Raw genomic sequence first — 57,671 nt, forward strand, 5'->3', positions numbered from 1 at the left:
CAATGGTTATCCCCCACATCAAGGCATATTCCCAGGCATTACTCACCCGTCCGCCGCTCGACGCCGTTAACGTCACCCGAAGGGTCAGTTAACTCGTTTCCGCTCGACTTGCATGTGTTAGGCCTGCCGCCAGCGTTCAATCTGAGCCATGATCAAACTCTTCAATTTAAGATTTTGTCGGCTCAATGAATACTGAACATTACATAAAGTAATGTTTGAATTGACTGTGCTGAGTCTTTCGACTCAATGGTCACTTCGTTTCATTGAAACCTAATTTGATACCGAAGTATCTAATTTGATTATCATCAACGAGTGCCCACACAGATTGATAGGTCTATATTTTTAAAGAACATTTTCTAACCCCAGAGCCGCTCTGCGTCTCGTCGTTAGGGGTGCGTATCTTACGCTTCCCGTTTTGAGAGTCAAGAGTTTTTTTCAACTTTCTTTTCTCTCTCAACCGACGCCGCTTTGTGACTTTCGTCTCACTCCGTGTCGGTGAGGCGGCATTATAGAGATCACTGAAACGATGACAAGTGTTTTTTTAAATTAATTTTCCGTTCGTTCAAAAAGCCATCAATAACGTATTTTCCCGATAAAAATTCAACATTTGAAATACATCACACCAATTAATTGGAAAAATCCCCCTCAACTACGTAATATTCTTGTATCTATTTGTTAACGATAGATGCCATTATTCGTAAATAAAGAAGTAGTACTTTAATATGGACTCCAATAAATCTCTTTTTCTGGTTGTGGCGATCGCTATATTAGGCGGTATAGTCTTTTCTCAGTTCGCTGTCCCACCAGCTGTCGCTTTTGTTATCGGTGTAGTCACCACATTTTTAGTTGTTAAGTATTCTACAGCTACACCTACGTCAATTGCTGATGCAAACCAATCTACAAAAACACTGTATGTAGGCAACCTGCCATACAAAGCCAACGAATCGCACGTAAAAGATCTGTTTTCCGAACATGGGGAAGTCTTTGCCGTAAGACTGATGAAGGATAAGCGCACAGGAAAGCGTCGAGGGTTTGGCTTCGTCGTGATGGCCAGCTCTGATGCCAAAGCTGCCATTAACGCGCTTAATGAAAAAGATTATATGCAGCGTACACTAAAGGTGCGTATTGCTAATGATCCAAAGCATCCTGAATCGGCATCAACTGAACAGGAGTAAAACCCAGTTGGTGTAATGCGTGATTTAGTGCTTCTTCTTCTTTGGGGGAAGCACTACTGTAAGCCTCTCTTGTTCCTTTGCCGTTATTCACGTCTGAAATAGCTAGTAAGCTTTCCACTCGACGGGCAATGGCTTCTCCAGAATCGACCAATTCAACACTAGAGCCCAGCACCTGAGAAATCTCTTCTTTTATTAACGGGAAGTGGGTACAACCTAATACCGCAACATCTACCTGCCCTTTTAAGGGGGCCAGTATGTGCTCTAACTCAATAAGATCGACCCTTTCATTACGCAGTTTCTTTTCGGCCATATCGACAAGTTGACTATTTCCAATCAGTTTGACGTTTTTATCCAAAGCAAAGTCACGAATGAGGTCATGGGTGTATTGACGGGTTATCGTCGCAGGGGTCGCAATCAAACCAACGGCTGTCTTGGAAAGTAAGGAGGCTGGCTTAATAGCAGGAACCACACCGACAACGGGTATATCAATGCGCTGTCTAAGATGGGGTAAAACAATGGTACTAGCCGTATTACAAGCTATCACTACAATATCTATGCGCTGACGCCTCATCATCTGCTCCACTAAAGTACACGTTCTTTGCACTAAAGTGTCAGGTGCCAGTTCGCCGTAAGGGTAGGCTTCATTGTCGAACAAATAAACGTAGTCCTCATTCGGTAAGCGGCGATGTATTTCTTTAAATACAGAAAGACCACCGACACCGGAGTCAAAAATAAGAATATGCTTACTGTTCATTGGTTATCGTCTAACGCTTATTTATCTGTCCGCCGATATCATACTCATTACGCTATAGTCGGTAAACCTATCAACCCAATTCTGACTTAACCTTGTATCTGAGATGGCTAAACCGTTCTGCAGTCTCGATAGAGGTCGGCTCTAAGGTGATGCCATGACTGAAGTATTGTGAGTTACACACCAGTGTATGAAACTCACCCTCTTCACCACATGGGTCCACGTTTTTCGGCAGGCACGCCACAAGCTCATGACTGTACCATTGACCACACAACGACTCCGGCAGCACATTACGATCAACCGTCACCAATACCGTTTCAATGCCTCGGGCCAAAATCTCTCTCGCGAGATCCTGACTGCTCTCTCCGAGCAGGGGAAATACGGCTTCCAACCCGGCAGGCTCTACATAGCTTCTTCGATACTCTTCAATGCCATTGCAGAACATATCGCCAAATGCAATTCCTTCTACATTTAAGCCCGAAGACTTCACGCCTTCTATTACTCGTGACTGGTATACATTGTTTGGTGGAAATATTTCCGGCAGTTCTATTGTGACAAGAGGGAGGCCTAATCTATCTGCTTGCATTTGTACCACTTCCAACGGAGTGACCTGGAAAGGCACCTCCCCTTTCACATGTGTCGTGTATAGACCAACAACATGATAATCGGGCGATTCCATTAGGCGTTCCAAGGTAAGGGTAGAGTCTTTGCCAGAGGACCAGCTGATGATGATGTTATTCATAGTAAACCTGAAAAAAAGCCGCCTCATAATGCGAGGCGGCCTGCTAGTTAGAACTCGTAAGAGGCATTTACGTAATAATTACGTTCCGGTGTTTTATATCCACTCACCGTCTCATACTCTTCATTGAAAAGGTTACCTACTTTAGCACCGAGAGTAACGCCATTGTCAAAGTAGTAAGTACCTGCAATATCAACTAGTGAATAAGGGTCGAGGACCTTAGTATTTGCAGCATCATCATAACGTTTTCCTTGATACAGGTAGCTCAAATCAAAGCGCCATGAGTTGATAGCATATGCAGCATTCCACTTACCACTGTGGCGAGCTCGTCTTACAAGGTCTTTCCCTGTGGCTTCATCCTTAGCGTCCAGATAATCGTAAGACACTTGGTGTTCGATTACGCCAGTATCAAATTGTGTCGCCACTTCGATGCCTTCGATTTTGGCTTTATTAATGTTCACATTGGTCGAGCCATTACTGGCAATCATTTTATCCACATTACTGCGGTATGCCGCCAGCCTGATTGCCGCAAAGTCAAACGCCCCTTCCACTGCAATCTCTGAAGTGTCGGATTCTTCAGGCACCAGATCAGGGTTGCCTTCATAACATCCCCATGGGCCACACTGTTTTGGCCAGTAGAGCTCATTGAACGTCGGTGCTTTGAACGCTGTCCCATGCAGTGCCACAAACTTGAGTTGCTCTGTGATATCTACGCCACCGCCAAGCTGATACGTGGTGTAGTTGCCATAAGCACTATTATCATCATAGCGCACGTTGCCTTCCAAGGAGACGATGCCCCGGTTATAGATAGCGCCAACAAATACGGCACCATTGTCACGACTATCCTGAGTCATAGCGTTGGTCGTGTTATCGACGTTATCTTTGTACCAGTCAACACCACCAAGTACACTGAGTGCATCGCTCACTCTGAAATTATTATTCCAGTTCACCGCCACTCTATTGGTTGAAATGGTGCCCTCTGCAGCACCCTGACCATAGGATTTTGCTTTATCTTGATTTGTCGTCAGTGCTAACGAAGAATCAAAGTTCTCTCGGCTATACTCTGTGGCCACACTCAGACTGTACAAATCACTGTCAGTTTTATCTACGCCAGTCCATGGGTTGTCGTATTCCACATAATGTTTCTGATAGTAACCATTTGCTTTTAGCAACCAGTTGGGGTTAAGTTTTTTCCCGGTGTCTAACACAAGGTACTGACTGGAATATCCGTCATCATCGGCATCGATCGGGTTGGTGCTGGTTGGCTGAACATTGTAACCATTACTGGATTGATGGGTCGCGGTAAGGTTTAACCAGCCTTTTTTTGCATCCCCTAGCGATAATGTGCCACCAACGTTGTAACTACCAAAACTGCCAAAGCCTGCTTTTACTTTACTGGCTGAACCATTGGGGTTAGTCGTAATAATGTTCACAACACCACTTACTGCATCAGAACCGTACACCGCTGCCCGAGCACCTCTGATGACCTCAATTCTCTGCACGCCGTCCAATGGGATAGCAGACAGGTTTGCCGACCCCGTAGTTGCGCTGCCAATGCGTACGCCATTGACCAGGACTAGGGTATTTTTGCTTGAACGACCTCTAATGTAGAGCTCTGTATTTTGGCCAACGCCACCTTGGTTCGCCATTTGAATGCCAGGCAGACGTCGTAAAACTTCCGCAATTGATTTTGCCTGTATCGCCTCAATCTCTTCTCGGTCAACAACTTCAATCGGAGCCAAAACTTCCTTAAGCTGTTGTTCTACCCGATTGGCTGTCACCACCATAGTTTCGTGGGTTTGATGTGCCTGTTCCTCAGAACCAGGAGCTTCTGCCAGTGAAAAAGAAGCATAAGAAGAGAGCGATGCAACCACTGCTATCGCCAAAAATGATTTGTTCATTTGTTATGTTTTCCTAAATCGCGTAAGTCCTACCAAGTTGTCGATCAACTTAGCTGCTGGCAGGTATTCGGACTTAAGAGCAGAAGGAACATCATGTTCCTAAACCTACTAACTCGACTTCCCGTAAGCAATACAGTGTCTTAATGAGGGTTCGTTCTCTTTTACCGCTGCGCGTCAGTTCTGGATTTACACCAGATTCCCTTTTCAGTGAGACTCCATTGTGATTCTCACACCAGCTAAGCGGCATGGTATTAACAAGTTGATAATTTGTCCATAACGGATTGAGCTAAGCTATAGATATACGGATATAATGCGAGACGATTTCTGGGAAAAACTGGACAACGACGGGAGATTGAATAAAATCTGCCCTCCTTTAAAAAACTCATTACCGGCGATAGGCAACGACCATGGCAAATCTCGACTTCACACCAGAAGGCTATCAAATTCAGCTAGACGACAAATCTCAACGATTGATCGATATGATGGCACCTTATTCTGCACCTGAACTCGAAGTATTTACTTCTCCAGAGAAACACTATCGCATGCGTGCCGAGTTCCGCGTTTGGCATGAAGGTGAAGACATGTATTACATCATGTTTAACCAGGAAACGCGTGAAAAATACCGTGTCGATCAGTTTCCGGCTGCGAGCCGTCTGATCAACGATTTGATGCCGCTACTTATGGACGCAATGAAAGGCAATGAGATTCTGAGAAAGAAACTGTTCCAGGTCGATTTTCTCTCTACCTTGAGCGGCGAAATTCTGGTGTCACTGCTTTACCACCGCCAACTTGATGATGCGTGGAAAGCGGAAGCACAAGCTTTAAAGCAGCAACTGAATGATGAAGGCTTCAAACTCAGCCTTATTGGCCGCGCCCGAAAAATGAAGATCGTGCTGGACCAGGATTACGTGGTCGAGACGTTGCACGTCAATGGCCAGCCATACCACTATCAGCAAGTAGAAAACAGCTTCACTCAGCCAAATGGCCCTGTGGCACAGAAAATGTTGGAATGGGCCGTCGACTGCACTCAGGACAGCAAAGGCGATCTGTTAGAACTGTATTGTGGCAACGGTAACTTTTCTCTGGCGCTGGCACAAAACTTCGAAAGGGTGCTGGCCACCGAGCTGGCTAAGCCGTCAGTTGAGTCCGCACAATACAATATTGTGGCCAACAAAATAGACAATGTGCAGATTATTCGCATGTCGGCAGAAGAGTTCACCGAAGCGATGGAAGGCAAACGCGAGTTCCGCAGACTGAAGCAGCAAAATGTCGATCTTCAGAGCTACAACTGCAACACGATTTTTGTTGATCCACCGCGCGCAGGTATGGATATCGACACTTGTAAGATGGTGCAGGGTTATGAGCGTATTTTGTATATCTCTTGCAATCCAGAGACACTAAAAGACAACCTTGACGTGTTAAGCGAAACCCACAACATCACTCGCTTTGCGTTGTTTGATCAATTCCCGTTCACTCATCATATTGAAGCGGGCGTGTTACTAGAACGCAAAGCGTGATCAACACTCATACATAAAAAAAACGAGCCAACATCGGCTCGTTTTTTTGTCTCTGACGTTAAACCAGGTTTATGCGTCTTTCATGATATAGCCAAGTTTTTTGCCAATCCAGAACAGCAGCACCAACACGACTATAATCGCAAAGAAGTTAGAGCCCGCATCAGGGTACTGAGCTTTAGTGAAAGCTGAGTGACCAAAAGCCCCCACAAAGAAAGCGGCCAGACCTACCATAGGAAAATCTTCCGGGATCGGGTTTTTCAGATATTCCTGATACAGAGCCTGCACCGACAGCACCAATGCGATCAGCGGGAAAATAGAAAAAGCCACTTCACTGACAGTAAGCCAGGACAGCATTGCGTTTCCACACATACCAGCGATCAACGCTAGCAATAGGGTCTTCTTACCGCTATTGCGGTTTTCGGAGGAGATTTCTTTAGACATTATTTCAACCCTTCTTTTTGACGGTTTCGTTCACGTTCTTTTCGATACCAGTGTGCGCCTTTGGCCACTATCCTCAATTGGACAATTAACCTTTCTGCCAGTTCATACCTTTCTTTCTTGCTAAGATCCAATGCCTCTGCACCAGAGCTAAACACCAGAACCACGGAAGCTTCTGCCTGAGCAAATGCCTCATCCCGATCCATACCCGTACTGACCAGGTATTCGGTGAGTTCTGCCGAGAAATGCTGGATCTCGCGAGCCACTGCAGCTCGAAACTCAAAAGATGTGCCTGAACGTTCCCGCAGCAATAAACGAAAGACGTTAGGACTGCTTTCGATGAACTCCATAAAAGTCTCGACCGAAGTGCGAATCACACTGCCTTCTTTGACAATACGTTGGCGCGCTTGTCGCATTAATTGCCTTAACAGCAATCCCCCTTCATCCACCATGGTAAGCCCGAGCTCATCCATGTCTTTGAAGTGACGATAAAACGAGGTCGGTGCGATACCCGCCTCACGCGCCACTTCGCGCAAACTCAAATTGGAAAAGCTGCGATCGGCACTCAATTGGCTAAAGGCAGCATCGATCAATGAACGACGCGTTTTTTCTTTTTGTTGTGCACGGATACCCATTGATTTCATGTTTAACCCAGGTTTACTTGTTGGTTACCATCCATGACGGTAATTAAGGGAGTGGCTGTAATATAACGCGAATAGTCACTTTGTATAAGCCTGTGTCGGGGGATTTTTAGCAAAACTCTTGGTACCTCTCACTTCAATTTGTAAAAAACCACTTCTTTATAATAGGCAGGTAATCTCCACATGGTTAGCTAATCTTCCGATAAGTATCGACAAAACTCCGTGATCTTTCACACCCTATCGTGGCTAGTGTATTTACCCAAGTTAAGAATCCGTTAGAATCTCGCTAATAACAGTTTCAGCAATGTTAACGCCGCAATACTCTATTCCAATGATGGCTTCACTATTTGGTTTATGTATTGCGTGATGCAGTCAGGTACAACGAGGATAAACGCTATGAGTCGCTCCAAACATTTTGATGCCATTGTGATAGGTAGTGGTCCAGGTGGCGAAGGTGCCGCGATGGGGCTTACCAAAGCGGGGCTCAATGTGGCTATCATTGAAAAAGAAAGCAGTGTTGGAGGTGGTTGCACGCACTGGGGTACTATTCCTTCAAAAGCCTTAAGACATGCGGTAAGTCGCATCATAGAGTTCAATAGTAACCCTCTGTTTTGCGGCAATAACACCAGCCTTCACTCCACCTTCTCCAACATTCTTGGTCATGCCAAGACTGTGATTGATAAACAAACCCGTTTACGCCAGGGTTTCTATGACCGTAACGAATGCACGTTGTTATTTGGTACCGCAAGATTCATAGATTCGCACACCCTTGAAGTCACCAAGTCGGATGGCACCAAAGATATCTACACCGCAGATAAATTCGTGATTGCGACAGGTTCAAGGCCTTACCGACCGGCTGATGTCGATTTTAGCCATCCTCGCATTTACGACAGCGACTCTATCTTGTCGCTCGAACATGATCCTCGTCATATCATCATTTATGGTGCGGGGGTCATTGGCTGTGAGTACGCCTCTATCTTCCGAGGCCTGGATGTAAAAACCGACTTGATAAACACTCGTGAACGCCTGCTTGCATTCCTTGACAACGAAATGTCTGACTCGCTTTCCTATCACTTCTGGAACAGCGGAATGATGATTCGTAACGATGAAACCTACGCGAAAATTGAAGGAACGGAAGACGGCGTCATTATCCACCTAAACTCGGGTAAAAAAATGCGTGCCGACTGTCTGCTCTATGCGAACGGACGAACGGGTAATACCGACGCCCTGAATCTGGATGCCGTTGGGCTGGTTGCGGATTCGCGAGGACAACTGAAAGTCGATCTCAACTACCAAACGGACGTTGACCACATTTATGCGGTTGGCGATGTGATTGGTTACCCGAGCCTGGCCAGCGCGGCGTATGATCAAGGCCGTTTTGTCGCACAAGCGATCACCAAAGGGGAAGCGGAAGGTTATCTGATTGACGATATTCCAACAGGTATCTACACCATCCCGGAAATCAGCTCTGTCGGTAAAACCGAGCAAGAGTTGACCGAGGCCAAAGTGCCATATGAAGTGGGACGTTCATCGTTCAAACATCTGGCGCGCGCACAAATAGCGGGTAAGGATGTAGGCAGCTTGAAGATCCTTTTCCATCGAGAGACAAAAGAGATCCTTGGAATTCACTGCTTTGGTGAACGTGCTGCAGAGATCATTCATATCGGCCAAGCCATCATGGAACAGAAAGGGGAAGCCAACACGATTGAGTACTTCGTCAATACGACCTTCAACTACCCAACGATGGCAGAAGCCTACCGCGTTGCCGCTCTAAATGGCCTGAACCGTTTGTTTTAACTGCTAAGCAACACCCAATAAGGCGGCTACATAGCCGCCTTTTTTATGCTTCAAGAAAGCGCCCTTTGCGCCATTGAAGCAAAAAGATCATGGCTAGCCCAAAGCCTCGCAGAGCCATAAAACTCAACATCGCCAGCCACAGAGCATGGTTTCCCAATCCACTGGTCAGGAAAAAGATGGCAAAGAAACTGCAGGTCGCGACGAACATACTGTTTCTCATCTCACGCCCTTTGGTCGCTCCAATAAAGATGCCGTCAAACAGAAAACACCACATCGACACTAAAGGCATCGCTATCAGCCAGGGCAGATAATGGGCAGCATGCTCCTGCACATTGTTAATAGAAGTAATCATCGCGATCATGTGATGGCCCCAGAACGCGAACACCACGGTGAGCATAAGGCAAATCACTAAACTCCAGAAAAATGTCGCCAATAGCGACTCTGTCAATTCGCTGCGACTTTTAGCACCCACGGCTTTCCCGACCATGGCTTCCATAGCATACGCAAAACCATCCATACCATAAGAAATGATCATCAGAAAACTCATCAGTACCGCGTTAGCGGCCACTGTGTCATCTCCGAATGCAGCGCCCTGAAAGGTCATAAAGCTGAACGTCGCTTGCAGACACAGAGAGCGTAAAAAGATATCGCGATTGAGTTTAACGAAACGACCGATATCTCGACTGACCTCCGACGCGACCTTCCAGAGGTTAGGCAACTGCCGTTGATGCCAGGTTCGCCAGACACACCACAGACCAAAAGTGCAGCCGGAATAGTCAGCTAGCACCGAGGCCAGAGCGGCCCCCTCCACTTTCCAACCCAAGCCAATGACAAACAACAAGTCGAGGAGAATGTTCACCACATTAGTGATCATCACCATCCACATCGGTGCCTTGGCATTTTGCGTCCCTAGCAGCCAACCCAGCAGGACAAAGTTCATCAAGGCAGCAGGGGCACTCCACGCTCTGATCGCAAAATATTGATAGCCATAGTGTTTTACATCGTCACTGGCACTAGTAACAGAAAAAACTGTATCGGCAATTAGAGTGTGAAATATCAGGAATAGCAGCGCAAAACTTAGGGCCATCAGACTGCCTTGCAAAAAGACAAGCGCCAGCTTTCGACGATCATCAGCACCATAGGACTGAGCGGTAAGCCCTGTTGTCGACATTCTTAGAAATCCCAACAACCAGAAAGCAACGCTTATCATCGTGTTGCCCAGTGCTACTCCGCCCAGATACCAAGAATGATCTAAATGGCCAATGACAGCCGCATCAACCAAGCCAAGTAAAGGGACGGTAATGTTAGACAGAACCATAGGTATGGCAAGCAACAGTACACGACGATGAAGATCCACATTAGAGAGCAGAGAAAAAGATTGCTGTAACACAAAGACCCCAGGTTAACACCACCGCTATTCGATGAGGAGATAGACAATTATGGGGGCTATAGTAGCGCTAATTCGCCTGTTGTTACCATTCCAGATTGACAACATTCGGCGTCAGTCGATAGCGATATACAGGCAGCTTTGCGAGTACGCGCTGCCACTTAGCCCAACGTCGGCAGTGCTGGTCAATCGGTGACAATAGGGAGACTTTGTGCATCCAGGGCAACCAGTTCAATAGTTTTTGAGCAGGACGCTTGAGCCCGTGTTGGTAGCGTTCACAACCCATCCTCGTACCTAGTGGCGATGTGGTGAGATCACCAGCCAAAACCAGACAAGCCCGGGCGTGCTGGAAGTAACAACCTATCGATTGTATGAAATGTGCAATCCGGTTTTCCCGGCGGTCCAGAAGCGCTTGCTCACAAACCACCAATACAGGCCTGCTACAGGGGATCGACAATGACTGTAACCAACTCATGTCATCAAGAGAGCCACAGCATAACTGATAGCGCTCACTTTTATGAAACAGGCGCTGGCGCCAGACAAGATTCTCGTCTGTATCCACTTCAACCCAATGACAACGCCCATTGTCCAAACGATAAAATCGGGTATCTAATCCAGCTCCCACATTGATCACCCATCCATCTGGGTGGGTGTCCAGAAAATGCTTCACCTGAAGATCGCAAATCTGTGTGAGTGTGGCATGGAGCAACTGACGTTGATCGCTATCGTCGGTTATACAGTCAGAGGCAAGATGACAACGACGACAGGCGTACGCCGCAATAGGATCATAAATGATTCCATCATCGAGCAGACTCTCTCTGCTGCGGAACCAAAGTGGCCGAAGTAACTTCGCTGGAACATTGAAATGCCTTGTCTCACTCACGTTTTGACCTTTCATCTTTCACCCCCCTAATCAGGTGAAAATGATAATTGATATCAAAGAGCACATCAAGACAAATAAAACTAATTATCATTTACCGACAAGTGCGAGACGTAAAAAAAGCGACAGGAAAACCTGTCGCTTTTCATCGCCATTTGGCGAAACTGTTGGCATCGTTAAGGACGCCTCACAAATATCCGTTTGTTATTTGTGCTTCCACTGCTAATTCTTGTTTGTCATCATCCTGATGTGTTTTCACGTTCCCTGGCAAGACCGTTTGCGAGAGTTCTTCCTAAACCCTGTCCATTCGAGTTCTCTTCCTGAGAAAAGTCGACCATCCTTATCTGCCTGCACTCCGAGCACAAGCCAGTCCATTGCGTTTCCCCTGCCATCCTGGCAGAGCATCCCTGAAGACCATCTTGGTCTGAAAGTCCTGTGTCTACATCCTGTCGACACGAAACAATTTACCCTACCGCACATTGAAAACAAGCCACCGACGCCATTTTTGTCCCCCTTTAGAAACAGAGAAAGACAACATCAATATATATCAATTAGTTAACATCAGACCGCAGCTAAATCATGCAAACAAGTATGGCAAATATCGCACAAAGACATCAGCTAACCGTCCCAATGTGACATAGCTCCTAATGCCTCGCTGTGAGAGGTTCATCACGAAAAATAATGCCCCTTCATTTGAAGAGGCATTGTTCACTCGGTTTGGCGTAAAGAAACTATTGTTGGGCTGCTTAGTTGTTGCAACGCAGAAATTGGATTAGTGTAGACCGCCTACGTACTTAGACAGTGTATCGATATCGTCGTCGTTCAGTTTCTTAGCGATATCACGCATCATTGCGTTCATATCATTTGCACGATCGCCACTACGGAATTTCTCAAGTTGTGATTTTACGTATTCTGCGTGTTGTCCAGAGATTTTTGGAAAACCAGAAAGCTCAGTACCATTACCACGAGGGCCGTGACATGCAATACACGCTGTAATTCCTCGCTCTGCATCACCTGCTGTGTAGAGTGCTTTACCTTGTTCAACAACATTTTCTGGGGTGCTTTTTGGTGCAATTGGCATAGAAGAATAGTAAGCCGCAAGATCAGCCATATCCTGATCTGATAGTGGCATAGCCATACCACTCATCACAGGATCGTAACGACCTTGCTTACCACTACTCGTCATACCGAGTTTCAGGTCTTTTAATTGCTTTTCAATGTATTTGGCGTGCTGACCCGCGATGCTAGGGTACATCGTTAGCTGACTGTTACCATCAGCTCCATGACACGCAACACAAGTTTGGGATTTTGCTTTACCAGCTTCAATATCGCCTTGGGCCCATACTGAGCAGCTGACTACAAGACTCAAGATTAGCGCTAATTTTTTCATGACATTCCATTATAATTATCAAGCTTCCAGTACCACCGTGCGCCTCGCAAACCCCAACAAATTGGTACCAAAAGGGTAAAGTGAGGTAACGCGGGCAATTAATACCGTTCATGGTACAATGTGTGGCCATATGCCGAGCACGGTTATTTTACACAATTTCACAAAAAAGTAATCAATCGACTACACAAAGTCGAGATGGAGTTAACAGTGAGCGTAAAAATTCATTATCAAAACACGCATTTCATAACTAGTGCACCTGACATTCGTCACTTGCCTGAAGATGAAGGGATCGAAATCGCGTTTGCAGGACGCTCCAATGCGGGTAAGTCAAGTTCACTGAACCGTTTGACCAACCAAAAGGCCCTGGCAAAAACCAGTAAGACTCCAGGCCGCACTCAGCTTATTAACTTGTTTAAGGTGGATGAAGGCTGCCATATCGTTGACTTGCCAGGATATGGATTCGCTCAAGTACCATTAGAGATGAAGAAAAAGTGGCAGAAATCACTGGGTGAGTATCTGCAAAAGCGCCAGTGCCTGAAAGGTCTGGTGGTATTGATGGATATCCGTCATCCAATGAAAGATTTGGATCAGCAGCTTGTTCAATGGGCTGTTGAGTCGGGCATTCCTGTGCAAGTACTGCTGACGAAAGCCGATAAGCTGAAAAGTGGTGCTCGTAAAGCACAAGTTCTTAAAATTCGTGAAGCCTCGTTGGCATTTGGTGGCGATGTACAGGTTGATGCCTTCTCTTCACTCAAAGGAATTGGTGTCGATCAGCTGCGCAACAAACTCGATACCTGGTTTGCTCCAGCCTTTGAAGTGATTGACGCGCCAGATGAGGAAGATGCTGGAGAAGCGGAGTAACCATTTACTCCTGCTACAAAGCTCTGAAACAAAACGCCCCGCCATCCTGGCAGGGCAATGGGAGAGAGAAGATTTAGTTATTATTTGCTGAAAGAATCTATCAAGTCAGCCGATAATTCAATTCCCTGCCACGCAAAGTGTGAACTAGTCTTCTCTCCTCGACCTAACAATTCATCATTAAAAATAAAGTTATCTCTTATATTTCAACACGTTAAACGCGAATGGCCGGTTCTTTCCTGCGGCTTTCTTCTGCATGTAAATTATCAATACTGTGAAGGTCGTTAAATTACAAAATCGCGGTAACCACTGAACAAAAAAACGAGTTGAGAAAAGAAGGATATGACGGGAAGGCGTTGGCTGGAAATTTTCTTTGCCACAAGAAAAAACGCCCCAGTCAAATACTGACTGGGGCGGCTGAATCAGCCTAATCCAATAACGTGAAACAAAAGGTCTGAAAGATAGAACATCTTACCTCTGTACCCTACGCGATCTAATGTACAACAACTGATCAGAAAATGAAACCGTTTTTGTAGTTTTTTTTCATGATATTTTTGTTAACAGACATAAGCGCTTTAGATACAAAAACTTATTTACCAACAAAAAAAAGCCAACGACTGTGCGCTGGCTCATACTAATTTGCTCAATTTGCTCAAATTTTGTCTAGTGCGCCTGTTCCCAGTTATCACCATGACCGGCATCAGCAACCAATGGAACTTCAAGCTCTGCTGCAGATTCCATCAGATTTTGTATTTTACTTTCAATTTCGCTTAAAGATGACGACTCCACTTCAAATACCAGTTCATCGTGTACTTGCATTAAGAGTTTGACTCTACCCTCGCCTTCCGATTGAATCCATTCATCAACAAGCAACATGGCTTTTTTGATGATGTCGGCAGCGGTTCCCTGCATTGGCGCATTGATCGCCGCTCGTTCTGCCGCCTTGCGACGCATTCCGTTACGCGATTTGATCTCCGGCAAATGTAAACGGCGACCAAAAATAGTCTCGACGAAGCCTTTTTCTGAGGCCAAAGCACGAGTATCTTCCATATACTGCATCACGCCAGGGTAACGCTCAAAATAGGTGTCCATATATTGCTGAGCTTCACCTCGAGGAATACCCAGCTGCTTAGAAAGTCCAAATGCACTCATACCATAGATGAGACCAAAGTTTATCGCTTTGGCGCGACGACGCTGCTCACTGGTTACCTGCTCGATGTCCACTCCCAGAATTTCCGCCGCGGTAGCAGCATGAATGTCTTTACCGTGCTTAAACGCGTCAAGTAATGCCCTGTCGCCCGATAAGTGAGCCATAATTCTCAGTTCGATTTGAGAGTAATCGACTGCCAGGATCTTCCAACCATGTGGAGCAATAAATGCCTGACGAATGCGACGACCTTCTTCGTTTCGAATCGGGATATTTTGCAGGTTTGGATCTGTTGATGACAAACGTCCTGTGGCGGTCACTGCCTGATGATAAGAAGTATGGACACGACCTGTCTCTGGGTTGATCATCTTCGGCAGCTTATCGGTGTAAGTGGATTTCAGTTTCGCCAGACCACGGTACTCCAGAATCAACTTAGGCAGTGGATAATCTAAAGCAAGCTCTTGCAGCACTTCTTCATTAGTCGAAGGCGCACCTGACGGCGTTTTCTTGATCACCGGCAAGCCCATTTTCTCAAAGAAGATGGCTTGCAGCTGTTTAGGTGAGCTTAAGTTAAATTCTTGTCCGGCGATCTCGAAAGCCTTCTGTTCGAGTTCATCGAGTCGCACCGCAATTTCCTGAGACTGAGCACCCAGCAACATGTCGTCAATCAATACCCCGGTCCGCTCAATGCGAGACAAAACAGGTACTAATGGCACTTCAATCTCTTGATAAACACGATTAAGCACAGGATTTTTTTCAAGCTCCGCGTTCAGACGTTGATGCAGTCGCAATGTCACGTCCGCATCTTCTGCGGCATAGGGTGAGGCCTGATCCAGTTCAATCTGGTTGAAGGTGAGTTGAGACTTCCCCTTACCCGCGATCTGTTCAAAGGAAATGCAGCTGTGTTGTAAGAATCGCAGTGCCAGACTATCCATGTCATGCTTACCGCCCACACTGTTGTAGACATAGGAAGCCAGCATGGTGTCAAACTTAATCCCTTTCAGATCAATACCATAACGGGCAATGACACTCGCATCGTATTTTAAATTCTGACCAACTTTTACTACTGACTCATCTTCCAGAAGAGGCTTAAGCTGTGTGAGCACCCAGTCTCGATCCAACTGTTCAGGCGCGCCAATGTAGTCGTGAGCGACAGGAACGTAGGCAGCAACTCCTTCCTCGGTGGCGAATGACAGGCCCACCAGATTCGCAACCATATAATCCAGACTGTCTGTCTCGGTATCAAAGGCGATAACATCCGCCGCTTTCAACTTCTCTAACCAGGTTTGAAAGCTCTCTTCTGTTAGTATGGTCTCGTAGCCACTGCGATCGATGGTAACTTTGGACACATCCATTTCAGAGGCATCGCTGCCCGCACTCTGCGCCTTTTTAGCTGAGCTTTCCAGAGCAACCACCTCACCATTGCCTCCTTCCAAAAGCTCATTTAGCCAGGATTTAAAGGTCAGTTGGCCGTACAGTTTTTTCAGCTCATCGACATTCGGTTGTTGCTTATGCAGTGATTCTGGTGTGCAGTCCAGTTCGACATCCAGTTTTATCGTCGCCAGATCATAAGAAAGCAATGCATTTTCTTTATGCTCAGTAAGCTTTTTCGCCATTGTCTTTGAACCACGAAAGCCCAGAGGCGCAATGTCCTCAAGACGTAGATAGAGCTCTTTAATGCCACCAATACCTTGAAGCAGAGCCGTAGCGGTCTTGTCACCCACGCCTGGCACACCAGGAATGTTATCAACTTTATCACCCATTAAGGCCAGGTAGTCGATGATAAGCTCTGGGGGAATACCAAATTTCTCCAATACCCCTTCTCTGTCCATCACGACGTTAGTCATGGTATTAATGAGGGTGACATTCTCATCCACAAGTTGAGCCATGTCTTTGTCACCCGTACTGATGAGTACCGGCATTCCTGATTGGGATGCCTGATGAGCTAAGGTACCAATCACGTCATCCGCTTCGACGCCAGGCACACAAATCAACGGCAGGCCCATCGCTTTAATCACATTGTGCAAAGGCTCAATCTGACAGCGCAGATCGTCTGGCATCGGCGGTCGGTGCGCCTTGTATTCCGGGTACATCTCATCGCGAAACGTTTTGCCTTTGGCGTCAAATACCACCGCAATTCGATCTGAGGCAAACTGGCGCATCATACTTCTGAGCATGTTCACCACACCATAAACGGCGTTGGTCGGAATTTCACCGTTGCTCATGGTTTCTGGGTAAGCGTGGAATGCTCGATATAGATAAGAGGAGCCATCGATAAGGATCAGTGGGTTGTCAGGTATTTGCGCCATGTCTAGTTATCCAAGATTGCGGGTAATTAGCTATAAGAATGCCACGTCTCTCAGTACTATGCCACGTCCTTTCACTGTCTATATACACAGTTCCGTCACAATATGCTGCGCAGCACGCTCTCCATCTGTGGATAAGTCTGTTTATAGAGTTGTTTTATCAGATGACCCAGAATTTCAAAAACAGCAAAAACCAAGGTTAACTCTTTGTAAATAAGGCACTTTTATTCAGATCTTGATGTATAACTATGATCCTTAAAGGATCGAGCCATGTGGAAAACCTTCTTTACTACAAATTACAGAGAGCAGGATTATGTTCTAATCTCCCCTGACTAAATAGTGTACAAACACTAGATAGAAAAAAAGCGACATCAAAGATGTCGCCTAGCAAAATAGGTGGCGGTTGACTCAATCAACGAGTACGACAAACCAGCCAAAAAGCTATAAATACACTGGAAGCAATGTGAGCAATGTCGTGTCAAAAAGTTCCTAAGTTGAAGAATGATTTCCGCTCCTAACTGGAACAGAGCTCCTCTTAACCTTTCCCCTTAAGACAGATTAATAGTAATCATTCGCATTTGCGTCGTCAAGAACTAATTGCGAACTTTTCTCAATTAGCTTCAATTACTCGAAACAACACAGCCTCCTGCTTCTTGGAGGCACTCCACGGTGAAAAAAGCCGGTTTTGATAACCGGCCTTCTATTTACGTTCATTCACCCATTTACTTTAAATAGGATTTCGCTTCACCATTTTCTTCTGCCAGCCATTGAGCAACATCCTTAGCAAAATACGTCAGAATGCCATCCGCGCCCGCGCGCTTAAAACACAGCAGTGACTCAAGTACCGTTTCACGCTCTTTTAGCCATCCATTCTGAATTGCAGCCTTATGCATCGCATATTCGCCTGATACCTGATAGGCAAACGTAGGCACCTGAAGCTCGCTCTTCACACGGCGAACCACATCCAGATAAGGCATACCGGGCTTGACCATCACCATGTCCGCCCCTTCGTTCACGTCCATCGCTACTTCATGTAAGGCTTCGTCACTGTTAGCGGGATCCATTTGGTAGTTCTTTTTGTTTCCGCCTTTTAGATTAGACGCAGAACCGACGGCATCACGGAAAGGACCATAATAATTGGAGGCATACTTCGCCGAGTAAGCCATGATTTGAGTGTGAATGTGACCGGCTTCTTCCAGTGCTTCACGAATTCGACCGATTCGGCCATCCATCATGTCCGATGGTGCCACCACATCCGCCCCCGCTTCCGCATGTGACAAAGCCTGCTTGATCAACACTTCAGTCGTCTCATCGTTTTGGACATAACCGTCTTCGTCGATGATGCCGTCCTGACCATGCGTTGTGAACGGATCAAGCGCCACATCAGTGATCACGCCCATTTGTGGCACATTCTCTTTCAGAGAACGAACCGCGCGCTGTACTAATCCTTCCGGATTGTAGGCTTCAGCAGCACAGACGCTCTTCGCATCCTGATTCACCACAGGGAACAGAGCGATGGCGGGTACACCCAAATTCGCAAGGTATTCTGCCTGTTCCAACATCAAATCAATCGATAAACGCTCAACCCCTGGCATGGATTCCACCGTTTCACGGCGGTTTTTACCCATTAGAATAAACATTGGATAGATCAAATCATCTACCGACACTTTGTTCTCTGCCATTAAACGTCGGCTAAAGTCATGTTTGCGCATACGACGCATGCGTCGTGCTGGAAATTGACCTTGAATCGATACAGACACCTTTCTCTCCTTGTCTGGACAAATGCGAAAACCAAGCATAACACTCTCCCCTCATCATGCTAGTAGTAAAATTGGAAAATGCTAAACCACAAGCGATATACTTGCCCTATCACTTAAACGTACAGAATGACTTGCTAATGATGATTGATACCCATGCACACATTTACGCCACAGAGTTTGACAACGATCGTGACGAGGTTGTACAGCGTGCGATGGCTGCTGGCATAGAACACATTTTATTGCCAAACATTGATTTGGACTCTATACAGCCCATGCTGGCAACCGAAGCCGCTTATCCCCAGCTCTGCCGCTCAATGATGGGACTGCACCCGTGCTATGTGGATGCCAATGTCGATGAAACGCTTGCCGTTATTTATTCTTGGTTCGACAAGCATGATTTTGTGGCCGTCGGCGAAATTGGTATCGATTTATACTGGGATAAGACTTTCAGAGCGCAGCAAGAGCGTGCCTTTGTGACTCAGCTAAACTGGGCCAAAGAGAGAAATCTGCCCGTTGTGATTCACACACGAGACTCCATCGAAGAGACATTAGCACTGCTTCGCACTGAGCAAGATGGCCATTTACGTGGCGTATTCCACTGCTTTGGCGGAACCGTCGAAGAGGCGAAGGCCATCAGTGACCTCGGCTTTCACCTTGGATTGGGCGGCGTCTCTACCTTTAAAAATTCCGGTATGGACAAAGTGATCCCACATCTGGATATGAACCGGGTCATATTAGAAACAGACTGCCCCTATCTGGCACCCGTTCCACATCGAGGAAAACGTAACGAACCAGCCTACACTGAACTGGTCGCGAAGCGCATTGCTGAGATCAATGACATCAGCGTTACCGAAGTGCTAAACAAAACGACGGACAATGCAAAGACATTGTTTGATTTGTAACATTATATGACACGCATATCAAAAGTGTGACACTGGTTCAAAAATGATATGGCCTGGTTGCATATATCGGCGTATGATGAATCTGATATCCATATGCCAATAATCTAATAACAACAAAGGTATGTGCCCTAAATCCATGAACCAGGGGAGGTCGCATATGTGTGAACATGGAAACCTGCTACAACGACAAAAGCGCACGCTATGGCAAAAAATAAGGGGCATTAAAGAAATTTATGTCTGTTCTGGCTGTGGCCATGTCATCATTGTCAAATAAAAAAATAGCGGCCTCAGCCGCTATTTTCTCTTTCATTATTCTTGCTCTGATTCTTCTTGGTCTTTTCGGGTGTAAAAACGCGCAAAGAACAATCCAACTTCAAACAGCAAGCACATAGGGATCGCCAGCAAGGTTTGCGAAATCATGTCGGGAGGGGTGAGCAGCATCCCAATAACAAAAGCCCCAACCACAATGTAAGGACGTTTCTGTTTCAGGCTGTCAACATCGGTGGCTCCTGTCCAGCACAATAAGATGATGGCCACCGGTACTTCAAAAGCAATACCAAACGCTAAAAACAGCGCCAGTACAAAATCAAGATAGCTCGAAATATCAGTGGCAAACTCGACCCCACCTAAAGAAATCGCGGTAAAAAAGCCAAACACCAATGGAAAAACGACAAAGTAAGCAAACGCGACTCCGCAGTAAAACAGTAGTGAACTGGAAAACATCAGCGGCATCACCAGTTTTCGCTCATGCTTATACAGCCCGGGAGCGACAAACGCCCATACCTGATAAAGGATATAGGGAACCGCAATGAACACCGAAGCGATCAGAGTCAGCTTTAGCGGCGTAAAAAAAGGCGACGCAACATCAGTTGCAATCATTGTTGCCCCTTCAGGCAACCTCTCTACCAGTGGCTTGGAAACAAAATCATAGATGTCACCGGAAAAATAAACCAAAGCAAGAAACACCACCAGCACGGCAACAATGGCGCGCAACAAGCGATTTCTTAACTCAAGCAGGTGACTAATCAAAGGCTGTGTCTGTTCGACGGTAGACATGAAAACCTCGAATACAATCAAGCGGTCAGACAACTAACGCGCTTTCGCAATATAAAATGACAAGGGCTGAAACTCAGCCCTTATTTAGATTTCTTTCTGGAGACTCATTCTCAACAGGTTTGACCGACTCAGACGCAACCTCGGTTGTGCTGTCTTCTGGCGTTGTGGCCTTTGGCTTCTCATTCGCGTACGGACGAGTTACCTCTTGCGCAGCCTGTTTCAGTTCCTCTACCGAGCTTCTTAACTCAGGAGAGAGGTCTTCCATGCCCATTTTCTCAGCTTTTTTCAGATTCTCCTGAAGCTCTTGCACTTTAAGTTCGTGTGAAAGCTCATCTTTGACATTATTTGCCATTGCTTTCGCAGAGCTGATAAAACGAGAAACACTTCGGATAGCAGTTGGCAGTCGTTCCGGTCCCAGAACCACGAGGCCAACTACTGAGATGAGTACCAGTTCCCAAAAACCGATATCAAACACGAATTATGCCTGCTCTTTATCTTTCTTTGTTTCAGTCGAAGCGTCTGTCTTTTGCTGCTCAATGTTCTTTGGCTCAAAATCAGCATCTTTTGCGTCTGATTTATTTGCAGGCTCATCTTCGCTCATCGCTTTCTTGAAGCCTTTAACCGCACCACCTAAATCACCACCGATACCACGTAGTTTCTTAGTGCCAAACAACAAAATAACGATGACAGCAATAATAAGAAGTTGCCAAATACTAATACCACCCATTCTTTCTACCTCGGGTCTTGATTAACAATGAAAAATTAATACGAGTTTATCGCTTAACGCCTGTAAGTACGCCAACTTAACAGCCAAAATGTGATACCTGCAACGCCCGATACTACGGAGAGTTGTTGGTAAGGTCCTTCCAGCAATATGGCAGAGCATACGATTAAAGTTGCGCCAACACCAAACAAAAACTTGCCTGTCCCCTGTTGCCGCTTTGTTGCACGGTATCCTTGATACAGCATATCCATGCGCTGATTCATAGCCTTACCCTGTTTGAGGCTATCGTACAGTAACTCGGGAAGTTCCGGTAATTTTTCTGCCCAAAATGGAGCGCGCTCTTTAATTCCGTTAATGACCGCTTGCGGTCCAACCTGATTGGCCATCCATTCCTCTAAAAATGGTTTTGCCGTCTCCCATAAGTCTAGCTGTGGATAGAGCTGTCTGCCCAACCCCTCAATATAGAGCAACGTTTTCTGAAGCAGCACTAACTGAGGCTGAACTTCCATATTAAAACGACGCGCCGTATTGAACAGGTTTAACAGCACGTGACCAAATGAAATTTCACACAATGGCTTGGCGAATATCGGTTCACACACCATACGAATTGCAAACTCAAATTCATCGACATTGGTGTCCATCGGCACCCAACCCGAGTCCACATGCAGCTCTGCGACTTTACGGTAATCACGGTTAAAGAACGCCAGAAAGTTTTCTGCCAGATAGCGCTTATCTTCGCTGTTGAGCGTACCGACAATGCCGCAATCCAACCCGATCCATCTCGGGTTCTCCGGGTGGTCATAACTGACAAACACGTTACCGGGGTGCATGTCGGCGTGGAAGAAACTGTCCCGGAAGACCTGAGTAAAGAACACACTGACACCACGTTCCGCCAACAGCTTCATATCGGTGCCATTGGCTTCCAGAGCCGGGATGTCTGAAACCTGAATGCCATAGATTCGCTCCGAGACCATCAGGGTTTCACTGCTGAAGTCAGGCAGTACTTCCGGAACGTAAAGCTCTTCGCTGCCCTCAAAATTACGTCGAAGCTGAATGGCATTCGCCGCTTCGCGTCGAAGATCGAGTTCATCGAGTAAGGTTTTCTCATACTCGCGCACGACTTCCACCGGTTTGAGTCGACGTGCCTCAGGTAACACTTTAGCGACAATTCGAGCCATACGATACATCAGCTTGATATCCGCATCGATGACCGGGCGAATATCAGGACGGATAACTTTCAGAACAACTTCCTGTCCGGTCTCTCGATGTGTTGCCGTATGAACCTGAGCGATGGAGGCCGATGCAAGTGGTTCAATTTCAAAGTCATCAAACCATTGTTCAATAGGCCCACCCAGTGCGAGTTCCATCTGTGATTTGGCCAGGCGGCCGTCGAAAGGCGATACCTGATCTTGCAGCAAGGCCAACTGATCGGCAATGTGGGGTGGAAACAGATCACGGCGAGTCGACATCATCTGACCAAATTTGATCCAGACAGGCCCCAACTCTTGCAACGCCAACCTTAACCTTTCGCCCAACGGTTTGTCCGGGTGCTGGTTTTGCATCCAGAACAGCGACTTTCTGGCCAGAAGTGGAGCTTTAGTTAACTGATGGGTGGGTATCAGCTCATCAAGCCCATATTCAAGCTGAACCTTTACAATATGATACAGACGTTTCAATTCACTCGGTGTCATAAACGCTCCGAGTCATCAGTGGGCGCATTGACAGATTCCAGTAGGGCATCCAAACGCACATCCAATCGCTCGGCCTGACTGCGCAGTTCATCCACATCGTCACAAAACGCCGCAACCGCAAGAGGTGGCGGCGCGATCTTCCACTCTTCAGTAAGCACCTGACCGAAATGATCCTGATGCCTTGCTGCCTGAGCAGCAAAAAAAGCCATTACCCCTTTCGCGCCCTGTACAGCAGTGTGGGCCACAACGTCTCCAGTGACACGCGACAGCCATTCTTCAATATCCGGCTTGCAGTCCGTCAACAGCGCTGAGAACTTCTGAGCCAACTGAATGTCGCCCTCAAGCTCCAGCTTATCCTGCTTGATCAACTTGGTGATATTCGCCTGCTCTTTCAGCTCAGGCAGGACTGACAGATTAAGCGAAAGGTAGCAATTGGGTTCACCTTCGTAATTCGCCAACACATCCAGCTGATGGCTGAAGACAAACGTCAGTGATTTATTGAACTCACGCAAATGGATCTGTATCACCTGGCCTTTGAGTCTGGCTACGCGTTTTACTAACGCATCATCGTCTTGAATCAGGGTATTGAGTGTGGTTTCCACCACTGCAGTAACTAATGGGTCAAAGGGCATAGCTCATTCCTCAGAATTTGTATCCGCGGTGCAATGCCACAATGCCACCTGTCAGGTTAAAGTATTTGGTTTGCTCGAACCCAGCTTGCTGCATCATGTTTTCCAGTGTGCTCTGGTCCGGGTGCATACGAATAGATTCGGCAAGGTAACGATAGCTCTCGGCATCGTTCGCTACCAGTTCACCCATTTTTGGCAATAGATGGAATGAGTAGGCATCATAGATTTTTGACAGGGGATCCAGAATAGGCTTGGAAAATTCCAGTACTAATAAGCGGCCGCCAGGCTTCAGCACTCGGAACATAGAGCGCAGTGCTTTGTCTTTATCCGTCACGTTGCGCAGACAGAAGCTGATGGTGATGCAGTCAAAGTAGTTATCAGGGAAAGGCAATTCCTCTGCATTGGCCTGCACATAATGCACATTACCGACGATCCCGGTATCACGCAGTTTGTCACGACCGACATTCAGCATAGAATTGTTGATGTCTGCCAGAATTACGTGCCCTTGGTCGCCAACAATGCGTGAAAACTTAGCGGTTAAATCACCCGTACCACCACCAAGATCCAGAATACGCTGACCCGGTCTGGCCCCGCTACAATCAATAGTAAAACGCTTCCATAAACGATGTACACCGCCGGACATCAAATCGTTCATGATGTCGTATTTTGCCGCCACTGAGTGAAACACCTCAGCGACACGTGTGACTTTTTCTTCTTTCGCGACTGTCTCGAAACCAAAATGGGTGGTTTCCTGTTGCTGATTTAGCTGTTCTGATTGCACGTTACTATCCGTCATTATTCTTCCTCTTGAACGGTGCGACATCACCTGCACCGCAGACGGTCAGTTTACTTTATCCATGTCTGGTTGTCTTTCCACCAACGCATCATTTTGTGCAATTTCTGTGAGCGAAGGAGAAATTGATCGTTTTACTTCCACACCAAGCTGTTTAAAGCTTTCCGCCTGGCGGATCGCATTCCCTCTACCTGTCGCCAGTTTATTCATCGCCCCCTGGTAACTCTGGTTGGCTTTATCCAACGCACCGCCCAGCCCTTCCATATCATCGACAAATAAACGCAACTTATCATACAGTTTGCTGGCCTTGTCGGCGATAACCTGAGCATTCTGATTTTGTCGGTCATTGCGCCATAAGTTATCAATGGTGCGCAGGGCGACCAACAAGGTGGTCGGGCTGACCAATATAATATTGTTCTCCATCGCCTCCTTCACCAAACTCGGATCGGCCTGAATCGCCACCTGAAATGCCGGCTCCACCGGAATAAACATCAGGACATAATCCAGAGAACGAATGCCCTTCAGCTGATGATAATCTTTTTGCGACAGTCCCCGGATATGATTACGCAAAGCCAGCAAATGATCACTCAAGGCGCGCTCACGCTCGGAGTCCGAATCCGCATTGAAATAGCGTTCGTACGCCACCAGCACCATTTTGGAATCGATCACCACCTGTTTTTCTTGCGGTAACTGGACGATGACGTCGGGTTGAAAACGCTTACCAGCCTCGTTTTGTAAACTCACCTGCGTTTGGTACTCATGACCTTCACGCAATCCTGACTCCGCCAGAACCCGTGCCAGCACCACTTCTCCCCAGTTCCCTTGCTGTTTATTATCACCTTTAAGAGCCTGAGTCAGGTTCATCGCTTCTCTGGTCATCTGATCATTCAGTCGTTGCAGATTCTTCAGTTCATGAACTAAGGTGTGACGCTCTTTAGCTTCCTGACTAAAACTGTCGTTGACCTGCTTTTTAAACCCTTCTAACTGCTCTTTCAGTGGGGTCAAGATGCCTTCCAGACTTTGACGGTTCTGAGCGTCCACTTTGGCGGTCTTTGTCTCAAACACCTGGTTGGCCAGCCGCTCAAATTGTTCTTTCAGGCGCAGCTCTGATTGTTGCAGCAGCTCGAGTTTTTCCTGATCCGAGCGCTGCTGCTGCTGATAAGTCGCCAGTTGCTCTCGCAACTGAGCCTCAGATTGCGCGCGCTGTTGCTTGACCTGCTCCAGCTCTCCTGCGTATTGCTGGCGCTCCTGTTTGACGGCATCAAAGTAACGCAGCTTTTCCATAGCTGCCATCACCTTACCGTGCGCCTGCTTGAGTTCAAACGCCGACTTATCCCGTTCATCATCCAGCTGTTCCAGCTCTTGTCTCGCTTGCGTCAGTTCCTGATGCAAACGTGCTGTCTCACGTTCAAACGCGCTGTTCTCTAGTTGTGTCTTTTGCTCAAACATCTCCGCCATTTGGCGGGACTTGAAATGCAGCACGGCCGCGGCGGAGAATCCCAGGCAGGTTGAAATCGAAGTAATTGAAAGTAGGAGAGTTTGGTTGTCAATTATCCATTGCATTATTTGCTTACCATCCGAACAGGTACTAATGCTAATGGTAATTTATACTGGATAAATGTCCAGATATTTACAGGGTTCGCCGTCTGAGACGTGAATTGATGATGTCCTCGATAAGCTTCTGATCACGACAGGCTTTTTCGTAGTTCTGTTTCTTACGCCAACGCTCCAGCACCTGTTCGAGTCCATGAACCCGTGCCGCTTTTTGTTGCAGTTGCTTCTGCACTGACTGGCATTGTGCTTCCATGACGGCCTGCTCATGACGTTGGTGGTTGAGCATTTTTTGCAGCATTTGATCGACCAGGTTGAGGTTCATCAGACCAACACTGCAGGTTTTGGACGACCCACTGTAATTGAGCGCCTTTAACTCGGAAAGCGCAGTGAGTTGCTTCGCCAGATGCTCATTTTGATGACGCATTGCATCCAGTCGTGCGCCAATCTGATCGCGCTGCAACTCCTCAACCTGGGTCATCTTACCCACGGCACGAATCTTACTGTCCATGAGTCTGCCCCTGGAATAGATGTGCCAGCTCAGTCAGGCTGGTCGGAAAGTCCACCGATTCGCCAGCGCTCTGCAACAGATACCCTTTTAGCTGAGGATGCATCGCTACCGCCTGATCCAACTCGGGATCCTGTCCGGGCTGATACCCCCCTAATGGCAGTAATTCTTTAACCTGTAAGTAATTGGAGTAGAGCTGGCGAAATTGATTCGCTATGGTGCCGTGCACTTCCGGGGTACAGCCAGACATGCAGCGGCTGATTGAAGCGTTAATATCGATAGCAGGATAGTGCCCCTGCTCCGCCAGTTGCCGTGACAAAACCACATGACCATCGAGTATGGCACGTGCCGAATCGACCACAGGATCTTGCTGGTCATCGCCTTCGGCCAACACAGTATAAATGGCCGTCAGGCTGCCTTCCGGATGCTCACTGTTACCCGCACGCTCCAGTAGCTGTGGTAGCACGCTGAATACCGATGGTGGGTAGCCCCGAGAGGCCGGCGGCTCACCCAGTGCCAGAGCGATTTCTCGCTGGGCCATGGCATAACGAGTCAGTGAATCCATCAGCAACAGAACATCCTGCCCTTTATCACGAAAGTACTCCGCCACCCGATGACACAACAATGTGGCTCTGAGGCGCATCAACGGGGATTCATCCGCCGGTGCGGCGATGATGATGGCCTTTTTGCGCGCCTCGGGCGTCAGATTGCGCTCAATGAACTCCCGAACCTCACGGCCACGTTCACCAATCAATCCCACCACTATCACATCGGCTTCGGTGTTTTGCGTGATCATTCCCATCAGCACACTTTTACCGACCCCACTGCCTGCCATCAAACCTATCCGCTGGCCTTTACCCACGGTTAGCAAACCATTGATGGCCCGAACGCCAACGTCCAGTGGTGTATCCACCGGTCTGCGCTTCAAAGGGTTAATGGGTTTCGGCTCCAGTGACACTCGGTCTCCGCCCTTCAAAGGCACACCATCATCGAGCGCTTCACCTAAACCATTCACCACACGGCCTAACCAGTGACTGCCCAGATTCACCGAACTGTCACCATCTAACGGCACCACCTTGGCACCGGCGAACAAGCCACCCAATCGACGTACTGGCATCAGATAGGCGATGGTATGATCAAAACCCACAACCTGAGCTTCAATCATGTCCCCTTCATCGGTCTCAACCAGACAACGCTGCTCCAGTTTGAACCGGCATCCTACCGCCTGAAGCATCAGTCCATTCACTTTGACTAAACGCCCGGTCACCCTGGCGACCGGAATCAAATCCAGCGATGCAATCGCATCGTTGAGACGTTCGTTCAGTAATGGCGAAGTGGGGCTAGTCATGATTGTCTTCTAAATCGATGGGCGTAACTTCATCCAGCAGGTGCTCTTTCACCGCATCCATACAAGACTCCAGTCGGGAGTCACAGCTGGCATCCGCTTCCGCGTCTTCGGTGACCAGATGGCAACCGCCCACCGGCAGCTCTGGCTTGGCAACCAGTTTCCAGCCCTGAGCCAGTTCCGGATTTATCTGAGTAATACGCTCCAAATCCTGTGGATTCAGGTGTACCGTGACTTTTTCGGTTTTGCCTGGCATCGCATCGAGCGTTTCATCCACCAGTGCCAGAATTTGCTGTGGCATCAGGGTCAGCTCAGCACGGATCACCTGCTGCGCCACTTTTTGTACCAGCTCACAGATGATGTGTCTCTGCTGTTGCTCTTTCTCTTCCTGCCAGCGAGACAGCGACACGTAAATGTCATTGACCGGTTTGACCGCATCCATAAAGGCCTGCTTTCCCGACTGCTCACCCGACACAAAGCCTTGTTGAAAACCCTCTTTCTGACCTTCGAGCAGGCCTTGTTGTTTACCCTGCTCAATGCCCTGATTCAGACCCTCTCGATGGCCTCGCTCCAATCCTTGCTGAAACCCTTCTTCCAGACGTTGCTGAATATCCACCTGACTTGGGGATTCTTCCCATGAGAGATCGGCAGCAAACTCATCGACGCTACTTGGCTGGGCCAAAGGTGGGAAACGATGCTGTCTGTAGCCACTTGGCGGTAATCTGAAAACGGCTTTTTCCTTCATGGCTTACTCCACGGTCTGCTCTTGATACAGCGACAACTCGATTTCACCTGTCTCTGACAGCTCTTTTATGATCTGCATGATGTCATTGCGAGCTCGCTCCACGGCACTGACTGGGACCGCGCCTCTAATCTGCATATCATCTTCCAGTTGCTTCACCATACGCTGTGGCATCGAACGCTTAATGGCTTGTTGCAGAGTGATGTCGGCCCCTTTGAGTGCGATGGCCCAAAGCTCCATTGGTACCTGCTGCACCAGCGTGTCCATGGTGTCTTCGCGCTGACGGCCAAGTACCATAAAGTCAAACATGTTCTCTTCGATTTCTCCCACGACTTCTTCGTCATGCAACTTGAGCATTTCCATCAACATGGCGCGATCACCGGAGAAGCGGTTAATGATATCTGCCACCTGTTTGACACCGGACATCGGTGCGCTCTGGGTCACAGATACTTGCTCGATACAACGCTCAATCAGTTCATTGAGATCCGCCGCGACCTGATGGTCGATATCCTGTAAACGTGCAATGCGATACAAGAGTTCGTCGTGGTAATCCGATGGCAGATGGCTCAATACTGCAGAGGACGTTTCCGGTGGCAGATACGCAAGAAAAATGGCCTGCATTTGCGGGTGTTCTTTCGCCACAAAGCGAGCCAGTATCTCCGCATCCACCCACTGAAGGCGCTGCATATTATTGCGGACTTCATCACCGTACAGGTTATTGAGCAACCCTTTCGCCAAGTCGTTACCCAGCGCCTTACGCAGGGTATTCGACAGATACTCTTTAGACGCACCGCGAATACCGCTGTGCTGTCTGAAGTCTTCGAAGAAATGCTGGATCACTTTCTTCGCATTATCACTTTTAATGCCGCTCAGGCGTGCCATGGCTTTGGTGACACGCTGAGTTTCATCGCGAGAGAAGTGACGTAATACCTGCGCTGCCGCATCCTCGCCCATACCTAAAAGGACGAGAGCGGTTTTCTCAACATGACTAAGCGTGGCTGGCATTGGCTGAGCTGTTTTCATTCACATTTACCCATTGTTTAAGTACTTCTGCTACACGCTCAGGCTCTTCTGTGGCAATAAGCTGTAGATGTTTAAGTTGAATCTCCAGTGGAGAGCCCGGAGGAGGCAACATATCACTGCTGGCATCCAGTCCTGAGGAGGTGGATTCGATACCTCGCTCTGACAATCGGCGATTGAGCATTTCTTCACGCTCTCGCTCTTCACGGGTCTGGATATTTTCCTGATATTCTTCTTCCTGTGGCTCGGCAAACTCAAGCTCTTGTCCCTGTCTGTCAGCACCGGTGAGGTGCATGATCAGCGGTCGCAGTACGAAGAAAATCATCGCCATTCCCAGCATGCCACCAATTACATAACGCAGTGGCTGCTGTACGGTAGGATCCTGCCACCAAGGCATCGCAGGTGGCGCTTCAATTTCTACCGGGGTAAAGTTGAAGCTCATCAGACTCATGCTGTCGCCGCGATCCGCTGAAATGCCCACGGCGTCGGAAATCATGGTCGAGATCTGTGTACGCTCAGCTTCGGTCCAGGCGGTACCATTGGGTGCTGCACTTTCATTAAGCAGGACTGAGACACTTAACTTAGAAATCTGTCCCTGCTGATACTGAGTGCGACGTACACTGCTACCAACGGCATACTGACGATTAAGTTCACTGCGTGCATTGGTGTTCTGACTGTCGTTTGTCGGCACTTCACCAGTAACTGGAGGCTGATTGCTCAATGAACCCGGGATTCCCAGAGCGATCTTGTCGACGGTATTGTTGTGGATGCTATGTTCATTGCGTACTACCGGGTTGGAATCCAGAATTTCCTGCGTTTCTTCTACCCGACTGAAGTCCATATCTGCGGCTACCTGAACTCGATAGTTGCTTGGGCCGACAATCGGCGTCAGCATATCGGCGGCACGCTGAATGATCTGCTTCTCCACGTTCTTCTGATATTCAAGGTATTTGGCATTGACCTTACCCGACTCCGCAGATCCCACATCCGCGCTGAGCAAACGACCGTACTGGTCAATAACAGAAACAAACTCCGGTTTCATACCTGTCACACTGCCCACCACCAGATTGACGATGGCTTCAACCTGGTCCGGTTTCAGATCTTCACCCGGTTTGAGTTCAATCATGACTGATGCCGATGGATCCTCTCCCTGCTGACGAACAAACAAGGTCTGGCGAGGAATGGCAAGATGGACTCGGGCATTGGAAATTGCGTTCAGAGAGATAATGGTTCGGACCAACTCCCCTTCCAGACCATGTCGGTAGCGCGCATTTTCCATAAACTGGCTGGTACCCAGAGAGCTGTCTTCTTTAAGCGAATCCAGACCAGTCGGCAACTGAGCTTTCACGCCCTTGGCAGCCAACAGCATGCGGATCTTAGCCACCTGCCCTTCAGCAACCAACACCTGGCCGTTTTGCTCCTGGAGACGATAGGCAATGCCTTCGGATTCCAGTACCGAAACAATCTCGCCAATATCAAAGCGTTCCTGCTGACTATAGAGCGGACGATAACTCTGGGATGAACTCCAAAGGGCGACGACAATGATGGCGGCAACGATGGCAGCCAGCACCGCTGACAGCACCAGGTTACGCTGAGAACTGGACCAAAGCTGCTTAAGCTTGGTATTGACATCATTCATGCTGGGTGAAGATGTCGACTTAGGCGCAACATCAATCGGGCTGGTTGCGGCGACAGTTTGAGGTGCTAATTCTGACATGTTCTACACCGGCATCTTCATAATATCTTCAAACGACGCAACAACCTTGTTGCGAACCTGCATCAGCGCTGAGAAAGACAGGCTGGCTTTTTGACTGGCGATCATAGCGCCAACCAGATCATCACTTTGTCCCGTCTCAACGGCTGTCATTTTTTGCGACGCGACAGATTGGTGCTGATTCACCATATCCAACACGTTCTTCATCGCCCCCGAGAACGCCATCGGTTCATTCACCTTATTCACATCCATCGGGTTGTTTGAAACCACAAAATCAGGCTGCACGTGTTGCTGCATCGCCTGCATTTTGGTCAGCATTAATTGCTCTGCGGATAACGCATTATTTATCGGTTGCATCGCCATCAAAATTCTCCTTTACGCAGCCGAGCCGATAGCCGACTGTAGATCGATTCCTTGTTCTCGCATTGCGGCTAACTTGTAGCGCAATGCTCGTGTAGAAACCCCTAGAGCGTCCGCCGTTTTGGTTCGGTTTCCGCCAAATTGACGTAGTTTTTCTAAAATGAATTGGAACTCTGCTTGCTTCTTCACTTCGACATGACCCATGGCGCTCTCCTGCACCGCAAAAGTGCTGGTTGGCATATCGATTGGCAGCATGAGATCCTGAGCCGTAACGTAGTCACCGTGGCGCATAACCAGCGCACGCTGAATCACATTCTCAAGCTCACGAATGTTACCCGGCCAGTGATAGTGGCTCAGAGCCTGTTGCGCATCTTTGGACAGGTGACAATTGGTTTGCTCTTTGTATTTATTAATGAAGAACTGACTGATGGGCAGAATGTCTTCTTTGCGGTCGCGCAGAGGTGGCCAGTGCAGCGGCAGTACATCGAGGCGATAATAAAGATCTTCTCTAAATGTGCCCTTTTGCACTTCGTGGCGCAGATCTTTATTGGTTGCTGCGATTACCCGAATGTCCAGAGCGATCGACTTATGACTGCCCACGCGCTCCACTTCGCGCTCCTGAAGCACACGCAGAAGCTTCGCCTGCACCGCAGGAGACATCTCACCGATTTCGTCCAGCAGAATCGTTCCGCCATTGGCCTCTTCAAACTTGCCACTCTGTGAACCGGTTGCACCAGTAAATGCGCCCTTAACGTGGCCGAATAACACCGCCTCCAACATGGACTCCGGAATCGCGGCACAGTTGACGGCGATAAATGGCTGCTGACTGCGTGGCGACTGGTCATGGACATAACGTGCCAGCACCTCTTTTCCTGTCCCCGATTCTCCGGTGATCAGGACACTGGCGCTGGTACAGGCCGCTCGGTGCGCCAGTTGCAATACTTGTTTACTGCGCCAGGACTCCGCAACAATGTTTGCCATCGGTTTCTCCAACGCTTCAACACGCTGGATCAGATTAACAAGTTGTGCAGATTCGAATGGACGAAGCAGATAATCGGTTGCCCCGGCCTTCATTGATTCTGCGGCCAGAATGCCCTGATCCTGCTCGACAATGGCAATGGCTACTCCCGAATTGTTCTTGCGCTGATGGCAGGCAATCCATTCACGAATACTCATATCCGGCAAGTTTGAGCTGACCAGACTGATAGAAGCTGCGGGTTTAAGCAGCGCAGCACGCCCCGTCCTTACGTGCGTCACGTCAAAACCCTGTTGAGTGAGTAACTCAATAATAGGCTTAGCGTTTAGCTCACAAGGCTCAACGAATAGAATGTCCTTTTTCATTTATTGAACCTCCGTCTTCATATCCGTTGAAGACGCTGACTGATTAGAAGGCTGTCGCACAATTCGTACTGTAACGCGACGGTTTTTCGCTTGACCAAACTCGGTCTCATTACTACTGACCGGATAACGCGCACCATGCGCTCGTACTTCAATAAGATTTTCAGGCGTACCCAATTCATTAAGTACACTGGCAACGTCATCGGCACGTACTCTGGAAATCTGTAGATTGCTTATCGACGAACCGACGTTGTCGGTATGACCATCAACCAATACCCTGGCCACCTTGTCATCGGCTTTGATATAACTCGCAAGAGACTGCAGGGTTTTGCGCTGCTCACTGGAGACCACGCGCTGGCCAAACTCAAATTTCAATACCACATCTCTTGCCTGGGTGTAGTTCATTTGCGGCAATTCCGTACGACACTCATTGAAACGAACATAAGCCTGCTCAATACGCGTAGACGGCAGAACGTAAGCATCTCCGTAAACATGGGTATCCTGCATTGAGCTGACACGAATCCATGCCCCTTTGGTCACAGCGGCCAGTAATTGGTCAATATCCACATCGAAGATGGCATATCCCCGGGCAGTTTTAGCAGCCTCATCGATTGCGACATGCTCAGTGGGTGTCTGCCAGGGTGGCGACAGCTGAAACAGTTGAGCGCGCTTAATGGGTTTATTGGGTAAATGTAATACTGCGGATATCTGGTCATTCGGTTCCGCATGGAAGTAAAACTTCCCCATGTTATTTGGCAATGAATGACTAAGCTGACACTCGAATTCTCCTTCGACGGCTTGCCAGTCCACTAAATCCATCGGAATATTTACTTCCGCCGCCTGTGAGACCTTAATCCCAAAAATAGCCGCTATAAATAACACCAAAAGATACATTCTATTAACAGCAAAACTTAGACAATGTATTTTACGCTCCCCTGACCAAGTTAATTTGGGAGATAATGAAAAATAATATTTTTTAACCAAGCCATAGATCATATTGCTATCCATTTATGTCTCATTCACATAATACATAGAAATCTAATTTCATATGCATGCGACGTTTTATAAATTCTCTGGGCAAGCCTTATAAAACATAAATTTAGGTAAAGCACTCATTCTGTTCTCTGATATAGAAAGGCTTGGCGGCTAAAATTTGGCCGAAAAAACCCTTCAGATATAGTTATTATTTTATTAAGCTACCTGTATTTATTTTATATTTAAAGGCGCTTTATATAGCGTAAACAAACATATGAACCAACTTCACAAATTTACATTCGAGGGCTAAAAATAAATAAAAAAACCGGAGTAGACTGACGAAATATGATGACTTGTTATTAATTAACAACATCAGGTTACATTCGACACCTTCTCAGATTACATTTGGTAAAGATATGGATATGCAAAAAGCAGAGCTACCAATTCAGGTGCAAACTCTTAATGTGGAATTACTTGGCAAGCCAATTCATATCATCAGGAATAAACTTGAAGATTTACTGACTGGGTCATGCCAAACCCTGAGTCTGGAGTTACAGTCCTGGCTTAAGACGCAACATGTCACCGTCACTCTGCAGGAGGTCACTCTCACCGAACTACCTGTTTCCGACATGCAAGCATCAAGCACTTCGGTGCTCAAACACAACGAGAGTGGCATGCTCTACGTCGCCATGGTTCCGGCGATGCTGATGCGTCTTTCTGATCAATTTTACGGTGCCGATATAGAACGCAGTAGTGACGATTTAACCAATAGCGATCTCAGGCTGTTGCATCGTATGGCGAAATGCACGTCCACATGGGTCGCCCCGTCATCTGCCTGGCAGCAACACGAATTCGAAATGACGGCGGGTGTAGGCATCGCAGCCACACTGGTGATAGACGTCAATGGGCAACAGGCTTTACTGAAACTCACCCTGGACAGTGCTCTGATACAAACGCTCATTGATGAACTGGAGCTCGATGCCAATCCACACATCGCCAGTGATTTCTGTCATGCACTGCAGAAAACCCCTGTGCGATTAAATGTACAGCTAAGCAAGACCATCTTGCCGCTAACCCAAGTCCTCGAACTGAAAGCTAACGATATCCTGCCTATTGAGTTACTGACTCAAACGCCTGTGCATATCGGTAAGGAACGACTGTTCACCGGACGGGTTGCAGAGCAAGAAGGACAACTCGTATTAATTATAAATGATGATAAGGATACCAACCGATGAGCGATTCGACAGAGCAAAATGTCTTCGACGGTGACGAACTGCGCTTCGATGACTTTCAACTTGAAGATTTTGATACCGAAGCACCGCTAGCGGCTCCTGTGCAGTCGGAACGCGATTTGAGCTTTTTCAAAAATATCCCGGTCACGGTGACGCTGGAAGTGGCGAGCAAGGAAATCGCGCTTGGTGATCTGATGTCGGCGGGAGAAGGCAGCATTATCGAACTGGATAAACTCAACGGCGAACCGTTGGACGTCAAAGTGAATGGCTCTCTGATGGGGCACGCCGAGGTTGTGGTGGTCAACGAAAAGTATGGCCTGCGACTGATTGACGTCGTGGATTCTGCACTCACTTCAATGGGCCAGTAACTCGTGTTACTTCGCACCAACGCACTGCACCGGTGGCTTGTCGGCGGCATTCTGCTCATCCTGCTGAGCTTGTTGGCTCAGCCAGCGCTGGCAGACAGCGGGCTCACCTTCCTGACGGTCAATGACGGACAGTCAGAGCAAGAGTACAGCGTCAAGCTGCAGATCTTGCTGTTGATGACCGCACTGAGCTTCCTGCCTGCCTTTATCCTGATGGCCACCAGCTTCACTCGCATTATTGTGGTGCTGGCAATACTGCGTCAGGCTCTGGGCCTGCAGCAAAGCCCACCCAACCGGGTACTGATCGGCATTGCGCTGAGTCTGAGCATTTTGATTATGCGTCCCGTGTGGAGTGACATCTACGAGCACGCTTTTGTGCCTTATGATCAGGGTGAAATCACCCTGATGCAGGCCTTTACTACCGCAGAAAAACCGGTTCGAAACTTTATGCTGGCGCAAACACAGCGCAACTCGCTTGAGCAGATGTTGCGCATTGCCAACGAACCGGTGGACTCGAACGTGGAGGAGATCTCCTTTGCTATCGTCCTGCCCGCCTTTGTTATCAGTGAATTGAAGACCGCTTTTCAAATCGGTTTCATGCTGTTTATTCCGTTCCTTATCATTGACTTAGTCGTTGCCAGTGTTCTGATGGCCATGGGTATGATGATGTTATCACCGCTGATAGTGTCTTTGCCGTTCAAACTGGTAGTGTTCGTTTTGGTCGATGGCTGGGCAATGACGGTCGGCACACTGTCAGCCAGCTTTGGTACTGGATAAGAAGGTAACGCATGACTCCCGAACTCACAGTTACGCTCTTCTCCAATGCAGTCTGGCTTATCATCAACATCGTTTTGGTGTTGATAGTGCCGGGCCTGCTGGTTGGTCTGGTGATTGCCATCTTCCAGGCTGCGACACAAATTCAGGAACAGACACTGAGCTTTTTGCCAAAACTGCTGGCGACCTTATTGATGGTGATCTTTGCCGGCCACTGGATGCTGCGCAAAATCATGGAACTGTTTGATTATCTGTTCCACAACATTCCGGGGATGATTGGTTAATGCAGATCACGTTCGCCGAAATATCTCAATGGTTAGGTCAGTTATGGTGGCCCTTTTTCAGGATTGGGGCCGCCTTTCTGGCCATGCCATTTTTCGGTGATGCGTTAATTCCTGTCTGGGTAAGAGCCTTGCTGGCTTTGTCCATTGTGGTCATCACGGCGCCACTGATGCCAACCATGCCTGCGGTGGATCTATTTTCAATGACCTCGCTGTTTCTCGCTTTTGAACAGGCGATGTGGGGACTGTTCTTTGGCCTGATACTGCACCTGTTTTTTACCATATTTACCATGCTGGGCCAGATCGTCTCCCTGCAGATGGGTCTGGGCATGGCCATCATGAACGATCCGGTCAACGGCTTATCCGTTGCCATACTTGGCCGTATTTTCCTTCTGCTTTGTACACTGCTGTTTCTCTCCCTTGAAGGACACCTATTGGTGATCGACATTCTGGTGCAGAGCTTTGTCGTCTGGCCGGTTGGCTCAGGGATCAGCATTCTGTCACTGGACAACATCGTGTCACTGTTTGGCTGGATGTTTGCGTCGGCACTGGCTCTCGCCCTGCCCGCTATAGTCTCCATGCTGCTTGCTAACATCAGCTTTGGTGTGATGAACCGCGCGGCACCGAGTCTTAACGTTTACGCGCTGGGTTTTCCGATGACCATGTTACTTGGTCTGTTCAGCGTGCTGCTGACGGTCAGTGGTATTCCCAGCCGCTATACCGCGCTGGTCCATGAAACCTTGAGTCATCTAAACCGGTTTATGGTGGGGGGCGCATGAGCGAGCAGTCGAGTCAGGATAAAACCGAAAAAGCCTCGCCCCAGAAAATCAAGAAAGCGAGGCAAGAGGGACAAATACCCAGAGCCAAAGAATTCACTACCGCAGTCCTGTTTCTGATCGTGGCTATCTATTTTTATAGCCAGTTGGGCTCAATTTGGGAGCACATTTCCGGGGTATTCCGCTACAACATGACGCTGACGCGTCAGGATCTGGATAACCCAAAACAGATGCTGGAACAGCTGGGTGAGAGTTTGGGTATCATCATCGAAATGCTACTGCCGATGTTTGTGGTGATTGTGATCGCCGCCACTGGCAGCAGTCTGATACTCGGGGGCTGGATGTTCCGCCCGGCTAATGTGCAACCCAAACTGAGCAAACTGAATCCCCTTTCCGGGGTCAAACGCATGTTTTCCACCCGCTCTCTGGTAGAGCTACTGAAATCATCGTTGAAAGTGATGGTGATTTTTGCGCTGTTATACAGCTACTTAAGCAGTAATTTCTCGCAGCTTCTGGGGATGCAGAAGCTGACTCTGACCCAGGGCATTACTATGGTGATGACCATCCTGTTTGAAGGTCTGCTGCTTATGGGGGTAGCACTACTTATCTTTGGCGTCATCGACATTCCCTACCAGCGCTGGGAGCACCTCAAACAGCTCAAGATGACCAAGCAGGAACTCAAAGAAGAGTACAAGAACAACGAAGGTCGTCCGGAAGTCAAACAGCGAATCCGCCAAATTCAGCAGCAGTTTGCCCGTCGTAAAATTGATAAAGCCGTGCCTAAAGCCGATGTAGTGATCACCAACCCAACGCACTACGCCGTCGCGCTCAAATACGACACCAGCTTATCCGATGCCCCCTTTGTGGTGGCCAAAGGCATCGATGAAACCGCGATGCACATTCAACGAATTGCCAGAGAGAATCAGGTGGAGATTTTGCACTCGCCACCGTTAACACGTTCGATTTACTACACCACGGCCATTGAGCAGGCGATTCCCAGCCAGCTGTATATCGCCGTGGCACACATTTTAACGTATGTGATGCAACTGAAAGCCTTTCGCCAAGGCTCGGGAGAAAAACCATTACCGCTTCCGCCATTTTCGATTCCAAAACACTTGCAGCACTAATGGATAACCAGAAGAAGTAACAAAGGAACTATCATGTTGAATCGTCTTAAACAATTTAGACGCTCCGGAAAAGGCTACATCGGCATCCCTATCGTGCTGCTGATGATACTGGCAATGGTGATTCTGCCCCTGCCACCTTTACTGCTCGATGCGCTGTTTACATTTAACATTGTACTGGCGATCCTGGTACTTCTGGTCAGTACCACGGCCAAACGGCCACTCGACTTCTCGATTTTCCCAACGATTCTGTTGATTGCCACCCTGATGCGACTCACCCTGAACGTGGCCTCGACCCGTATTGTCCTGCTTGAAGGTCACAATGGTGGCGATGCGGCCGGTAAGGTCATTCAGGCCTTCGGTGAAGTGGTAATCGGCGGCAACTACGTCGTGGGTATGGTGATTTTCGTCATCCTGATGATCATTAACTTCGTGGTGATCACCAAAGGTGGTGAACGTATTTCTGAAGTTTCTGCACGTTTTACCCTGGATGCCTTGCCGGGTAAGCAGATGGCCATCGACGCCGATCTGAACGCTGGCCTTATCGATCAGGACGCGGCACGCACCCGACGAAAAGAAGTCGCCAACGAAGCCGATTTCCACGGCTCTATGGACGGTGCCTCCAAGTTTGTCCGTGGTGATGCGGTTGCCGGTTTGATGATCCTGTTTATCAACATCATTGGTGGTATCAGCATCGGTGTGTTTGAGCACGGCCTGCCTGCGTCAGAAGCCTTTAAAACTTATGCTCTGCTAACCATTGGTGATGGTCTGGTCGCGCAAATCCCATCGCTATTGCTGGCCACTGCCGCTGCCATTATCGTAACACGTATCAATGACAGCGATAACGACATGGCGGATACGATGCAGCAGCAGTTACTGGCAACGCCAGCGACACTGTTTACGGTTGCCGGTATCATGTTGGTGATTGGTCTGGTACCAGGGATGCCTCACCTGGCCTTCTTTACCTTCTCAGCCGTGCTGGCTTTTGCTGGCTGGCGACAGTCGAAAGCCCCTGCCATCGACCCGCAACTGGACCAAGTTGAGGCGATTTCGGCCGCGATGCAAGCCGATAAGGACCAACCGCTGTCATGGGAAGACATCCCTCATATACACAGCCTGTCGTTGGCACTGGGTTATCGTCTGGTGCATCTGGTCAACAAAGAGCAAGGAGCTCCACTGACACAGCGTATCCGCGGGGTTCGAAAAAACCTGTCCGAGCAGGTTGGCTTTCTGGTTCCCGAAGTCAGTATTCGCGACAATCTGAGCCTTAAACCGAGCCAATATACGCTCTCCTTGAATGGTGAAATTATTGAAGAGGGCTTTATTGAACCGGATCGTCTGATGGCCATTGCGGTTGGTGAAACTTACGGAGAAGTCGATGGTATTCTCGGCAGCGATCCCGCTTACCACTTACCGGCGGTGTGGATCGAACATAAAGACAAAGCCAGAGCACTGAATATGGGCTATCAGGTTGTCGATGACGCCACCGTGATTGCGACCCACATCAGCAAAGTGATGAAGACTCACCTGGCCGAGCTGTTTACCCATGATGATGTCGATGCGATGAACCTGCGACTGACCCAACAGGCGCCCAAACTTGCAGAAGCATTAGGTGCAGCTTTAAACCCAGCGCAGCAGCTAAAGGTGTACAGACACTTACTGCTTGATCAGGTACCACTTAAGGATATTCGCACCATTGCCAATACCATGCTGGAATCAGCGGAAAACACCAAAGATCCGATTTTACTGGCGGCCGATGTGCGCTGTGCACTGCGCCGTACACTGGTCAATCTGGTTGCCGGGCAGCGAAAAGAGCTTAACGTGTATGCACTGTCTGATGAACTGGAACAGATGCTGATGACATCCTTACAGCAGGCTCAGGCCAGTGGCAGCGTGATGCTGGACAGCTTCCCAATTGAACCGAACATTCTTAGCCAATTCCAGCAGAACCTGCCGCTGATCAAACAGCAGCTCAAACAGCAGGGCCTTGCGCCTATTCTGCTGGTCATGCCTCAATTAAGACCACTCATCGCTCGTTATGCCCGCACCTTCTCGCAGGGGCTGGCGGTATTGTCCTATAACGAGATCCCCGAAAACAAACAGATAAATGTGGTAGGAAACCTTGGATAATCTAACTTCAAACCAAGCGCTGTATCGTTACCTGCACCAGTTAATTGAGCAGCACATCGTCACGGAAGACGACCAAATCATCTTTGACGCCTATGAAAACAACGACATTCGCCATGCCTGTCAGGCCATTCGTGATACCAAGCAGGGGGAGGTAGAGTTCCAACACCTCACCCTGCGTTTTGGAAGTCAGGGGGAGCAGAGTGTCTATCAGTTTGACCTATCGGAAAATATGCGTTTCTGTCTCGACTTGTACAGCCTGTACCTGGCAGTGCGTCAGACCAAGTTCCAGATAGAAACCTTTCATCCTGACTTGATCAGCAATGTGGTGGTTCCCATCAGTATTGATGCGCTGTTATGGGAGCCGGGTGAACATTTTCTCAAACAGGTAATTCGCTATCATGCCGGCGCGTTTTACCACATCATTCCCTCGCTACAGGTGAATTTTCCCACCACGTTGCATCAGCGTATCCCCGCGTTAGTGGAAAAGTTAAAAGAGCGAGCCTACGCGCTGTGGTTTGATGTCGACCCGGCAAAGGGAACCTTCGAGCAACTGCTGAGTTTTGAGCCTGACGCCCTGAAAGTGGCCGTCACCATCGAAAATAAGCAAGACCGCACCCGTCTGATCCCGCTGGTGAAATTCTGTCGCAGTCACAAACTCCACTGGGTAGCAGGTCGTATCAGCAATCAGGATGAACTGACCCAGTTTAAGCGTTTAGGCGCCAATTATTACTTTGGCTACTTCAGTGATATCCCGACGTCGATGTCGTTCAAATCGTTCGGCGATGCGGGGAATGAAGAGTTTTAAAAGGCTTCAGGGCCCAGGATCCATGGTCCTGGGCCTGAATCCCTTGAACTAAGTTCACACTTTCCTTCCCAATTTCAATAAATTGCCACTTTTTTTTCTTTTTCGGTTAATGCTCAGATTCAACTAACCGCCTCTAGTAAGTGAGCGGGGCGATGGTCCCACATTGAGACAATTCAAGGAGAATTCACATGGCTCTATCAATGCACACTAACTACGCTTCGCTGGTTACACAAAACACGCTAAGCAGCACAAACAACATGCTAAGCACGGCTATGGAGCGCCTGGGTACAGGTTACCGTATCAACTCAGCATCAGACGATGCGGCAGGCCTGTCAATCGCCAACAAACTGGAAGCACAAACGCGCGGTATGGGTGTCGCGATGCGTAACTCGCAAGACGCGATCTCTATGCTACAAACGGCAGACGGCGCTCTGGATGAGTTGTCTAGCATCGCTTACCGTATGAAAGACCTCGCAACACAATCTGCGAACGACTCGAACGCGGCAACTGAGCGTACTGCGCTAGACGCTGAATATCAGGAACTTATTCTTGAAGCGGAACGAATTCTTGACCAAACCAGCTACGGTGCAGGTGAACTATTGTTACGCGGCGGTCGTTTAGACGGTGCGATGCAGTTCCAAATCGGTGCAGGTGTCAATGAAACGCTGCAGTTAGACGTTTCTGGTCAGCTAGGTGCCATTGACTTTGCGGGTACGCTAGGCGACATCGCGACTGACGCAGCGACATCAAACGGTGAAATTACCGCTGTAAATGCTTTGTTTGACAACATCAATGCGCTACGCGGTACACTGGGTGCGAACATCAACCGTCTAGAGCACACTATCAACAACCTGGCGAACATCAGTGAAAACACAGCCGCCGCGAAAGGTCGTATCATGGACGCTGACTTTGCGGTTGAGTCTTCTAACATGACTAAGAACCAGATGCTAATGCAAGCGGGTACCACAGTACTATCACAAACTAACCAGCTACCTGGTATGGCGATGTCACTACTGCGCTAATCCGGCACGAATCCTTGGTAATGGGCGCGGCCCTCCCCAGCCAGCCGCACCCATTATTGTGGATATGATGAATTTTCCTTCGTTAACTATTCATCCGTCCTTTTATAGCCTCCTTCGGGAGGCTTTTTTGTCACCCTAACCAGTGACAGATTAATTGCTGAACCGAGATCTCACTCTACAAGATCTGAGCATACCCGCTACTTAATCCCCCCTTTGGGTCGGTCGCCTTAACCCTCTGAGTCATAAACCATTTTGCATGGAAAAGCGGAACACACCACATGGAAACCATACTTCCGCCAGATGCCAAGACTCAACTTAAATCATTGAATTTAATGATATTTAATCGTGGCACAATTATTGATTAAACCCTGAATACTATTGGGCTGAATCCATATACCACTATTCAGTCTGCAACCTTAAGGAGCGCTCAATGAGTTCGTTAGATCCCATCACAATGGCAACCCAGCTGGCTACCTACGACATTCAGCCATTCCAAAAGCGGTACCAGATGCAGGCGGATATGTACCAGGCGCAATTGACCGCACTGGGGAAAGTCGAATCCGCACTGCGCGAGTTTCGTTCTGCCGTCAATGACATGAATAGCTCAACGTCAAGTGTGATTAAAAACAGCACCAGCGTCTCACAAGAGGGCTTTTTCTCCGCCAGCGCCAATGCCAATGCACTGCCGGGAAGCTATCAGATCTTCGTCGAGCAGGTGGCGACGGCCCACCAGCTGAAAACCGGCATGCCCGCCGATTTGGATGCCACCACCGAGATCCCGACCACAGGTACGCTCGATTTCACCATCAATGGTGAAACTCTGACCATCGACCTGTCTACACTGGATACGGATGGCGACGGCAAAGCCACCATGGCGGAACTGGTGTCTGCCATCAATAACGACCCTGACAATCCGGGCGTAAATGCGACTCTGGTGCGCTCTAACGGCCAGACTCATTTTATGCTGTCCAGCACAGAAACCGGCGTCGCCAATACCATTGATGTGTCAGCATCAGGGACCGGAGCCGCCTGGTTTGAAGACGCCTTCACCAATACCACTGATCTCAGCACACCAAAAGACGCCGTCGTCTGGCTTGGGGCGGAGGGAACTGGGTTACGTCTGGAGAACAGCAGCAACACCTTTTCGGGCGTGATTGACGGTGTCGATTTGACCGTCAGCAAGGCACAGACATCTGGTGAGCAGCCCATTACTCTGAATATCGGCCCAGACGGAGAGGCGACCAAAGAACAGGTCAACAAATTCATCGAGGCTTACAACTCGTTAATGTCAACCATTGACGAATACACCGGCATTGGTAATGAAGATACCAAGCGCGGCGTACTGGCCAGCGACCCAACGCTGCGCTCGATAGAAAGCCAAGTCAATAACCTTGTCCGAGGCGATTTCGACGGCATGCGCCTCAGCCTCATAGGCATTGAGATAGACCGCAGCGGCAAAATGACGCTGGATGCGGATAAATTCGAACAGGCACAGAAAAACGACAGCGCAGCTCTGGAAGCCCTGTTCAATGGCGATGGTAACTTACTCGACTCTATCGACACCGCGCTTGAACCATACCTGATGTCGACGACGGGCATGTTTAAAACTCGCAAAGATTCTCTACAACAGAACATTTCCCGCATTGACGACAAACAAGTCACGCTGGAAAGACGATACGACATGGCTTACAGCCGCTACCTAAAACAGTTCACCCAGATGAACACCTTAATGACACAAATGAACCAAACCATGGGCATGTTTGGTTAAGGCTAGGAGTACAAGATTATGCTAATGGATTCAGGTTACGACTCATACCAACAGGTCGATTTAGATGCGCAGGCGGCAGCAGCCAACCCTCATCAACTGGTGGTCATGTTGATTGACGGCCTGCTCAACGAAATTGAGCGCGTACGGGGTCATATGGAAGCGGGTCGACTGGCACAAAAAGGCGATGGCATCAGTAAGTGTATGAACATACTGGTCGGCCTGGACAGCGCACTGGATGACGAAAATGGCGGCGAGATCGCGCAGAACCTGCACCAGTTGTATGACTTCTGTCAGGTCGAGCTGTATCAGGCAAGTGTCCACAATGACGTGGACAAGCTCACTGGCGTAGAAACGGTAATGGGCAACATCAGAGAAGGATGGCTGAATTTTGGTAACCAAGCATAAGGTGTCCCCTGAGCGATTTCGGCACCTAAGTAAACTTATTGAAATCGCAACAAAAACGGAAGACTGGCAGGCACTAAAACGCTATGACGGACAGCTTCGGGAGCTTTTGGACACCCATAGGCCGTACCTGAAAGATCCCCGACTGGCGCCGGAAATTGAACATGCCAAAAAAGCTCATTTGGCGGCGTTTGAAGCGCTTTCCATCGCAACCAGTAGGCTCAAGCAACAACTTGGCATGGCAGGCGAACAAAAAGAACGCGCCATCGCCTATCAACTCGCGATGACTCTGGAGTAACGCTATGTTGACGATACCAAATGCAAATGGCAGTGACCTCACTCCAAAGGCCAATGACCCTCGTCAATCGGCCTCGGTGGCCAATGCCAGAGAAAACAATGCCAACAAAAAGCCTGAGTCGTTCGGTCGATTAGTTAAGGACCCGGCCAAAGGACAGTCAGCCGGCAAGGTGAATGAGACGAAAGAAATGGCCGAGCAACAGGAGCCGCAAATCACCGTGGCACTGGCAGAGCTGGTAATTTCGCCGGATGCGAGCCTGGGTTCCGCCAACGCGGCTTCCGTCAGTACAGTGCAGACAGACTCACTCAAGCAGCAGGCCTCTGACATTCTTAGCCATTTCTCCCAAATGAGCAGGGCTCCAGAAAGCCAGTTGAGGACGTCCCTAGCTGACAACCCTTCTATTGGGTCACTTGTTCAGACAACGACCCAATCTGGCAAAACAGTGGACGCAGCTTTACTGACCACCACCCATTCTGCAGACCCGTTATCGTCACGAAGTGTCGGCTCAGATCTGGCTAACCTCATTACGGCAATGAACCAACAAGGAACAGCGCAGGGAACAGGCCAAAGTGCGCCCCTGACAACAGCGAGTCAGACCGCAGCTCAGGCCAGTGCAACCGCTGAGTGGGCTCCGGTTCGAGTCGATACTCAGGCTGGCAAGTGGGGTGAGCAAATGCTTCAGGTGCTCAACGATCGCGTCACGTTGCAGGCACAACAAAATCTTCAGGAGGCCCGGATTCGATTGGATCCCCCTGACCTGGGTAAGCTGGATCTGATGGTACGTGTAGAAGGTGACCGACTCAGTGTTCACATCAATGCCAATGCTGCAGCCACTCGCGAAGCCCTGATGCAGGTCTCAGAACGCCTGAGAGCGGAGCTACAAAACCAGAATTTCATGCACGTGGATGTTCAGGTAGGCAGTGGTGACAGCCAACATTCTTCCCCGAATCATACTCAGGATGACGAGTCGACCATCTTCGCCTCTCGCTCTATAGGTGACGACGCCAATTTCAATGCTTCATCGTTCACTTCTGAACACTGGCTCCACACGCAGGCCTAGTGCCTGCGCTTGGTGTCTTAATAAGGAATTAAATCATGACTAAACAGCAATTTTTCGCCATGTTCATCGCCATGCTCATTGCCAGTGCGCTGGTATCGGCTGCCACGGTGTTTGGCGCGGCCTGGTACCTGAAGCAAGCAGGTGACGATAGCAGCATGATCGAAAACACCCCATTGTCATTTCTGACCGAAGATAACAGTGCCCGTCACGCCCCGAGCTTTCAGTCACTGGATAAAGTGGTTCTCAGCGTGCGTGGCAAGAAACAGACACACTTCGTGATGATTGAGTTAGCCGTCGAGACCCGTCGACCTGAACGTCTGCAAAACATCAATGACTATATGCCTGTCGTACGCAATGCAATGTTGAATCTTTTTAGCCAGAAGACTTACGAAGATTTGCACGGTGAGCAGGCACTGACTTCTTTGCAAAATGAAGTCAAAAATACCGTCATGCAGGCGTTCGCCAAAACCGATGTGATTCGTGATATCGATGACGTACTGCTCACTAAGTACGTCGTGCAGTAGGGGCAGCCTATGTTGGATATGAATCACACGGACAGTTATACCTTAGCTGACGAGGTCAGTTCGCCTTCCACGCCCATTGATGAGAATCGTCTGCTCAGCCAGCATCAAGTGCTGGTTAAACGGGTCGTCAATCAGCTGCGCAATCACGCAACAACCCACTGTAGCCTGGAAGATATGCAGCAGATAGGTCTGATCGGTTTGCTTGAAGCAGGCCGTCGCTACGGCAATATTGATGACCCTAACTTTCCGGCGTTTGCGGTCTGTCGCATCCGCGGCTCTATCCTGGACGAACTGAGAAGGCTGGACTGGCGTTCACGTAAAACCCGTCAGCAGGCTCATGAGCTTAACGATATTACCCGCGATCTCACCAAAGCGCTGAAACGCGTGCCAACGGAAAAAGAGATCATAAAGGCACTGGGCACCGATGAGGCCGACTATCATGCCCGACTCAGTGCGTCTATGGCGGGTGAAATGCAAAGCCTGGATCAACTGATTGAAAAAGGGATGGAAGGTCAGGTGGATTCCGCCTACGAAGGCACACACCATGAACATATCCGCCGCAGTCTGGAAGTGGCTCTGTCCAAGCTTCCCAAACGCGAGCAACTGTTGCTCACACTGTTTTATCAGCACGAACTGAATCTTCATGAAATCGCCCTTGTACTTGAGCTGACCCCTCCGCGGATCTGTCAATTGCACAAGCAGGCACTGAAACAACTCAACCAATTACTTTCTTCTTAGGAGTCACATATGCAAAAGTTTATGGGCGCGATCATCATTTTGATGTGTGTCTTCGGCGGCTACGTCTGGGCAGGGGGCAGCATGATGGCCATCTGGCAGCCAGCTGAATTCCTGATCATTATCGGTGCAACCGTGGGTTCTTTGATCATCGGTAACCCACCTCATGTTCTGAAAGAGATGCGTCGACAACTACGCTCAATCATGTCCCCTAACCAGGACGAACAAGCGTTCTACATGGAGTTGATGGCCCTGCTTCAGGTATTGCTGGAAACCGTTCGCAGTGGCGGCTTCAAAGCATTGGATAAACACATTGAGAATCCAGAGCAGAGTCCAATCTTCAATCGCTACCCGTTAGTAAGTCGTGACTATCGCCTCGTTTCTTTCATTACCGACAATTTGCGTTTAATGGCAATGGGTCAAATGTCGCCTCATGAGTTAGAGGGACTACTAGAACAAGAAATTGAAGCAATAGAAACGGATCTCCTGTTGCCATCACGCTCAATGCAGCGAACGGCAGAAGCCCTACCCGGTTTCGGAATCCTTGCCGCCGTCGGCGGTATCATTATCACCATGCAGGCGATCGACGGCTCTATTGCAATGATTGGCTATCATGTAGCCGCTGCTCTGGTAGGCACATTTTTAGGTATTTTTGGTTGTTACTGCTGTTTAGACCCGGCGAGTAACGCCATGGCTCAGCGAGTCAAACGAGACATGTCAGCTTTTGACTGCATCCGCGCAACCTTAGTAGCGTATGTGGCCAAGAAACCGACACTGCTCGCTATCGACGCAGGCCGCAAGCACATTCAGCTCGACATCAAACCTACTTTCAATCAAATGGAGAGGTGGCTAGCTGAACAGGAGGGATAATGCAAAAACAAGAGCAAGTCGTCTTTAAGCGTTCAGGACGCCGTCATGATCACGAGTATCATGGCGGTGCCTGGAAAGTCGCACTCGCCGACTTTATGATCGCACTAATGGCTCTGTTTCTCGTATTATGGGTCATGCAGGTCGTCGACAAAGATGAGCGCAAAGCCATTGTCGCCCACCTGCAGATGGCCAGTGTGTTTGACAAAAGCACGGGCAGCCTGTTCGATACCTCACAAAGTATCTCTCCTATCGATCTGGCGTCCGACTCTTCAGTCACCAGTCGCCACGACTCAGTTCATACCGTCACCTCGTTCTTCCAGGGCGATCGGGAGGGACCAGAGTCCGACTCACTGATTGATGGCACTTTTGATACCCAGGAACGCCTGGCTGCTCTGGCTAAGCTGGTAAATGAGATGATGCGTCAGATTAATGCCGAAGGAAATGTGGATGTCACAGTGACACCGCAGGGCCTGAGAATCGTGTTGCAGGACGACTATAAGCAACAGATGTTCGGTCGCGGCGGCTCCAAACTGACCCCGTTCTTTGAGGATCTGTTACTGGCCCTGGCCCCGGTATTTCAGCGGGTAGAAAACCCGATGATCATCAGTGGCCATACCGACGCCACCCAGTATCGCAAGGCCTTTGGCAACACCTCCAACTGGGAGCTGTCTTCATCGCGTGCCAACCGCGCCAGACAGACTCTGGTCGCCGGTGGTATGCCTGAGCAGCGTGTGTTGCAGGTAACGGGCATGTCTGACCGTGCGCTACTCAACCAGCACGATCCTAAATCGAGTGAAAACCGTCGAATTGAGTTGTTTATACTGACTACACCCGCTGCAGAAGTCATCAGCACCCTGTTTGGCGATCAAAGTCATAATGAACTTGAGAAGGCACGTGAGAAGGCCAAATTTAATCAGCCGGTCTTCAGAACCGATACCATACGCTTTGAATCGGAAGGCACCTCTTCCGTATCACCACAAGCACTGTAATTTGCGAGTCAGGACAGGTGTTCTATGCTTAGGTAGAACACCCTGATATGCCTTTGTTTTTTTATTGATATTTGATCTAAGTAGAGCGTGTTATGCGTCAAACTCATCCTCATTTTGCCGAGAGCAAATCAGACAGTCTGCAAAAAGCCTTTTTGTGGTTGATCGTTGTTGATTACGCTTTACTGGCGATGTTTCTCAGTCAACTATCCTCATTGACTCTGAAAGGAGGAACCGCAATCAGCATGCTTCTGGTGGTCTACAACGGTCTGCTGACCTTCCTCTGCTTCCGCCGCACCCACAAACGCGATTCGTACATTATCTACCCCACACTTTCCGCAACGCTGCTGGCGTTTATTTGCTTTTTGTATTTTTTCTTTTTGGTTTGAGGTGCTAGGTGCTAGGTGCTAGGTGCTAGGTGCTAGAAAACTACGTATCGGCCTGCGGCATCAAGCTCAATGAGCCTTTGAACTGACGAAAACGAATAAAAAAGAGCAGGCCTGGCCTGCTCATTTCAGTGCTATTTTTGCTTTAGCTTGGAGAAGAATTTAAGCGTTGCAGAACGGTCACGTTTTGCAGAAGTTGACGTTGACTGGGTCGCTACCTGAGCCCCAGTAAGAGGCTGGAAGCTTTCGAGCACATAGCTGTCGTCGTAAACCACCGTACCAAATTCCTTACAGCGGATTTCCGCATTGGCACCCACGAGACAGTCAGAAATTTGTGTACCATCTTCAAGGGTAAATGACGCCATTTTGCCGCCGTACGCATATTCACTGGTATAAACATCCGTATTACCAACCTCTTCGCTGTAGGAAGAATCAATTACCTCTGATTCAAACGCTTTAACCAACAGGCTGCCGATTTGATAGCTTGCGGCTGGCTGTGTTAGCTCTGTTTCTCTGATAGTGCTGCTGTACTCTACATTGTCAGAAGGGTAATCTTGCCACGTAGTGGTATAAGTCCCGTCACCATTATCTAGCCAGGCGCCCTCTGCAACTATAACGTATTCACCACTTTGCGGGTCCGCGTAGTACGATACGAATGATTCACTATTACCGGAAACGGTATAGACATCTTTCCAACCGTTGTCACTCACAAAAGTATAAACCCCGTCGCGAGACAGATAATAATCTGAGATCGTAACCTGATTCTGCTGGGCAAATTCCAGCCCGACAAAATTACCGCTATTATCAATCACGGTTTGACCGTTAATTTGAATTTCGCCTTCCACATTCAGAATCGCGTTGCCCGCTGCAAAAGCCGAGGAAACACCTAACACTGATGACAGTGCGACCACTACTAGTTTTTTATTCATTGTTACATCCATATATTTATTGTTATTTGATGGTGAGTTTGCCAGAGACAACCAGCTTTTCGGCGGGTAAGTCACTGTCGCTATTTGAAACTAAAGCAAAGACCCCTTGTTGACCATTATTGGTGGATACCTCGATCACCACGTCCTCAGACTCGGACACTTCGATCTGGCTGTACTCCTTGCCATCTTGGTCAACCACTAGTGTTGCACTCTGCTTAAGTTCATCAACAGTTTTAAAGACCGTTCCACTCCCTGAGTCTTCACTGTCTCCCCCACCACAACCAGCTAACAGTAAGATAGCGCTGGATAGAAGTAGATATTTCATAATGTTCCTTATATATGCATCGCCTTTAATGCAAAAACTTTCATATCAAAGACATTCATACATTTCTGATCGAAATATCATTCCCGTGATGCAACTCAATCTATTTAACACAATGTAAACACCTGATTTATATAAATATATTATTCATTCATGGTAATTATTAATATGACATACAGCGGCAGTTTTCCAAATGAACGCGCGACGCAACCGCTACACTTGGTAACAAATCTGGGAGTAACTTGAGGGGGGTAATAACTGGAAACAGCTCCGAAGAGCTATTTCAGCAAGGCAACAACCGTATGGCGGCGAACGTTCGCCTGGGCATTCAGCGCTTTGAAGGTGGTGGTGAAATCTTGAGAAAGGCGATTAAACTGGGTCAGTTGCTCACTGACTTGTTCAGCAGAAGGGACATTAGACTGACTTTGGATGCGCGTCATCTGCGTGTTCAGTTGTGACTGAAACTGTCTAGCTTCGTTCAGACTGATCTGAGCTTGCTGCAGGTGCTGATTGACCTTGGCAATAGATTGTTTGATACCGTCACGAGAGCCTAAGTCAAACTTAAGTTCGGCCGTGCCATCCGGTTCTGCCTGAATGTTAAAGGTATTAGCCTGACCGGCTGGAAAACGGTGGCCCTGCCCTGTGACATTGACCTGTTGCTTCATCGCAGCGTAGGCTGACTCGTGAACCTCAAACAAAATACTGCCGTCGTGGGATAATGAGGCTCGCATCCCCATTGGGATCAGACTGCGATCGAGCTGCTTTACTGTACGGACACCATCCGACTGGCCGTCAAATTGCAGCACTACGGAACCGCCACCAGGAAAGTCCAGACGCACCTGCTCCGCTCTTTCACTCATGCGGTGCACGTTCAGTCCGGGGATAGAAAATCGCCTCACATCCGCGCTGTCGAGTTTGAGTTGCAGTTCATTATCAACTACACGCTTACCATCAAACCGGGCCTGGTTCAGCGTTGCGTCAATGGTGGTTTTCGAGCGGGTGAGCGCATCTGACGTGGCACTGGTGACCCCGTGTGAGAGCGAATGGGTCAACTGCCGTTTCACCTGCGTCAGCTCTTTACCGACCCCTTGCAGTGCTTTGGTGGCAATTTGCACCGACGTCGCGTGCTGCTGACCCTGAGTCAGTAACACCCCCGATAATGAGTAGGCAGACGTGATGTCTGCCTGAGGTCTTAAAAGGCGTTTGGACAGCGAACTGCTGGTATCCGAAGCCTGAGACGGAGCAATAGTTGCCGCCTCCTGCCCCGTCAGCTTAATACTATGCGGTCTGACTTCAACCGTACTAACTGCCATAACACCTTTCCTTGTTGCTCAAATTGGTCGACCTAAATACGGTCAAAAAGAGATAAATCGTTGATTTTCACATAGCTGGCCTGAGTTGCCTGCAGGGCAGCCATATAATTACTTAAGCGCACCGATGCCTCGCCATAGTCCAGAGCGGAAATGTCACTGGTCACCTTATCTACAAACAGCTTATTTTCACCATGAGCGCCGTCCATGAGATCAAGGTTATTATGACGGCCACCAATCTCGGTCATCGCACCCAGTACGTTGCCCAGCGTATCATCAATGGCATCCAGGCTGGCTGCAACTTCGTTTTGAAAATTTGGACTCGGGTTCTTAAATTCAACAATAAGCGCATCAATCTGATTGAGGACGTTATTACCGCCGCCCAGATCCAGAATATCCTGAGCCGTCATATTCGACTCCATCGTCACCCCTTTGGCGACAGTCACTACACGCTTATCATTATTACCCTCAATCACGTAACTGCCGCCTGCATTAGACACCGCAGCGGTATCTGTCTTAGTGCCAGAGAACAGGTAATGACCTTCTTCATCCTGAGCATTAAACGCAGCGGCAACGGAATCCCTCAGGCTTTCTAACTCAGTCACCATGACCGCACGGTCATCATCACTAATCGTACCATTGGCACCCCACAACACCAGCTCACGCATGCTTTTCAGGCCCTCATTCACTGAGTCAAGATAGGTCTCCTGGCTTGATAACGTGGTTTTCACATTAGCAATATTGCGCTGATACTGATTGATAGCACTGCCTTCGCGATCCAGGTTAAGCAATTGAATCGAGGCCATTGGGTCATCAGACAACTTGGTTAATCGATCCCCGGTGGCCATCTGTTGCAGCACCTTGCCCAGACCGGCATTATTGAGCTGCAAACTTTGCAGCATCATCTGGCTAAATTGAGTATCACTGACTCTCATACTAACTCCTTAAAATAGCTGCAACACAGAATCGAACAGTTGGTTGGCAGTGCTAATGACTTTCATGTTGGCATTATGTGCATTGGCAAACGTCATCAGGTTAGCGGCTTCTTCATCACTGCTTACCGCGCTGACGTTGTCGCGTGCGGCGACCGATTGCTCAAACATCGACTGTTTGGCCTGATAGTCCGAATCTGCCTGTCTGGCTTTGATCGCCGTTTGACCGACCATCGCAGTAAATGCATCATTAAGAGACAACGAACCAAGCCCTGAAATAGCAACCGGTTTGTTACTGATAGCGATCAGATCTTTCAAATTATCACTGTTACCCGGGTTACCATCCGCAGAGAAAGCCAGTTCATCCGCTTTGATATCGGTGATGTTGAGACTGGCTGCTGGGTTGGCAGGGTCATAAGTAAACAGGGGCGGCCCCGGATTACCATTCAGATCCACACCAGCCGCAAGTACAGCATTGAACTCGTCCGCTAAGTTACGAGCCATATCGTCGATGGCCTGCTGATAAGGCTTAAGCACATCTACCTGATAGTCATTGAGAGCACCTAGCTTGCCTCCCACATCCCCTTTGGCAGCAAAAGTTTGATTACCAAATTCGATTTGGATGTCGGCTAAATATGGGTCGCTTGGATCGGGTACCGCTGTGATCTTACTGGCATCCGCCCCCATCACCAGTGGTTGACCCGATACAAGCGCCAACTGAATGCTGCCATCTGCCTGATCGGTGGTTTTCACTTCCATGATTTTTGACAGCTCACCGACGAGTGCATCGCGGGTATCCATCAGTTGTGCTGGATTGCCACCAGTCCCCTGCATCTCCACTATCTGCTTATTCACATCAGCAATATTGCTCATCAGGCTGTTGGCCTGAGCAATAGCGGCATTGCGTTGGTCATGCACGTCTTTGTGCTGGTTGTGCAAAGATTCAGTTAGAGTATTGAAGCGGCGAGCCAAGGCTTCTGATTCATTAATCACCTGCTGGCGTAATGGGTTCGACTCTGGTTTAGTGGTCGCATCATTGAGAGACGCAAACAGCGAATCCAAACCTGCCGACAGACTGAATCCGTCTGCCCCCAGCATGTTTTCTAACTGGCTCATGGCACTGGTGTACCCGGACGCGTAATTGGCAGCACTGGCGGTTGACCAGGTCTGCTTCACCAGATATTGATCGGTCACGCGGCGAATGCTGGTCACCTCGACCCCCATACCCGCACTGTGTTTGTCGTATTTCCCCCCCGATAACGAAGCCATCATAGCTTGCTGTCGGCTGTAACCCGGAGTATTGATGTTGGCAACGTTCTGCGCAGTGACATCCAGTGCCACCCGGTTCGCATTCAGGCCAGAGAGCGCAATATTGACGAGATTCATGATAACTAGAGCTCCGTTGTTCTAATCAGAGACTGGGAAAATGCCATGGTAGTGGCGACTTCTTTAGGGGATTGCCTATAAAAGGCGACCGACTGTGTCTGGGAATTAACTGACTCAAGGGGTTCCGCGATCGCTTGCGTACCAACTTGTGACAATGGTTCCATATCGTTGGCAGGTTGCATCACGTTTGTTATCGCCGGGTCGAACTGCACTTCAAGATTAGACGAGGTTGACTGAGCCGGGCCGAGCTGTTTAACCAACATATCCGCAATGCCTGAGCTCTGTTTCTTGGCCATTTCAATCGCTAACTGACCATCATGCATATCACGGAATACCCCATGCTGCTGAGAGGAAAACGGACTGTCTTCATCGGCCAGCACATCGCTACTGCTGCGCATTTGTCTTAGCACCATTTGCAGAAACATGGCTTCGAACTGTCCCGCCACCTCTTGCAGAGCCCCCTGTTGGTCGCTGCTGTGTTTGATATTGGTCAGAGCCGCGTTGTCGTGATAAAGCACGCTGTTCATCTGCGTAGTGTCGTTCATCGCATCTATATTCATACTCAGCTCCTAAATCACGACCAGTTCAGCATTGAGGGCACCGGCCTCATGCAGCGCTTGCAAAATAGACATCAAATCCGTCGGAGTTGCGCCCAAACTGTTGACAGCATTGACGATGGTATTGAGTTCGGTTCCTTCCGGCCAAATCACCATCTGTGCCTGATCTTCGTTGATGTTTATCTTCGATTGATCCACCACCACAGTATCACCATCAGCAAAGGCATTAGGCTGACTCACTTTCTGCGATTCGGTTATCGAAACGGTCAGGTTTCCGTGGCTCACTGCAGCCTCGGTCACTTTGACGTTCTTACCGACCACCACAGTTCCTGTGCGCGAGTTGAAGACAATACGCGCAGGTTTGCGCCCTTCAACCACACTCATCTCTTCCAGCATGGACATCATGGTCACTCGTTGCTGACTGTCTTTAGGCGCGCGCATGTCCACGCGCACTTTATTGACGGCAATCGCCACATCCGGACCAAAGGTACTGTTGATCTCCCGGGCAATGTTCTTCGCCGTGGTGAAGCTGGCCTTGCGCAGGTTCAGAGTGATCTGCGAACGCGAGTTGAAATCCGACGGGATCTCACGCTCCAGTGTCGCACCGTTCGGTACACGCCCCGCTGTTGGGGTGTTTACCGCGACCTTAGAGCCACTGCGCCCTTCCGCTGATACACCACCAACCACGACGTTGCCCTGAGCTACGGCATACACCTCGCCATCCACGCCGCGCAACGGAGTAAGCAACAGCGTGCCGCCTCTAAGACTTTTGGCGTCACCGATAGAGGACACCACAACATCCAGCATTTGCCCCGGGCCTGCCATAGGATCGACGGTAGCGGTAACACTCACAGAAGCCACATTACGCAACTTAGGATTGGCATCGTCACCAATCTGCACCCCGAATTGGCGTAGCATATTGGTGATGGACTGAGCGGTGAACTTCACCTGATTTCGGTCCCCTTGACCATCAAGGCCCACGACCAGTCCATAGCCCACTAACTGGTTACTACGAACCCCCTGAACATCGACCAAATCCATAATGGGAATTTCCACTTCCGCTTTCGCGACGGGCATCATGCCCAATGCAAAAGCCAGAAAAATCGACGTGAAAAAATAGCGTTGTTTTGTCATTAGAACGGCATCCATGGGCTGGTGAAGAATTGAGTGAGCCAGCCAGCAGAGTTACTGTCTGCCAGAGCACCACGGCCAGAGTAGGTAATACGGGCATCACCGATTCGGTGCGAGTAAACCTGGTTGTAACGATCGACATCATCGACACGGACGATGCCTGTTACACGAATAAATTCATCGCCCTGATTGAGACGAATCCATTTTTCGCCGCTGATACGCAGCACTCCGTTGGGCAGCACTTCATGTACCGTCACCGTAATGGCGCCTTCCAGTTTATTGCCCTGCGAACTGGCAGCACTGCCATCAAAGGCGCGTGAACCATTCAAACCCACGGCAGTTTCATTCAGCGTAGTACCACCAATGGTTGCGGCGCTGAAATCGACATTGGAAGACTTGCCAAACTTGGTGTCAGCTTTTTTACTCGACTGCGTTTCTTCCACCAGCAAAACAGTCAGCACATCACCGATACGGTACGCACGGCGATCCTGGAATAACGTGAGGTTATACTGGTGGCGATACAGACTGCCCCCCGTGGCCTCCGGTAACGCATAATTCAGCTCTGGTGGTGCATACTTCTGCTCATCCGGCTCAGGCGGTACAAACTCGGGACGAGCTGCACATCCGGTCAACACCAGTAACCCTATTACCATCCACCATCGAGAAAGCCATTTCATGCCACTATTTCCTTTCACGTTAACTCCCAGTACTGCTGTTGATGGTTAGATTGATTGTGCAACGAACTTGAGCATGTCATCAGCCGCTGAAACTACTTTGGCATTCATTTCGTAAGCACGTTGAGTGGTGATCATATCCACCATCTCTTCTACCACTTGTACGTTCGAGCCTTCCAGAGCCCCTTGCTTGATGCTCCCAGCCCCCTCTTCGCCGGCAATCAGTTCTTCAGCCTGACCACTGGCTTCAGTTTCTTTGAACAGGTTGCCTCCGATGGCTTCAAGACCCGCTGGGTTAACGAATTTCGCCAGGGTGATTTGCCCAAGATTCTGCGGCGCCGGCCCGTCTGCTGTGGTGGTGGTCACCGTGCCATCGACACCGACCGACAGGGTTAACGCATTGTCCGGAATCTGAATTTGCGGCTCCAATGGCAGACCCTGGCTATTCACCATCAGACCTTCGGAGTTGACATGAAACTGACCATTTCGGGTATACATGATCTGACCGTCAGAGTTTTCAATCTGGAAAAAGCCTTGCCCCATCACGGCTAAATCCAGCTCTTGCCCGGTATTTTGCGCGCTACCCTGAGTGAACACTTTCTGAGTGCCCACCACACGTACACCGCTACCCAACTGCATGCCCGTTGGCAATTGGTTGACCTGATCTACCTGAGCACCTGGCTGGCGCTGAATGCTGTAAAACAGATCTTCAAACACCACACGGTCGCGCTTGAAGCCTACCGTATTCACGTTTGCCAGGTTGTTTGAGATCGCCGTCATCTTGGTATCTTGGGCGGCCATCCCTGTTTTACTGACCCATAATGCTGAATGCATGATTACTCCTTTGCGCGCGAGAT

At 48.8% G+C, this 57,671-nt stretch carries 58 protein-coding genes, 1 rRNA gene, 1 pseudogene and 1 riboswitch (1 of these 61 running past the window's edge); of the genes and pseudogenes, 23 read left to right on the top strand and 37 right to left on the bottom strand.

Annotation, left to right across the window (positions count from 1 at the left end):
- Positions 1-168 (bottom strand): 16S ribosomal RNA (locus C4S60_RS15940); the annotation flags it as partial.
- Between the two features lie 554 nt (positions 169-722).
- Between C4S60_RS15940 and C4S60_RS15945 the strand changes: the two genes are divergently transcribed.
- Entirely contained in the window at positions 723-1,175 is a 453-nt protein-coding gene (locus C4S60_RS15945) for an RNA recognition motif domain-containing protein (RefSeq protein ID WP_103881355.1), read from the top strand.
- Here C4S60_RS15945 and murI read toward each other — a convergent pair.
- From murI to C4S60_RS15960, 3 genes are all read right to left on the bottom strand, one after another.
- A complete protein-coding gene (gene murI, locus C4S60_RS15950; protein WP_103881356.1) occupies positions 1,129-1,929 on the bottom strand; it encodes a glutamate racemase in 801 nt (266 codons plus the stop codon). The two genes, C4S60_RS15945 and murI, sit on opposite strands and share 47 nt — an antisense overlap.
- 70 nt (positions 1,930-1,999) lie before the next feature.
- Positions 2,000-2,668 (bottom strand): Dph6-related ATP pyrophosphatase, encoded by a 669-nt coding sequence (locus C4S60_RS15955; RefSeq protein WP_103881357.1) that lies wholly within the window; start codon positions 2,666-2,668, stop codon positions 2,000-2,002.
- A 47-nt stretch (positions 2,669-2,715) separates the two neighbouring features.
- A complete protein-coding gene (locus C4S60_RS15960; protein WP_103881358.1) occupies positions 2,716-4,566 on the bottom strand; it encodes a TonB-dependent receptor domain-containing protein in 1,851 nt (616 codons plus the stop codon).
- 41 nt (positions 4,567-4,607) lie between these two features.
- Positions 4,608-4,818: riboswitch (cobalamin riboswitch) on the bottom strand.
- Positions 4,819-4,973: 155 nt separating this feature from the next.
- On the opposite strand from C4S60_RS15960, the gene trmA reads away from it, so the two are divergent.
- The gene (gene trmA / locus C4S60_RS15965) at positions 4,974-6,083 is read left to right on the top strand and encodes a tRNA (uridine(54)-C5)-methyltransferase TrmA (RefSeq protein ID WP_103881359.1); all 1,110 of its coding nucleotides are present in this window, start codon (positions 4,974-4,976) and stop codon (positions 6,081-6,083) included.
- Positions 6,084-6,152: 69 nt separating this feature from the next.
- Here the strand turns inward: trmA and C4S60_RS15970 are convergent, their stop codons facing one another.
- Entirely contained in the window at positions 6,153-6,524 is a 372-nt protein-coding gene (locus C4S60_RS15970) for a YijD family membrane protein (protein ID WP_103881360.1), read from the bottom strand.
- The gene (gene fabR, locus C4S60_RS15975; RefSeq protein ID WP_103881361.1) at positions 6,524-7,165 is read right to left on the bottom strand and encodes an HTH-type transcriptional repressor FabR; all 642 of its coding nucleotides are present in this window, start codon (positions 7,163-7,165) and stop codon (positions 6,524-6,526) included. The genes C4S60_RS15970 and fabR overlap by 1 nt, the downstream gene beginning before the upstream one ends.
- Positions 7,166-7,558: 393 nt before the next feature.
- Here fabR and sthA point away from each other — a divergent pair, with 393 nt between their 5' ends.
- Positions 7,559-8,959: a Si-specific NAD(P)(+) transhydrogenase gene (gene sthA, locus C4S60_RS15980; protein WP_103881362.1), complete on the top strand. Its 1,401-nt coding sequence runs from the start codon at positions 7,559-7,561 to the stop codon at positions 8,957-8,959.
- Positions 8,960-9,002: 43 nt separating this feature from the next.
- Here the strand turns inward: sthA and dinF are convergent, their stop codons facing one another.
- The 3 genes from dinF to C4S60_RS15995 form a co-directional block, all read right to left on the bottom strand.
- Positions 9,003-10,349 (bottom strand): MATE family efflux transporter DinF, encoded by a 1,347-nt coding sequence (gene dinF / locus C4S60_RS15985; protein WP_244183126.1) that lies wholly within the window; start codon positions 10,347-10,349, stop codon positions 9,003-9,005.
- A gap of 82 nt (positions 10,350-10,431) precedes the next feature.
- Positions 10,432-11,244, bottom strand: coding sequence for a class I SAM-dependent methyltransferase (locus C4S60_RS15990; protein WP_103881363.1), 813 nt, complete (start codon positions 11,242-11,244; stop codon positions 10,432-10,434).
- Positions 11,245-11,998: 754 nt separating this feature from the next.
- Positions 11,999-12,616 (bottom strand): c-type cytochrome, encoded by a 618-nt coding sequence (locus C4S60_RS15995; RefSeq protein ID WP_103881364.1) that lies wholly within the window; start codon positions 12,614-12,616, stop codon positions 11,999-12,001.
- A gap of 195 nt (positions 12,617-12,811) precedes the next feature.
- Between C4S60_RS15995 and yihA the strand changes: the two genes are divergently transcribed.
- The gene (yihA, locus tag C4S60_RS16000; RefSeq protein ID WP_208623277.1) at positions 12,812-13,477 is read left to right on the top strand and encodes a ribosome biogenesis GTP-binding protein YihA/YsxC; all 666 of its coding nucleotides are present in this window, start codon (positions 12,812-12,814) and stop codon (positions 13,475-13,477) included.
- Between the two features lie 419 nt (positions 13,478-13,896).
- Here the strand turns inward: yihA and spfP are convergent, their stop codons facing one another.
- From spfP to hemB, 3 genes are all read right to left on the bottom strand, one after another.
- Positions 13,897-13,944 (bottom strand): small protein SpfP, encoded by a 48-nt coding sequence (spfP, locus tag C4S60_RS23995; RefSeq protein WP_438356636.1) that lies wholly within the window; start codon positions 13,942-13,944, stop codon positions 13,897-13,899.
- 193 nt (positions 13,945-14,137) lie between these two features.
- Entirely contained in the window at positions 14,138-16,930 is a 2,793-nt protein-coding gene (gene polA / locus C4S60_RS16005; protein WP_103881365.1) for a DNA polymerase I, read from the bottom strand.
- Between the two features lie 719 nt (positions 16,931-17,649).
- Complete coding sequence (gene hemB, locus C4S60_RS16010; protein WP_103881366.1) at positions 17,650-18,687, bottom strand: porphobilinogen synthase; 1,038 nt, start codon at positions 18,685-18,687, stop codon at positions 17,650-17,652.
- A gap of 140 nt (positions 18,688-18,827) precedes the next feature.
- Between hemB and C4S60_RS16015 the strand changes: the two genes are divergently transcribed.
- Positions 18,828-19,589 carry a TatD family hydrolase gene (locus tag C4S60_RS16015; RefSeq protein ID WP_103881448.1) on the top strand — a complete coding sequence of 254 codons (762 nt, stop codon included), beginning with the start codon at positions 18,828-18,830 and terminating at the stop codon, positions 19,587-19,589.
- A 309-nt stretch (positions 19,590-19,898) separates the two neighbouring features.
- On the opposite strand, the gene tatC is transcribed toward C4S60_RS16015, so the two are convergent.
- The 15 genes and pseudogenes from tatC to C4S60_RS16090 form a co-directional block, all read right to left on the bottom strand.
- On the bottom strand, positions 19,899-20,645 hold the full coding sequence (tatC, locus tag C4S60_RS16020) for a twin-arginine translocase subunit TatC (protein WP_103881449.1): 747 nt from the start codon (positions 20,643-20,645) through the stop codon (positions 19,899-19,901).
- A gap of 73 nt (positions 20,646-20,718) precedes the next feature.
- Positions 20,719-21,120: a Sec-independent protein translocase protein TatB gene (gene tatB / locus C4S60_RS16025; RefSeq protein WP_103881367.1), complete on the bottom strand. Its 402-nt coding sequence runs from the start codon at positions 21,118-21,120 to the stop codon at positions 20,719-20,721.
- A gap of 3 nt (positions 21,121-21,123) precedes the next feature.
- Complete coding sequence (gene tatA / locus C4S60_RS16030) at positions 21,124-21,372, bottom strand: Sec-independent protein translocase subunit TatA (protein WP_103881368.1); 249 nt, start codon at positions 21,370-21,372, stop codon at positions 21,124-21,126.
- 53 nt (positions 21,373-21,425) lie between these two features.
- Positions 21,426-23,060, bottom strand: a complete 1,635-nt coding sequence (ubiB, locus tag C4S60_RS16035) for a ubiquinone biosynthesis regulatory protein kinase UbiB (RefSeq protein ID WP_103881369.1) — start codon at positions 23,058-23,060, stop codon at positions 21,426-21,428.
- On the bottom strand, positions 23,057-23,692 hold the full coding sequence (locus tag C4S60_RS16040; protein WP_103881370.1) for a ubiquinone biosynthesis accessory factor UbiJ: 636 nt from the start codon (positions 23,690-23,692) through the stop codon (positions 23,057-23,059). The genes ubiB and C4S60_RS16040 overlap by 4 nt, the downstream gene beginning before the upstream one ends.
- 10 nt (positions 23,693-23,702) lie before the next feature.
- Positions 23,703-24,485 carry a bifunctional demethylmenaquinone methyltransferase/2-methoxy-6-polyprenyl-1,4-benzoquinol methylase UbiE gene (gene ubiE, locus C4S60_RS16045; protein WP_103881371.1) on the bottom strand — a complete coding sequence of 261 codons (783 nt, stop codon included), beginning with the start codon at positions 24,483-24,485 and terminating at the stop codon, positions 23,703-23,705.
- Between the two features lie 45 nt (positions 24,486-24,530).
- Positions 24,531-25,862: pseudogene (rmuC, locus tag C4S60_RS16050) on the bottom strand (DNA recombination protein RmuC); the annotation flags it as partial.
- A gap of 250 nt (positions 25,863-26,112) precedes the next feature.
- Positions 26,113-26,544: a flagellar export protein FliJ gene (fliJ, locus tag C4S60_RS16055; protein ID WP_103881373.1), complete on the bottom strand. Its 432-nt coding sequence runs from the start codon at positions 26,542-26,544 to the stop codon at positions 26,113-26,115.
- The gene (gene fliI / locus C4S60_RS16060) at positions 26,534-27,889 is read right to left on the bottom strand and encodes a flagellar protein export ATPase FliI (RefSeq protein ID WP_103881374.1); all 1,356 of its coding nucleotides are present in this window, start codon (positions 27,887-27,889) and stop codon (positions 26,534-26,536) included. The genes fliJ and fliI overlap by 11 nt, the downstream gene beginning before the upstream one ends.
- Positions 27,882-28,631 (bottom strand): flagellar assembly protein FliH, encoded by a 750-nt coding sequence (gene fliH / locus C4S60_RS16065; protein ID WP_103881375.1) that lies wholly within the window; start codon positions 28,629-28,631, stop codon positions 27,882-27,884. The genes fliI and fliH overlap by 8 nt, the downstream gene beginning before the upstream one ends.
- Before the next feature lie 3 nt (positions 28,632-28,634).
- The gene (locus C4S60_RS16070; protein ID WP_103881376.1) at positions 28,635-29,651 is read right to left on the bottom strand and encodes a flagellar motor switch protein FliG; all 1,017 of its coding nucleotides are present in this window, start codon (positions 29,649-29,651) and stop codon (positions 28,635-28,637) included.
- Complete coding sequence (gene fliF / locus C4S60_RS16075; RefSeq protein WP_103881377.1) at positions 29,617-31,365, bottom strand: flagellar basal-body MS-ring/collar protein FliF; 1,749 nt, start codon at positions 31,363-31,365, stop codon at positions 29,617-29,619. The genes C4S60_RS16070 and fliF overlap by 35 nt, the downstream gene beginning before the upstream one ends.
- Before the next feature lie 3 nt (positions 31,366-31,368).
- Positions 31,369-31,725, bottom strand: a complete 357-nt coding sequence (fliE, locus tag C4S60_RS16080) for a flagellar hook-basal body complex protein FliE (protein WP_103881378.1) — start codon at positions 31,723-31,725, stop codon at positions 31,369-31,371.
- Positions 31,726-31,737: 12 nt separating this feature from the next.
- On the bottom strand, positions 31,738-33,063 hold the full coding sequence (locus C4S60_RS16085; protein WP_103881379.1) for a sigma-54-dependent transcriptional regulator: 1,326 nt from the start codon (positions 33,061-33,063) through the stop codon (positions 31,738-31,740).
- Entirely contained in the window at positions 33,064-33,942 is an 879-nt protein-coding gene (locus tag C4S60_RS16090) for a MotY family protein (RefSeq protein WP_160111374.1), read from the bottom strand.
- 509 nt (positions 33,943-34,451) lie between these two features.
- Here C4S60_RS16090 and C4S60_RS16095 point away from each other — a divergent pair.
- The 18 genes from C4S60_RS16095 to C4S60_RS16180 all read left to right on the top strand — a co-directional run bounded on the left by C4S60_RS16095 (position 34,452) and on the right by C4S60_RS16180 (position 49,576).
- Complete coding sequence (locus C4S60_RS16095; RefSeq protein ID WP_103881381.1) at positions 34,452-35,270, top strand: FliM/FliN family flagellar motor switch protein; 819 nt, start codon at positions 34,452-34,454, stop codon at positions 35,268-35,270.
- Positions 35,267-35,635: a flagellar motor switch protein FliN gene (fliN, locus tag C4S60_RS16100; protein ID WP_103881382.1), complete on the top strand. Its 369-nt coding sequence runs from the start codon at positions 35,267-35,269 to the stop codon at positions 35,633-35,635. The genes C4S60_RS16095 and fliN overlap by 4 nt, the downstream gene beginning before the upstream one ends.
- 3 nt (positions 35,636-35,638) lie before the next feature.
- The gene (gene fliP / locus C4S60_RS16105; RefSeq protein WP_103881383.1) at positions 35,639-36,409 is read left to right on the top strand and encodes a flagellar type III secretion system pore protein FliP; all 771 of its coding nucleotides are present in this window, start codon (positions 35,639-35,641) and stop codon (positions 36,407-36,409) included.
- A gap of 11 nt (positions 36,410-36,420) precedes the next feature.
- Positions 36,421-36,690: a flagellar biosynthesis protein FliQ gene (gene fliQ, locus C4S60_RS16110; RefSeq protein ID WP_103881384.1), complete on the top strand. Its 270-nt coding sequence runs from the start codon at positions 36,421-36,423 to the stop codon at positions 36,688-36,690.
- Positions 36,690-37,466, top strand: coding sequence for a flagellar biosynthetic protein FliR (gene fliR / locus C4S60_RS16115; RefSeq protein ID WP_103881385.1), 777 nt, complete (start codon positions 36,690-36,692; stop codon positions 37,464-37,466). The genes fliQ and fliR overlap by 1 nt, the downstream gene beginning before the upstream one ends.
- Positions 37,463-38,590, top strand: a complete 1,128-nt coding sequence (gene flhB / locus C4S60_RS16120) for a flagellar biosynthesis protein FlhB (protein ID WP_103881386.1) — start codon at positions 37,463-37,465, stop codon at positions 38,588-38,590. Before fliR ends, flhB begins: the two co-directional genes overlap by 4 nt.
- 33 nt (positions 38,591-38,623) lie before the next feature.
- Positions 38,624-40,717 (top strand): flagellar biosynthesis protein FlhA, encoded by a 2,094-nt coding sequence (gene flhA, locus C4S60_RS16125; RefSeq protein WP_103881387.1) that lies wholly within the window; start codon positions 38,624-38,626, stop codon positions 40,715-40,717.
- On the top strand, positions 40,710-41,522 hold the full coding sequence (locus C4S60_RS16130) for an EAL domain-containing protein (protein ID WP_103881388.1): 813 nt from the start codon (positions 40,710-40,712) through the stop codon (positions 41,520-41,522). Before flhA ends, C4S60_RS16130 begins: the two co-directional genes overlap by 8 nt.
- 188 nt (positions 41,523-41,710) lie before the next feature.
- A complete protein-coding gene (gene lafA, locus C4S60_RS16135; protein ID WP_103881389.1) occupies positions 41,711-42,544 on the top strand; it encodes a lateral flagellin LafA in 834 nt (277 codons plus the stop codon).
- 430 nt (positions 42,545-42,974) lie between these two features.
- Positions 42,975-44,312 (top strand): flagellar filament capping protein FliD, encoded by a 1,338-nt coding sequence (gene fliD, locus C4S60_RS16140; RefSeq protein WP_103881390.1) that lies wholly within the window; start codon positions 42,975-42,977, stop codon positions 44,310-44,312.
- Between the two features lie 18 nt (positions 44,313-44,330).
- Positions 44,331-44,717 carry a flagellar export chaperone FliS gene (fliS, locus tag C4S60_RS16145; protein ID WP_103881391.1) on the top strand — a complete coding sequence of 129 codons (387 nt, stop codon included), beginning with the start codon at positions 44,331-44,333 and terminating at the stop codon, positions 44,715-44,717.
- On the top strand, positions 44,701-45,012 hold the full coding sequence (locus tag C4S60_RS16150; RefSeq protein WP_103881392.1) for a LafD: 312 nt from the start codon (positions 44,701-44,703) through the stop codon (positions 45,010-45,012). Before fliS ends, C4S60_RS16150 begins: the two co-directional genes overlap by 17 nt.
- Positions 45,013-45,016: 4 nt before the next feature.
- Positions 45,017-46,072: a flagellar hook-length control protein FliK gene (locus C4S60_RS23810; protein WP_244183127.1), complete on the top strand. Its 1,056-nt coding sequence runs from the start codon at positions 45,017-45,019 to the stop codon at positions 46,070-46,072.
- 35 nt (positions 46,073-46,107) lie between these two features.
- The gene (locus C4S60_RS16160; RefSeq protein WP_103881393.1) at positions 46,108-46,596 is read left to right on the top strand and encodes a flagellar basal body-associated FliL family protein; all 489 of its coding nucleotides are present in this window, start codon (positions 46,108-46,110) and stop codon (positions 46,594-46,596) included.
- Positions 46,597-46,605: 9 nt separating this feature from the next.
- Positions 46,606-47,334, top strand: a complete 729-nt coding sequence (locus tag C4S60_RS16165; protein WP_103881394.1) for a FliA/WhiG family RNA polymerase sigma factor — start codon at positions 46,606-46,608, stop codon at positions 47,332-47,334.
- Between the two features lie 9 nt (positions 47,335-47,343).
- Positions 47,344-48,201, top strand: coding sequence for a flagellar motor stator protein MotA (gene motA / locus C4S60_RS16170; protein ID WP_103881395.1), 858 nt, complete (start codon positions 47,344-47,346; stop codon positions 48,199-48,201).
- Positions 48,201-49,190: a flagellar motor protein MotB gene (locus tag C4S60_RS16175; protein WP_103881396.1), complete on the top strand. Its 990-nt coding sequence runs from the start codon at positions 48,201-48,203 to the stop codon at positions 49,188-49,190. Before motA ends, C4S60_RS16175 begins: the two co-directional genes overlap by 1 nt.
- Before the next feature lie 92 nt (positions 49,191-49,282).
- Positions 49,283-49,576, top strand: coding sequence for a hypothetical protein (locus tag C4S60_RS16180; protein ID WP_103881397.1), 294 nt, complete (start codon positions 49,283-49,285; stop codon positions 49,574-49,576).
- A 131-nt stretch (positions 49,577-49,707) separates the two neighbouring features.
- Here C4S60_RS16180 and C4S60_RS16185 read toward each other — a convergent pair whose 3' ends face one another.
- From C4S60_RS16185 to C4S60_RS16230, 10 genes are all read right to left on the bottom strand, one after another.
- Positions 49,708-50,502, bottom strand: coding sequence for a hypothetical protein (locus tag C4S60_RS16185; protein ID WP_103881398.1), 795 nt, complete (start codon positions 50,500-50,502; stop codon positions 49,708-49,710).
- Positions 50,503-50,524: 22 nt separating this feature from the next.
- The gene (locus tag C4S60_RS16190; protein ID WP_103881399.1) at positions 50,525-50,827 is read right to left on the bottom strand and encodes a hypothetical protein; all 303 of its coding nucleotides are present in this window, start codon (positions 50,825-50,827) and stop codon (positions 50,525-50,527) included.
- Positions 50,828-51,102: 275 nt separating this feature from the next.
- Positions 51,103-52,137 (bottom strand): flagellin, encoded by a 1,035-nt coding sequence (locus C4S60_RS16195; protein ID WP_103881400.1) that lies wholly within the window; start codon positions 52,135-52,137, stop codon positions 51,103-51,105.
- 32 nt (positions 52,138-52,169) lie between these two features.
- Entirely contained in the window at positions 52,170-53,069 is a 900-nt protein-coding gene (flgL, locus tag C4S60_RS16200; RefSeq protein WP_103881401.1) for a flagellar hook-associated protein FlgL, read from the bottom strand.
- 9 nt (positions 53,070-53,078) lie between these two features.
- Positions 53,079-54,452, bottom strand: a complete 1,374-nt coding sequence (flgK, locus tag C4S60_RS16205; RefSeq protein WP_103881402.1) for a flagellar hook-associated protein FlgK — start codon at positions 54,450-54,452, stop codon at positions 53,079-53,081.
- Positions 54,453-54,457: 5 nt separating this feature from the next.
- Positions 54,458-55,012: a rod-binding protein gene (locus C4S60_RS16210; RefSeq protein WP_103881403.1), complete on the bottom strand. Its 555-nt coding sequence runs from the start codon at positions 55,010-55,012 to the stop codon at positions 54,458-54,460.
- A 9-nt stretch (positions 55,013-55,021) separates the two neighbouring features.
- Positions 55,022-56,143: a flagellar basal body P-ring protein FlgI gene (locus C4S60_RS16215; RefSeq protein WP_167390990.1), complete on the bottom strand. Its 1,122-nt coding sequence runs from the start codon at positions 56,141-56,143 to the stop codon at positions 55,022-55,024.
- The gene (gene flgH, locus C4S60_RS16220; RefSeq protein WP_103881405.1) at positions 56,143-56,817 is read right to left on the bottom strand and encodes a flagellar basal body L-ring protein FlgH; all 675 of its coding nucleotides are present in this window, start codon (positions 56,815-56,817) and stop codon (positions 56,143-56,145) included. Before flgH ends, C4S60_RS16215 begins: the two co-directional genes overlap by 1 nt.
- A gap of 45 nt (positions 56,818-56,862) precedes the next feature.
- Positions 56,863-57,648, bottom strand: coding sequence for a flagellar basal-body rod protein FlgG (gene flgG / locus C4S60_RS16225; RefSeq protein ID WP_103881406.1), 786 nt, complete (start codon positions 57,646-57,648; stop codon positions 56,863-56,865).
- Positions 57,649-57,670: 22 nt separating this feature from the next.
- Position 57,671 carries a 1-nt sliver of a flagellar basal body rod protein FlgF gene (locus C4S60_RS16230; RefSeq protein WP_103881407.1) on the bottom strand. The gene runs 731 nt beyond the window's last position, so only 1 of the gene's 732 nt is visible here; its start codon lies beyond the right edge, outside the window — the gene reads right to left on this strand; its stop codon straddles the right edge of the window (only 1 of its three bases is visible, at position 57,671).

The organism is Vibrio hangzhouensis, assembly GCF_900107935.1.
Classification (GTDB): Bacteria; Pseudomonadota; Gammaproteobacteria; order Enterobacterales; family Vibrionaceae; genus Vibrio; species Vibrio hangzhouensis.

Excerpts from the sequence above, each read along its gene's own strand:
- C4S60_RS15995 (WP_103881364.1), bottom strand. The coding sequence starts at position 12,616 with ATGAAAAAATTAGCGCTAATCTTGAGTCTTGTAGTCAGCTGCTCAGTA.
- C4S60_RS16175 (WP_103881396.1), top strand. The coding sequence starts at position 48,201 with ATGCAAAAACAAGAGCAAGTCGTCTTTAAGCGTTCAGGACGCCGTCAT.
- flgH (WP_103881405.1), bottom strand. The coding sequence starts at position 56,817 with ATGAAATGGCTTTCTCGATGGTGGATGGTAATAGGGTTACTGGTGTTG.
- ubiE (WP_103881371.1), bottom strand. The coding sequence starts at position 24,485 with ATGACGGATAGTAACGTGCAATCAGAACAGCTAAATCAGCAACAGGAA.
- fliI (WP_103881374.1), bottom strand. The coding sequence starts at position 27,889 with ATGACTAGCCCCACTTCGCCATTACTGAACGAACGTCTCAACGATGCG.
- fliN (WP_103881382.1), top strand. The coding sequence starts at position 35,267 with ATGAGCGATTCGACAGAGCAAAATGTCTTCGACGGTGACGAACTGCGC.
- C4S60_RS16095 (WP_103881381.1), top strand. The coding sequence starts at position 34,452 with ATGGATATGCAAAAAGCAGAGCTACCAATTCAGGTGCAAACTCTTAAT.
- C4S60_RS15960 (WP_103881358.1), bottom strand. The coding sequence starts at position 4,566 with ATGAACAAATCATTTTTGGCGATAGCAGTGGTTGCATCGCTCTCTTCT.
- fliQ (WP_103881384.1), top strand. The coding sequence starts at position 36,421 with ATGACTCCCGAACTCACAGTTACGCTCTTCTCCAATGCAGTCTGGCTT.
- C4S60_RS15970 (WP_103881360.1), bottom strand. The coding sequence starts at position 6,524 with ATGTCTAAAGAAATCTCCTCCGAAAACCGCAATAGCGGTAAGAAGACC.
- fliJ (WP_103881373.1), bottom strand. The coding sequence starts at position 26,544 with ATGGACAGTAAGATTCGTGCCGTGGGTAAGATGACCCAGGTTGAGGAG.
- C4S60_RS16215 (WP_167390990.1), bottom strand. The coding sequence starts at position 56,143 with ATGACAAAACAACGCTATTTTTTCACGTCGATTTTTCTGGCTTTTGCA.
- murI (WP_103881356.1), bottom strand. The coding sequence starts at position 1,929 with ATGAACAGTAAGCATATTCTTATTTTTGACTCCGGTGTCGGTGGTCTT.
- C4S60_RS16165 (WP_103881394.1), top strand. The coding sequence starts at position 46,606 with ATGTTGGATATGAATCACACGGACAGTTATACCTTAGCTGACGAGGTC.
- C4S60_RS15955 (WP_103881357.1), bottom strand. The coding sequence starts at position 2,668 with ATGAATAACATCATCATCAGCTGGTCCTCTGGCAAAGACTCTACCCTT.
- C4S60_RS16190 (WP_103881399.1), bottom strand. The coding sequence starts at position 50,827 with ATGAAATATCTACTTCTATCCAGCGCTATCTTACTGTTAGCTGGTTGT.
- sthA (WP_103881362.1), top strand. The coding sequence starts at position 7,559 with ATGAGTCGCTCCAAACATTTTGATGCCATTGTGATAGGTAGTGGTCCA.
- C4S60_RS16070 (WP_103881376.1), bottom strand. The coding sequence starts at position 29,651 with ATGAAAACAGCTCAGCCAATGCCAGCCACGCTTAGTCATGTTGAGAAA.
- flhB (WP_103881386.1), top strand. The coding sequence starts at position 37,463 with ATGAGCGAGCAGTCGAGTCAGGATAAAACCGAAAAAGCCTCGCCCCAG.
- fabR (WP_103881361.1), bottom strand. The coding sequence starts at position 7,165 with ATGAAATCAATGGGTATCCGTGCACAACAAAAAGAAAAAACGCGTCGT.
- fliR (WP_103881385.1), top strand. The coding sequence starts at position 36,690 with ATGCAGATCACGTTCGCCGAAATATCTCAATGGTTAGGTCAGTTATGG.
- flhA (WP_103881387.1), top strand. The coding sequence starts at position 38,624 with ATGTTGAATCGTCTTAAACAATTTAGACGCTCCGGAAAAGGCTACATC.
- trmA (WP_103881359.1), top strand. The coding sequence starts at position 4,974 with ATGGCAAATCTCGACTTCACACCAGAAGGCTATCAAATTCAGCTAGAC.
- fliS (WP_103881391.1), top strand. The coding sequence starts at position 44,331 with ATGCTAATGGATTCAGGTTACGACTCATACCAACAGGTCGATTTAGAT.
- C4S60_RS16040 (WP_103881370.1), bottom strand. The coding sequence starts at position 23,692 with ATGCCCTTTGACCCATTAGTTACTGCAGTGGTGGAAACCACACTCAAT.
- fliH (WP_103881375.1), bottom strand. The coding sequence starts at position 28,631 with ATGAAGGAAAAAGCCGTTTTCAGATTACCGCCAAGTGGCTACAGACAG.
- C4S60_RS16160 (WP_103881393.1), top strand. The coding sequence starts at position 46,108 with ATGACTAAACAGCAATTTTTCGCCATGTTCATCGCCATGCTCATTGCC.
- C4S60_RS15945 (WP_103881355.1), top strand. The coding sequence starts at position 723 with ATGGACTCCAATAAATCTCTTTTTCTGGTTGTGGCGATCGCTATATTA.
- C4S60_RS23810 (WP_244183127.1), top strand. The coding sequence starts at position 45,017 with ATGTTGACGATACCAAATGCAAATGGCAGTGACCTCACTCCAAAGGCC.
- tatC (WP_103881449.1), bottom strand. The coding sequence starts at position 20,645 with ATGTCTACCGTCGAACAGACACAGCCTTTGATTAGTCACCTGCTTGAG.
- flgL (WP_103881401.1), bottom strand. The coding sequence starts at position 53,069 with ATGAGAGTCAGTGATACTCAATTTAGCCAGATGATGCTGCAAAGTTTG.
- lafA (WP_103881389.1), top strand. The coding sequence starts at position 41,711 with ATGGCTCTATCAATGCACACTAACTACGCTTCGCTGGTTACACAAAAC.
- C4S60_RS16185 (WP_103881398.1), bottom strand. The coding sequence starts at position 50,502 with ATGAATAAAAAACTAGTAGTGGTCGCACTGTCATCAGTGTTAGGTGTT.
- flgK (WP_103881402.1), bottom strand. The coding sequence starts at position 54,452 with ATGAATCTCGTCAATATTGCGCTCTCTGGCCTGAATGCGAACCGGGTG.
- fliE (WP_103881378.1), bottom strand. The coding sequence starts at position 31,725 with ATGGCGATGCAACCGATAAATAATGCGTTATCCGCAGAGCAATTAATG.
- tatA (WP_103881368.1), bottom strand. The coding sequence starts at position 21,372 with ATGGGTGGTATTAGTATTTGGCAACTTCTTATTATTGCTGTCATCGTT.
- C4S60_RS16085 (WP_103881379.1), bottom strand. The coding sequence starts at position 33,063 with ATGAAAAAGGACATTCTATTCGTTGAGCCTTGTGAGCTAAACGCTAAG.
- C4S60_RS16195 (WP_103881400.1), bottom strand. The coding sequence starts at position 52,137 with ATGGCAGTTAGTACGGTTGAAGTCAGACCGCATAGTATTAAGCTGACG.
- C4S60_RS16210 (WP_103881403.1), bottom strand. The coding sequence starts at position 55,012 with ATGAATATAGATGCGATGAACGACACTACGCAGATGAACAGCGTGCTT.
- polA (WP_103881365.1), bottom strand. The coding sequence starts at position 16,930 with ATGGCGCAAATACCTGACAACCCACTGATCCTTATCGATGGCTCCTCT.
- fliF (WP_103881377.1), bottom strand. The coding sequence starts at position 31,365 with ATGTCAGAATTAGCACCTCAAACTGTCGCCGCAACCAGCCCGATTGAT.
- C4S60_RS15990 (WP_103881363.1), bottom strand. The coding sequence starts at position 11,244 with ATGAAAGGTCAAAACGTGAGTGAGACAAGGCATTTCAATGTTCCAGCG.
- flgG (WP_103881406.1), bottom strand. The coding sequence starts at position 57,648 with ATGCATTCAGCATTATGGGTCAGTAAAACAGGGATGGCCGCCCAAGAT.
- fliD (WP_103881390.1), top strand. The coding sequence starts at position 42,975 with ATGAGTTCGTTAGATCCCATCACAATGGCAACCCAGCTGGCTACCTAC.
- yihA (WP_208623277.1), top strand. The coding sequence starts at position 12,812 with ATGGAGTTAACAGTGAGCGTAAAAATTCATTATCAAAACACGCATTTC.
- motA (WP_103881395.1), top strand. The coding sequence starts at position 47,344 with ATGCAAAAGTTTATGGGCGCGATCATCATTTTGATGTGTGTCTTCGGC.
- ubiB (WP_103881369.1), bottom strand. The coding sequence starts at position 23,060 with ATGACACCGAGTGAATTGAAACGTCTGTATCATATTGTAAAGGTTCAG.
- C4S60_RS16180 (WP_103881397.1), top strand. The coding sequence starts at position 49,283 with ATGCGTCAAACTCATCCTCATTTTGCCGAGAGCAAATCAGACAGTCTG.
- C4S60_RS16015 (WP_103881448.1), top strand. The coding sequence starts at position 18,828 with ATGATTGATACCCATGCACACATTTACGCCACAGAGTTTGACAACGAT.